The organism is Paraburkholderia sp. USG1 (genome assembly GCF_031570135.1).
Taxonomy (GTDB): Bacteria; Pseudomonadota; Gammaproteobacteria; order Burkholderiales; family Burkholderiaceae; genus Paraburkholderia; species Paraburkholderia dioscoreae.
The window spans coordinates 1-57,671 of the sequence record NZ_JAMWXW010000001.1; the positions used below are offsets into that span (position 1 = coordinate 1).

Genomic DNA, 57,671 nt, shown 5'->3' on the forward strand with positions numbered 1-57,671 from the left:
TTTCGTCGTCTTCGCATTCGCTTTGAGCGTCGCGCCGACATTCACGAAGCATTCCTCAAACTCGGTTGCTCCCTCGTCTGCTGGAACATCTTCAGACGTACGGAGCAGTCTTTTTGAAACGGTCTCTTAGCGCATCTCTTTTCTTGGTCTCAAGCTGACCCTAGCGCAGAAATTGGCTGATCTTGAGGGCCGCCACAGGACTTCTGCGAGGGGGTCAAGAGGATTCGCTACACGACAGTGCTTTCCAAAACCTGCTCTGACTTCCAAGTGAAGACTTACTGAACTGATCAACCTCAAAAAATCGCTGACGCTACGCTGCGACGTGAGGACATCGATCGCGAAGGCAACTCATGTAGAAGACCCGGCAGTGACAAAGCGCCTTTGCGCAACCCGATAACAGCGCATGACCGAGCAGCAGATTCTTTACAGTCACGTATTCAGCTCTGGCAATAGTCCCGCAGACGTGCAGCGTACTCGGTGCTGAATTGGGCAAACCGAGCGCGAATGTCAGCCCCCGGCCAGTTGCCCGGAAGCATTTCAGGGGGCAGGACAGGATCGAGCAGCAGATGCCGAAGAACTTTCGTGGCAGCCATGAAGCCATCCTTGAAATCTTTGGCGTGGTCGAGCTCGCGCTGCAGGCGCCGCGCCTCGGACGCCCACGCAGGCAGATCCCAGAGTGAGCGGGCCAACACTGAGGAATCGCGGTAGCGGACATCGCTGAAAAATGTGCATTGCTCCGCCACCGTGTCGTCGGGAAGGCGGAGCAGATTCGCTGGTCGAAGCCAGACGCCTTCGCGCAACTCGGCCAGCCGCAGAGCAACCATGCTTCGCCGGAGGGCGACACGCTCGACAAGGGGGCGCGATTCGGCGGTGACGACGGCCATCTCCCACGTATCATTCCAGGGCCGCGTAGCAGGCGAGCAGTCCGCTTCCTGTTGAGCCTGACGGCGCACGAGCCGCTCTGTCAGGCGGTAGACACCATCTTCGGTTATGACGTCGCCGTTGGCGGCCATGCGTGTCAGCGCCACCCGTGTCGTGCGCTCAGCGATTCCGAACAGGGCACCGACGCGTACCAGGGAGTTAACCGGGAGTTCTGGCGGATGAAGGCCCAGCAGCACGGTAAGTACGACGGAACGCGCCGTAAGGGGCTGCACCGCCGGCAGATGACGGTCTTCGGTTATCGACGCCATATGCGTTCCTCTTCTTCCTTCAGGATCGGCTTTTCCGATAACAACAAAATTGTCCAGTTCTGTAGCAAATGAGGTCTCCGTTTGTTCACGGGCAGCAAAAACCGCGCAGGCGGTGCCCGAAGCCGGTTTTTCGCCCGCGCGGCCACTGGAAGAAGTTCAGGCAGTTCTTTAAACCCGCGCGTCCAGTAGCGCACCGCATACATCATAACGGCCTGGTTGCTGCGTGGCGTCGGACGCTGTCATTAGGCGACCCATCTATCGGAGCATCCACTACACAGAAATGACGTCACGGGTCGTGGGCACGAAACAGCCGTACGGACGTTCGAGTTCTATATAGTTCGCTATCCCAGGTTTCGTCGTGCGACAGGACGTTGATCACGATAGCTTCGTCCAGGCTCCGAGTTACTGCCGGGTCTAACCCAACGGTACCGGAACCTCGAAGCCGTAGGCTGGCAGACATGACTTCCGCGATCTGTCTTCACTCGACACAGGGCGCGCAGCGGGACCGACTGTGGAACGGCCGGGAATTGCAGCCAACGTGTCACGTCAACGCAGCTCCGCCGGTTTTGCGCTTCATCTCCTGTCGCGCGTCGATCGAAAGCGGCTCCAGCCGTTTACTGATCAACCTGTCGAGCCCCGGCTGACAACGCTCAATCTGCCCCCCAGCGGGAGCTGATGAACCCGCAAACGGCGGCACGCTCGTCAGATCTCACCCTTCTGCGCGAGGCAGACAGCCCATATTGCCCCTAAGCGGCTTGCATGCTAGCACCAGAAAGATAGAACAAGTAGGTACCACAGGCACAGACGACTCCTTTGGTTAGCGAAAGTACCTGGTTGCGTCCTCCTCTCATGGATGTTACGTTTACGAATCGCGTAATTTTTTATCGTAACATCGGTAACTGAAAGGAGTTTTGAGATGGATCAAGAATTTGAACGTACGCTTCTGCGGCGCTGGTTCGATCTGCGTGACGCCAATACGACGTCAATGTCGGATGCGGTGCATCGGGAACCCACCGTCCACTACACCGATCCCCACCGCTTCGATCAGGAGATGCAGGCATTCTTCCGTGGTGCGCCGCGGATCGTCGGCCTGAGCTGCGACCTGCCGCGTGCCGGCGAATTCTTCACGGTCGACGTAGGCAGCGTCCCGGTGCTGGTAGTACGTGGAGAGGACGGCGGCGTGCGCGCCTTTCTTAACGTTTGCCGGCATCGCGGCGGCAGCGTGGCACAGGGTCGGGGCGCCGCAGGCCGCCTGTTCAAGTGCTCGTATCATGCCTGGTCCTATGACACCAAAGGGCGGCTTCTCGGGCAGCCTTCGGCTCAGGAATCTTTCGACGATGTCAAGCCTGGTTGCACCGGGCTTATTCCCCTGGCAGCGGCAGAGGCCAACGGCCTGATCTTCGTGCGACCAACGGCCGACGGCGACCCCATCGACGTCGACAGCGAGCTGGCGGGCCTCGCACCGCAACTCTCGAAGATCGACTTCGACGGCTTCAGGTTCTTCGCCGAACGCCACAGCAGCTGGGCAATGAACTGGAAGCAACCCTTTGACACCTTCCTTGAGGCCTATCACATCTTTTCGCTGCATCGGGACTCCCTCTCCAAGGAGGTGCTCTCGACGCCAATGCTGGTCGAGTCATCCGGTCCGCATGGACTTGGGCTGGTAATGAGCCGGTCCGGCCTGCGCCTGCTCGACCGCGATGAGCGCGAGTGGCACCTGCGCGGACATGGGAACCTGTTCTTCTGGCTGTTCCCTAATACCATCCTGAACCTGCCGGCCCCTGGCCACGTTGAGCTGTGGCAGTTCTATCCGGAGAATGACGCCGTCGATCAGACCCGCGTGCACGTCCGGTTCTACACCCCGGGAGAGCCCGAGAGCGAAAAGGAGCGGACGTTCTGGGACAAGATGGTCGACTTCACGATGAGCTTTGTGGGTGAGGATTTCGAACAGCAGAAGACGATCTTCAGTAACTTGCGCGCCGGCATCCTGCCGGAACTGATTTTCGGCCGCAACGAGCCTGCACTTACGCACTATCACCACAACATCGACCGCGCGCTTCGCGCCGCCAACGCAAGCCCGCAAGCCCGCGAGCCGCAGGTTGACCATACGTCTTGAGGGGATAGCCGATGTCGATAACTCAGGGTTTGCAACGATCGGTGCAGTCGACGCCGGATGCGGTCGCCACACGATGTGCGGGCCGCGTCCGAACATTTGCGGAGCAGGCCGACCGGGTTGGGCGGCTTGCGGCCGGGCTGCGCGGGCTGGGACTCGAACGCGGCGGTCGCGCAGCCATCATCAGTCGCAATAGCGACCGGTTCCTCGAGTTCCTGCTTGCGGCGTCCTGGTCCGGCGCGGTCTTCAACCCGCTGAACCTGCGCTGGAATGCCGACGAGCTCGCGCCTGCGCTGATCGAGTCCGGCAGCCGGATCGTCGCCGTCGACGACGCGGCGCTACCGCTGGTCAAACACCTGCGAGCGAGCTGCCCTGACATGTGTGTACTCTATTGTGGGGAAGGCGCAACCCCGGCGGGCACGATCGGGTTCGAGGAGCTGATCGCCAGCTCAACACCGATGGATGACGTTCATTGCGACGGAGGAGACCTCGCAGGTCTCTTCTATACAGGTGGCACCACAGGGCGGCCCAAGGGTGTCATGCTCAGTCACGCCAATCTCGTGACGGCTGCATTAGGTCCCGCAGCCACCGGACCGCTGCTGACGGAAGGGGGCACCGTGCTGCATGTCGCTCCGCTATTCCATCTTGCCGGAATCTGGCCATGGCTTCTACAGATGCTCATCGGTGGGCAGCATTCAGTAGTGGAATCGTTCAAGCCCGAAACCACGAGTGCGATTATCGCCGCAGAAGCAATCACTGACGTGTTGCTCGTCCCGACGATGATCCAGATGCTTGTCGGCCATCTGGAGGAGTCAGGCCTGCGTTTGCCGAGCCTGCGAAACTTGCTCTACGCCGGGTCTCCCATTCCCGAGGCGCTACTGGATCGCGTCGAGCAGGTGCTGCCGGGCGTCGCTCTGACCCAGATCTACGGTATGACCGAACTCGCGCCGGTAGCAACGATCCTGCGCCCGGCCGATCACGTCGGCATGCGCCGGCGCACCGCAGGAAAGGCTGCGCCACACACCCTGGTCAAGATCGTCGATCTGGACGATCACGAGCAGCCTCGCGGTGAGCCGGGAGAGATCGTCGCGCGGGGCGCACAGGTGATGCTGGGCTACTGGAACCAGCCCGAACTGAGCCGGGCGGTGCTACGCGGCGGCTGGATGCACACTGGAGACGTTGGCGTGATGGACGGCGATGGCTTCGTCCAGGTCATAGACCGGCTCAAGGACATGATCATCACGGGCGGTGAGAATGTGTACTCGGTCGAAGTGGAAAACGCCATAGCGGCCCATCCGTCTGTGGCTGCGTGCGCGGTCATCGGCGTGCCCGATCCAGAATGGGGAGAGCGCGTGCATGCGGTGGTTGTTGTGGTCCCGGGTGCTTCGCTAACGACTGAGGACCTTCGCAACCACGTAACGGCTCGGATCGCGCGTTACAAGGCACCGCGGTCACTCGAGATCGTTGATGCGCTCCCGATCTCGGCTGCGGGCAAGATTCTCAAGTCCCAACTGAGGAGACAGGCGCATGTCTCCAACACCGAATAACCGCGTTCGTGGCTACGGCCATCCCGCCGTGCATGGCGCCTGGTGCGCCCAATCGATGCCCTTCCTGGGGTAGACAGTGGATCCGGCCGCACCAGCCGAGACGGCACTAAAGCCGTGCCACTGGATACTGCTTCTCATCGTGGACATGTTGATCGATGCGACCGGCAGTGGCTACCCGCAGAACAGGACAGCGAACAGATCTTTGTTGATCGGGTCACGGGCATTGATCAACAACTGCAGCCGGAACAGGACACCCCACGCGTTGCGACTACCGCTCGAAGCAAGCCGCTGCCGACTGCTCGTGACCGTATTTCTATCCGTCTTCAATGACTTCGGGCAAACAGGAATTGCATGTCCCCATTCCCGGTCGCCTGATCCGCGGTGGTGAAAGGAGGCAGAACTCCTGGCATCGCTGGCGTCTTTTCTGCCAGAAAGGAGATGAATAAGGCGAACCCGGAATCGCCTCAGAACAGACATGGTTTCTACCGACATTAATAGATATCCGAGTCTTATTAAATTCGTATTACTAATTAAATAACGGAGACGGGTCTGGCCTGCGTTGCCAGGGACGGACACCAAACAAGGAGGTAGGCATGCTTTACGCTTCGAACGGAAAAAAATCCACCGCCGGTCAGACCACGCCGCGAACTTTAAAGAAAAACGGCGCATTGGCGCTTTCCTCGTTATTGCTCTGTCTGACAGTTAATGCCAGTGCGGCTGAAGGTATTACATACGGCGGCCCGCGCGGTGGGACGGACATAGGGGGAGCATACCTACCTCCAGTCAGTGGATTCTATGGGATTGCCCTTGGCTGGGGAGCAACAGCGAATGGGTATTATGGCAATAACGCGCGCAGCGATAGCGCCGTGAAGTTTGACGGCACTCCGATAGTCGGTGGCCTCGGACTCCTGTATGTGTACCCTTTCAAGTTAGCCGGGGGCACGTTGGCATCCAGCGTTCTGGAAACTTACGCCTTAGTGGCTCGCCTTTGTCTGAATAACGTATGCAAGAACCAGAATGGTTTTGGCGACCTGTACAGCGACATCCTGATGTGGAGCAAGTACCTGGGAACCGGTGGCGCGGCAAACAACCTGCCCTACGGGCTGACGGTGAAGGCCGCCATGTCGATGAGTTTTCCGACGGGAAAGTACCGCGCCGATTCGCCCGTTCCGAATTTCGGGTCCAATCTGTATCGCATCATCCCCAATTTTGCACTCACTTATCTCACGGGTCCGAATGTCCTCGGAGACGGGGTTGAGATTTCAACGCAGTTCTTTTATGGCGTGACACCCACTAACGATGCAACTCAGTATAAATCCGGAGACACCATCGATATCGACTTCGCCGTCTCGCAACGCTCCGGCCGTTGGCAGTACGGTATCGCGGGAAACTACGCGGTCCAACTCAACGACGACAAGCTCAACGGAACGGTCGTGCCAGGAGGCGACAGGCTTGGCCTTGTGACGCTAGGGCCTGTGGTGTCTTATGAAATTCCTAGCTGGAAAAGCGTTGTCAAGGCCAAACTCCAGCTTCCCGTCTATACCAGGAACACCGCGCATCAGAGTGCGCTTCTCGTCACACTCGTCAAGGCATTCTAGACAGACGCACCACGCACGCTATATCCGGTCTACGCGCGGCTGTGTGTTTCAGAGTTCCAGGACTTGAACGACGTGGCCTCTCGTATCCGGCATGGTTGCGGCAACACGCGGATTCTGGCGTCAAGCTGCGGCGACCCTGCCCGCCAGGGTCGCCGATGTCAGAAAACGCGTCGTACAGCAAGCGGGCAGTATATCTGCGGAACCCGAACGAATTCACATCCCGCGTAGCAGACCAATCACTGCGGGATCTGGACTCCGCCTGAAGGTATCGCCCGGTTCAAACACTGCTTGCAATCGCCACAGCGGATGCCTATTATAGACCATCGTGTCGGACTATTAATTGCGAATGGGGCGATGTGCCCGCGACGCCGTGGCCTTGAGGAGTCGCCATGCGAGAAGCCGACACTCAACTGAAACACATCAAACGGACCTGTCTATGGAGACACTAACAATAGAGGAACGGTGCACCCTGGCTTACAAGTTCTGGACGGGAATCTGCTCGACGGTCGTTTTCGCGTGTCTGCGTGAGCACGGCCAGGACAGGATCGTCGAACTCGAGCGCCGTAGCATCAACCATCACCAGGCGAAGCATTTTCTGGAGGGTATGCGAAAGCTCGGACTCGATAACGAACCCAACGATGTAATCCGCTGCGCCAAGTACCACTATTTTTCCAACTCCCTTGGTGGCCTCCCGATGGATTACGTGGAAGAGTCACCCGAGCGTGTATGGATTCGTTACCTCGCTCCGTACTGGATGGGCGACAGTCCTGTGCAGCCATCGTCCGGGCCGGCGGTTTTAGGGGCTGAATTCGGACGTGCACCGTATCTGGGCTGGCATGCAAACAATGGCGCCTATCTGGGCAATGACCGCCTTGTTTTCGTCCAGACGCAAAGTCTCCTTGATGGCGATCCATGGGATGCCGGCTATTTCACCCTGCACGACCGCCCGCTTGAGCCGGGTCACGGATACCTGCGACGGATCGGTGAGTGGGGGCCGCGATTCGAGCCCGCGCGTGCGCCGGCGCTACCTCAGGCAGACTGGCCCCCCGAACGGCGTCTGCGCGCATTGCGCAACTTCGCCATCGACTTTACAGCCAGCCGATGCAGCACATTGGCGGAAATACTGGGGCCGGAGAATGCTGCTCGCGTCATCGAGCATGCGTTCACCGTTTTCCTGGCCCAGGGATGGGAAGCGCTTCCCCGGTCCGTTGGAATCCAGAAGATCGAATCAGCAATCGACGCGGCCCGATATTTCGCCGCAGTCGCAGAGATCACCGGTGATGCCGTTGACATCGACCTGACAGGCGATGTGCCCGTCATTCATCAGCGGACGATGCGCTTCTGGAAGGGGGTGCCAGCACCTGTTCCAGAAATCGACCAGGCGATGGCACGCGCGTGGTCCAAGACACTTAACTTACACGCGCAAGGACTCTCTTGCCGTCTCGTCCAGGGGGAATCCTTCGGCTACCGGTGGATCTTCGAAAAAGGTGACACGTATGAATAGCATCGATCAGAACAGTGCAGGCGAACGGGTGAAAGATACGACTGACGCGGCGAACGTATTCTGGTCGAGCATCAACTCTGCGCTGACGCTGTCCTGTATCAGGACGTTCGGCCAGCACGAGGCAGCAACGGTCGAGTACGAGACGCTGCGAAGAACGCATGAAATCACCCTTCTCTCGTTGTCTGCGGACGCTGGAGCCAATTCCGTCCTGAATTGCGTCCGGACCCATTTAAGGCTGGAGGATGGTTCTGGCATTCAGCCTGAGTGGGTCGAAGACGCTGCCGGCAGGCACTGGCTGCGCTATCGTCCACCGTACCGGACGGGTGACGGCCCCTTTGCGCCAGCGACCGCGCCAGCTGCACTGGGACCCGAGATCGGCCAGGCCTGGTTCCGGGCCCGCCACGCCACGACAGCGCTGACCGTCGGCGGCCCCACTGTCATTTTCGTGCACACGCATAGTCTCACCGAGGGAGACGCGTGGGATGCGGGATATTTTGTCGACCGTGGTGAGCCGGTGGCGCCTGGAAACCACTACGAACGCCGTACTAGCGAGCGAATCCCGACTTTTGACCCAGCACGCCTGGTTGCACAGCTACCGCAAACTCGCGCCCCCGCATCCGCAATCGGCCAGTTGTTGCGGGACGCGGCATCGCGGATGATCGTCCTGTGCGAACGACTTGGCGTTGTCGCCGCCGCCGCAGTTATCGAGCACGCCTTCCGGGTGGTCCTTGTTGAACGTTGGCAGTGGCTTCCGGCGGCGCTCGGTCTGACGCCAGTGCGAACTCCTCTGGCCGCAGCGCAACTGTATGCAGGCACCGCGCGCCTGGCCGGAAACGAGGTCGAAGTGGAAGACCATGGCAGCTACGCGCTCGCGCACCATGCAACAGACCATCTATGGGACAGCTGCGCGAATGTTCCGGTCGCCGTTCGCGAGGCAATCATCAGGGCATGGTCGGCCGCGCTTCCACATCACGACTTCGATCTGCGCGCGAGCCTCGCCAGGCCGCTTTCCAGAAGTGATCTTCGCGTCGCAATCCATTTCGACCGCGGAGGTCCCGGTGACTGATTTGATCCTCCGGTTTGCATCGGGTCGGGAGAAAGAGACGCTTCTGCGTTGAGCGATGCTTCATGTTTGCAAGGGGTAGCGGCGCGCTGTTCCTTCACATGAAGGCGGACTCATCTGCATCACGAACGACAAGACAATTCTTCCAGCTCGCTTAGGCCGAAGGGAGTACGTGGTCGACGCGAGCGCGAGGATGCGGTGTGCGACCGTTGATTGCAGGAAGAGCGACACTGCTGATATGAATATTCAGTTCCGGCATCAAGCCTTGGGAAGGCCTGTTGAGCCGGCTAAAGATGGAGGGGACAATGGTTCGAATCACACAAATGCTACGTCGTGCTGTACAAATCAATCCGGACGGACCTGCGACAGCTTGCGAGGGGCGCACGCGAAGCTGGCGGGAATTCGAGGCGCGCGTAGTCCGGCTTGCCGGCGCACTGACAGGCCTCGGTTATGCGCCAGGCGATCGCATCGCGATCCTCGCGCTGAACTCTGACCGCTATCTCGAGTATTTTTTCGCGATGGCGTGGGGCGGTTTTATCTTCGTCCCTGTCAACACCCGTCTCGCCCCGCCTGAAATCGCTTTCTGGCTGACCGATTCTGGTTGCACGGGGCTGTTCATCGACGACGCTTTCGTCGGTACGCTCGATCAACTGCGTACGGCTGCGCCGGACGTTGGCCACATCATTTATGTCGGGGACGGGGCGGTGCAACCAGGGATGCTGGCCTATGAAGATCTGATTGCGCAGGACGGAACGCTTGCCGATTCGGGCGGGAGCGGCGACGCATTAGCGGGCATTTTCTACACAGGCGGCACGACTGGCCGTTCGAAGGGCGTTATGCTCAGCCATCGCAATATTGTAGCCAATGCGATCAACTGCGCGCCCGACTTCAATTTCTCGCAGGACACTGTATGGCTGCATGCGGGACCTATGTTCCATCTCGCCGACGGCGCGGCGAGTTTTCTCGTGACCGCGCTTGCGGGCAGGCATACTTTCATCCCGCGCTTCGAGCCATCAGCATTTCTTGCGGCGGTCGAGCGGGAGCGCGTCACTGACACGCTTTGCGTACCGACGCTGCTCAACATGGTCCTGAATCACCCGGACCTTTCGAGCTATGACACGTCGACGCTTCGCACATTCATGTACGGCGGCTCGCCTATGCCCGAAGCTCTCATTCGACGTGCGCTTGAATTGATGCCGCGTACCACGTTCGTCGGTGCCTATGGACAGACGGAGGCGACACCCGTCATGACATTGAATTCGCGAGAAAACCATGTGCTGACAGGGCCGAACGCCAAATATCTCAATACTGCGGGACGAGCCGTCATCGGTTGCGAGGTGCAGATCCTTGATCCAGATGACAGGGAAGTTCCGCACGGAACAGTTGGCGAAATCTGCGGGCGGGGCGAAAACATCATGCTCGGCTACTGGAACCAGCCCGAACTCACTGCCCGCACCCTGCGCAACGACTGGCTCCATACTGGCGACAGTGGCTATCTGGATGATCAGGGGTTTCTTCATGTCGTCGACCGCCTCAAGGATATGATCATTTCCGGCGGCGAAAACGTCTACCCGGCAGAAGTAGAACAGGCGCTTTACCTTCATGCCGACATTGTGGAATGTGCTGTGTTCGGGGTGCCCGACGAAACCTGGGGCGAGCGGGTCCATGCTGTGGTGCGTCTCAAGGACGATGCCTCGGCCCAGGCAACTGACCTGATCGCTCACTGCAAGTCGATAATTGCGAACTATAAATGCCCACGCAGCGTCGACATTACGTGCGATCCGCTGCCTAAGTCAGGGGCAGGAAAAATCCTCAAGGTCGCGCTGCGAAGACCATTCTGGGAGAGTAAAGATACAACGGACCAGTGAGCCAGAGCGAAGCAGCCTGGCCAAAGGAATGTAGTCACCCGGCCCGGTTTGAGCAGGCCACAAGCCAGAAGGTCGAACACCGCGACCCATGCAACAGAAGCAATGGATCGGAAAAGACAAATCGACGATCAACTGGGCCTTCTGTGCAAAGCTGTTCGCAGGAGGATGCTGGTTTGATTGGCCAGTGCGCTGCGCGAGGCAGGCCCATCGAGTCTGCATCATCGGCGGCGCACCTACAGCCTGGGTCGATGCGCGCGCCTTCATACGCCTGCATCATTTCAGGTAGTAAAGGACTGACCGGCGATCGCGTTATCTGGCAAGCCGCCGAATGTTACACCCCAGTCCGGTCGGTCAGCAGACGTTCGTCGATGGATAGCTGCTCGAAGGTCGCTTTCGCCAGGCTCTATGACCGCAAGTCGCCGTTGGCTGCGGCAGACCTCTTCAATGATCGTGCCGTTGGTTTCTTCGACAGTTTTTAGCATCCCGCTGCGGCGCGCGCCGGCTGATCGGGATACAGGATATTGCGGAAATCCCGAGCACCACGATACGACCTATATCTGGCCGTCGGAAACATACGCCCCATTCGCATAAAGGCCGGGGCACCCCAAACAAACGCGATGGTGGATCGGTTGCACAAGACCATGCCTGACGACTTTTACCACGTGACATTCCGCAAGAAGGTCTACGATCCCGATTGATGCCGATTGACGCCATGCAGGTCGACCCTGATGTATGGCTTGCCAGTACAACAGTGAACGCGGGCATCAAATACGCCTGTGTTACGGCAAGGCACCGGCCGCGCACCTTCTGCATTCGCTCGCCAGGAGAAGCTCATCTGCGATTGATCGCGTCTTTTCTCTCGGCCCGATTACTGTCAGATCGAGTCCTGGCTGGTACATCAGTCCTTCCCCTGACGTCGATCAGTCTATCGTCGCGCCGTATCTCTCAAAGGAGCTGCGCCATCGTGACGGCTTTCCGCGTGCGCGGCACCGCTGCTGGCAACTGCCGGACATCCAGCTCTGATTGCCGCTCTACGGGGTGACGCACAGAGCGAAGCCCAGCCGTGGCATGCCGGCACGGCGCATGTCAGGACGCCTGGGAAACGTAGACCACACCCGCCCCCACCAGCTGCGCGACCTCGGCCTCATCATGGCCCAACTCGCGCAGCAGTTCGCCGCTGTCCTGCCCTACCTGAGGCGCCGGGGAGGGCAGCTCACTTGCTGTGCGGTCGAAGCGCGGCGCTGGCGCGGGCTGCACCACGCCGTCCGATTCGACAAACGTGCCACGTGCCACGTTGTGTCGGTGGTGTGGTGCCTCGCTCATCGACAGCACGGGCGCAAAGCAGGCGTCGCTGCCCTCGAGGAGTTCGCACCATTCGTCGCGGCTACGCGTGCGAAACAGGGTAGCCAGCCGGGCCTTGAGCGCCGGCCACTCGCTGCGCTCCCACTGCCTCGCGAACTGCGGATCATCTATTCCACACTTCTCCAGCAAATGACGGTAGAACTGCGGCTCAATCGGCCCGATCGATACATAGCGCCCATCCGCACACTCATAGTTGCCGTAAAAATGGGCCGAACCATCCAGGAAATTGCTTTCGCGCTCGTCGCGCCAGAAGCCCTTCCCCATCAAGCCGTATTGCGCGGCCATCAGTACAGCGGCGCCGTCGCTCATCGCTGCGTCCACGACCTGCCCCTGTCCGGAGCGCTGCGCCTCGAACAGGGCCGCCGTCACGCCCAGCGCCAGCAACATGCCACCACCACCGTAGTCGCCCACCAGGTTAAGTGGGGGTGACGGTGGACGGTCACTCGGCCCCATTGCATGCAGGGCGCCCGACAGGGCAATGTAGTTCAGGTCGTGCCCTGCTGCCTGTGACAGCGGGCCGGACTGGCCCCAACCGGTCATACGTCCGTAGACCAGCTTGCGGTTGCGCGAATGACAGGCCACGGGGCCGAGCCCGAGCTTCTCGGTTACGCCGGGACGGAAACCCTCAATCAGGATATCGGCGCGCCCGATCAGCTCGAGCACAATCTCTATGGCGCGCGGATCCTTCATGTTGAGCGCAATCGAGCGGCGCCCCCGATCGACTACGCCATCGTTGCGCATCAGGGATTCAAGCGCGCTGTTCCCGCCAGACGGAATTCGGTCCACGCGTATCACCCGTGCACCCATGTCGGCCAGCATCATGCCGGCGAACGGCGCCGGGCCAATGCCGGCCAACTCAATCACGGTGATGCCTGCAAGAGGTCCTGACATGTCAGACCTCCCGCCAGACGGGCGCGGGAAGGCTCAGCGCTGCCAGCGTCGGCAGCGAATCCACGAAATGGTCAATCCAGGGGTCGTTCATTTTGAATAGTCAGGTGATAGCGGGAGCTGCATCTCAAACCGCACGCCGTCCATCCAGATCACGCGGTCGGATGTTGGGACGAACGGGCTTCGCAAACGTCGCGCGTACGACTCACGCGCTTTGCTTCTGAATGAGGTGGGTCAATCAAACTCGTCAATTCATAGACCGACGCGTCGAACTATTATATAAAGGGGAACCCCCGCAAGTCCAGCTAACGGCGGCCCCGGCACTCGATAGAGTTCGCTCGAAGATGTAATATTCTGGCGGCGCCGACGGGCGGCGAGATACCCACAGGATTGGAGAAGATTGATGCCACGAGTACGTTCGGATGACTATGAGACCAAGAGTCAGGCTATCCTGGACAGCGCTGCCGCGCTGTTCGCCAAGGAAGGTTACCCGGGCGCCAAGATGCAGGACGTCGCCAGCGCATGCGGAGCAACAAAGTCGATGCTCTACCATTATTTTCCGACCAAGGATGATCTGCTTTACGCGATGCTCAAGGAACACCTCGAAAAAACGATTGCCGCAATAGAGGAAGTGGCCGCCATGCGCGGATCGGGCCTGGAACGCTTCAATTCACTGGTGCAGGTGTATGCGCAGAAGTCAGCACAGTCGCGCAGGCGGCACGTGACGGCCATGAATGACATGAAGTACCTTCCGAAGGCCATGCAAGCGCCGTTGCTGGTCCTCGAGAAGAAGATAACGGATCTGATTGCCGCAATGCTGCGCGAACTGAAACCTGGCCTTCCCGGCAAGATGTACAAACCGTACACCATGCATCTGCTTGGCATGCTGAACTGGACGGACTACTGGTACAGGCCGGGGGGCGAGCTCAAGCCGAAGGATCTGTGTGCACAGATATCGCACCTTTTCCTGCGCGGATTCCTCGCTGACATGCCACCGGCCTGAAAACTGCGCCAGTATAGGGTCATCACAAGATTGCCTTTCCCGGTCGCCATTGTGGCATTCCTTGGGCGGGCTTCCGGGCAAAAGAATATGCCCGGCCGGTTCCCACGCGCCTCCGGCGATCAGTGTCGAAGCCCGCGTTCGATCACACCGTCCCCGATATGTCAGCGGGGTCCGGATCCGCCCGGCCGACGAAAAATAACGGAGAACCGGCGCAAGTTCACCATTCAGACGATTGCACGCGGTTGCGGGGCCAGCACCTCCTTGAGCGGTATTGACGCATCGGCTAATGCCTCCACGTCGAGGGGGCCGGCCTTCCCAACGGCGCGCTTGGACAGCATGAATTCCATCGGTCGATTGACAGCGTCGGCAGCGATGAGCATTCCGTCGCGCAGGTAGAACGCACAAAAGCTGCGCGTCTCTACCGCCCCGCGCAATATGCAACGGTCATAGCCTTCCGACAGACCAACCATCTGCAACTTCAGGTCATATTGATCAGACCAGAACCAGGGAATGGAGCCATTCGCCCTGGGCTTGCCACACAGCACCGCCGCTGCTGCACGCGCCTGCTCCAGCGCGTTCGGCACCGATTCCAGACGGATGCGCCGTCCGTACAGGGCGCTGTCATGAACCGTGCAGTCGCCCGCGGCAACGATGTCCGGGTCAGATGTTCCGGAAAATTCGTTGACGACGATCCCGCCGTCCACGTCAAGCCCCGCTGCCTGAGCCAACTCCACATTGGGCAACATTCCGATGCCGGCCAGTACTACATCGGCCTCCAGCGTCGTGCCATCACTGCACGCGACTGCCTCGACTGCGCCGGTGTCACTGCATATGATGCGTTGCACCGCAACTCCGGTGCGGATCGTCACGCCAGCTTCGCGATGAATGGTCTCGTAGAACGCTGAAAGCTCAGGCCCGGTCACGCGGGCGAGCACGCGGTGCTGCGCCTCCAGCACGGTGACTTCCGCGCCGAGCTTGCGTGCCGAGGCGGCAACCTCCAGGCCCACATAACCGCCCCCAATCACCACTAGGCGGGCGCCCTGCCTCAGATCGCCCCGGATCCCGTCAGCGTCAGCCCGGGTTCTCAGGTAATGCAGATTGGGCGGTGTCGCATCAGCTCGCATCCCTTCTGCGATCACGGTTCTCGGCCGCCCGCCCGTGCAAAGCGCCAGTTTGGTATAGGCGAGCGTGGAGCCATCACATAAGCGGACCGTTCTGCTGAGGCGGTCGATCTGCTCGACCCTCACGCCGGGTCGCAACGTCACGTCAGCTTCTGCGTATGCCTGCGCAGGCCTCAATTGCAACGAATCATCCGTTGCAGTTCCGCTGAGATAAGCCTTGGATAAGGGCGGCCGCTGGTACGGAAGGGAGTTCTCGGCGCCAATCAGCGTGACAGGTCCGGTCCAGCCCTGTTGCCGTGCAGCGAAGGCAAGCTCCACGCCAGCGTGGCTTGCGCCGATAATGAGCAACGTAGCCTCAGAATTCATGACTTTCCCTGAATGTTAGATAGATCTGTTTGGCCTATATTAGACCGACGCGTCGGTCTAATATAGGCCAAACACGGGACCGGTTCAAGTACCATCCAGCCGCCCGTGTCTGCCGATACAGCGCGCGAAAACGGGCTTGCCAGCGACACAAGCCGCAGCCGAGGAAGGGGTCCGCCAGTGGGCCTCCCTCCTGCGTCAAAGGGCGTCGATGCCCCAATATTGCTGCGACTGTTACGTCGTGCCTGCGGAACACCAGCATGTGAAAAACACCGCCGCGGAAAAACCTGTGGCAAGAATCCGGTGCGCTGCTTCAACCCGACGGGGAACTGCCCACTACTCCCTTGTCGTGCAGTCGCCCGAATTGCGCCGAGTCCACACCGAGCAGTTCAAGCAGCACCTGTTCGGTATGCTCTCCGAGCACGGGGGCTGGGCGGGAAGGTTCCCGGGGGACGGCGGAAAAATCCAGCGGTATGCCCGGCAACAGGCAAGGCCCGACCCCGGGCTGCACGGCGGTGGCGAACATCGGGTTGGCTTCCGAGCAGGACGGATCTTCCCGCACCATCTGGTCGACTGACTGGTACCGCCCCCAGCACACGGCATGCAGATCGAACTTCGCCGCCACGGGCTCAAAATCACGACTGCCGATCCACTGTTCCACGATCCGGGCGATTTCTTCCCGGGCACGAAAGCGGTTGCCTTCCTGGCTGAGATCCATTCCGAGCCGCTCGCCGAGTTGCGCCATCTGCGGCGCAGTTTCCGTCGCATCGGTCAACGAGCGCCACTGCTTTGCCGTCAGTCCCACGACCATCACGCGTTCGCCGTCACGCGTTTTAAAATCGCGTCCGAATGCGCCGAACAGATAGTTCCCATAGCGCTCGCGCCGCTGCCCAAGCTGTGCCTCGGCGATGAACCCCAGATGTCCCATCACAGCCAGCGCGACATCCTCGAGCGCCAGCTTGACGTACTGCCCCTGCCCGGTGCGGCGCCGATGTCGTTCGGCGGCAAGCATCCCGGTCGCCACCATCTGGCCGGCAATCAGATCCCATGCGGGCAGTACGTGGTTGACCACCTCTGCGCCGTCTGCAGGGCCAGTCAGCACAGGCAGACCGACGCGCACGTTCACCGTGTAATCCACGGCCGAACCGCCGTGGCGGTCGCCCTGCAACGTCAACTGGATCAGGTCGCCGCGCTGCTCCCGCAGCTTCTCGAAGGACAACCAGCCGCGCGGCGGGAAATTGGTCAGCAGCATGCCTGCGTCCTCGCCAGGTGCGCAGATCAGCGCCGCTGCAAGCTCCCGCCCCTCGGGCGACGCGAGATCAAGCGCCACCGAACGCTTGGATTTGTTAAGCCCGCACCAGAAAAGGCTGACGTTGTCCCCCGTCACCGGCCAGCGCCGATAGTCCAGGCCGCCACCCAGTGCATCGATGCGGATCACGTCAGCACCCATCTGTGCCAGCGTCATGCCGCCCAGCGGCGCCGCCACAAAAGCCCCGGCCTCGACAACACGCAGACCGGCGAGAATGCCGTCGCCCACATTCATGCCGGGCTCCCTGCAGGAACCGGCGTGAGCGCACCCTCCAGCAGGCTGCGCGCGATCACCTTGAGAGCCAACGTCTCCTCGGCGCCCTCGAAGATCGAGAGGACGCGTGCATCGACGAAATAGCGGCTGACCGGCGCTTCCTCGGCATACCCCATGCCACCGTGGATTTGCAGGGCCTCGCGCGTCACCAGTTCGGCCGAGCGACACGCCAGCAATTTGACCAGACTTGCCTCCATCCTGCCCCCACCCTGGTCGAGCACCCGCGCGGTATCGTAGGTAAGCTTACGGCACGCGGCAAAACGCGCTGCCATGCGTGCGAGCTTGGCCAGCGTGAGCGGGTAGTCGAGCAACGGCGCACCGAATACCTTCCGGTCCGTGGCATACAGGAGCGCCGCGCGCAGGGCCGCCCGCATGACGCCCGAGGCGCGCGCCGCAGTCTGCATGCGACCACCCATCATTCCGGCCATGGTGAAATAAAAGCCCTTTCCGAGACCGGATGAACCGCCGATGACATTGGCATCGGACACAAAGAAATCATCGAAAGCGAGATCGAACGAGTGCATGCCACGGTAACCGATAGTCGGAATGGCGTTGCCGGTGAGACGTCCGCCTTCGGGCTGGGCATATTCGAAGGCATGCGTGTCGTACGAAGGTTTTTCGACGAGCATGATGCTCAATCCGCGATGGCCCGCCGTCCGGTCGGGATCCGTGCGTGCCACCACCATGAGAAGGCCGGCTTTGCCGGCAAATGTGCACCAGGTCTTGGCGCCGTTGAGCAGCCAGCCGCCTTCGGTGGGCGTTGCCTTCAGCGCCAGGCCAGCCACGTCGGAGCCATAGTCCGGTTCCGTGATCGCAATGGCACACAACGGATCGCCCGCCGCGATTTTTGGTAGCCAGTGCGTCTTCTGCTCCTGCGTTCCTCCCGTGAGCAAGGCACGGCTCAGGATTTCCGGGCGCGTGATCAGACTTCCGGCAGCAGCCAGCGACGCTTCGGACAGCGCCTCCGTGACGACGACCATCATCAGCGTGTCGTCCCGGTCATTCGGGGCACTCCCGCCATACTGCTCAGGGATCGAAAGGCCGAATACACCCATCTCCCGCATGGGCTGCAGCAAGGATTCGGGTACCGTCAGGTCGTGACGGTGAATGGCTTCAGCCTGTGGCGCCACTATCTCGGCGGCGAAGCGTCGGAATGCTTCCTGGGCCATCGCCAGCGACCCGTCGAGCGCGACATGACTGAACTCGCCGTCGGCGCGCGTCAGTGCCCGACCCGCTGCGGCCAAAGCTTCAGCGCCGCAACCCGAGCGTCGCAGACTCGCCCACGACGGATCGGCCGCGAGTGCCTGCAAGGGATCCAGATCCAGCTCCAGTTCCAGATAGACCGACTCTAGCCGTGCAAGCACCGATCCCACCGCATCAACCACAAAGATCAGTGCCAGTCGGGTATCGAGTTCGTCCGTCCCGGCATCCGGGCCGCTCATCGCCACTTCGGCTGCCAGCAGTTCCGCGGCCGCCCACGCCAGTTCGAAGCTCGCGACCTGCCGCTCGTCAAGCAGGGAACCCACCAGCCGGTCTCCCGTGCTGCAGGTCGTGGCCAGCGCCAGTACCGCTTCTTCAAACAGGCGCCGTACCGATCCTGTCAGTCGCCTCGCGATCTCGATATCGCCCGGTCGGTAATTGTCCATTGTCATCTCCATTACTGTTGTGCCCGTAAGGCCGGGCATCGATGTACGGCATTGCGAACCAGATAGCAGTTGAGCCCGGCGCAACAGTCGACATGCCACCGGCCGGGGCGCGTGCCGGCATGGAGGCACCCGGCTGAGTCATGCCTGGTGCTCCTGTGAGGCTGACCGTCGGGGGGGCTGACGCCGCAGCAGCTCCTGCGCCTGCGCGACCACGGGCGGATCGACCATCTTCCCGCGATATTCAGCAGCGGCTCGGCCTTCCCTGCTAGCCGCCTCGAAGGCTGCGAGTACGCCCAGCGCATGCGCGAGCTCCTCGGGGCTGGGCGTAAATTCGTCATTGACCACCGTCACCTGCGACGGGTGGATGCAGAATGCGCCGACGAAACCTAACTGGCACGCAAGGCGAACCTGCTGGCGAAATGCGTCCAGATCGGCGAAATCCGCGATCGAGCCCGGGAAACCGAACGGCAGAATGCCGGCACGACGGCAGGCGTACAACACCATCTGGTTGGGTAACATCAACGCCTGTGGGACGGGCGCCATTCCGGCCGAGACAGAGAAGTCCTCCGAACCGAGAATCATCCCCAACAGGCGCGACGAACTCGTTGCAATGTCGTCGAGACGCGGCAGCGCCTGCACGTCCTCAATCTGCGCAATGACGCGTGTGTGTCCGGGTATCAGACCACGCTGGGCTTCGAGCTGGTCGAGTTTGCACGACACCTGATTCACGATATCGGGCGTGTTGACCTTGGGCAATACGATCGCGCTGACCGACGCTCCGACGGCAGCCTCAAGATCGGGTTCGGCCAGATCCCAGGGCTGATTGACCCGCACCAGCACCGCCGTGTCCTGAGCCGTGATCCTCTGCGCCCCCGATCGCACAAGGTGGCGAGCCGTCGCCTTCTGCGCCAGCGGCACACTGTCCTCCAGATCAAGGATGCAGGCGTCGGCACCACGCTCGTGGGCGCGTGCAATAAACTTCTCCACATGCGCCGGCACGAAAAGCATGGAGCGCCAGATCGGCGTGGAGACCGGGGGATACGGGAGGCTCATGGGATTCTCGCGAGGTTCACGTGATGACGGCACGGGCGCTCATGCCCACCATGCCCCCGGAATCGACGGTCCATAGCTGCACCGTGTGGCCCTGCAGGTGGCCGCACAACCGGAATGCGTCGGTGTCGAAAGTGGGGCGTAGCGCACGAAAACGAAAGTCAGTAACGACCGCATTGGGTCGTTCGCTATAGAGAAGATCCAGCAGCAGGGTTGCCAGCAGCGGACCATGCACCACCAGCGCCGGATAGAACTCCTGATGAACCGCGTAGTCACGGTCATAGTGAATACGGTGGCCGTTGTAGGTCAACGCCGAGAAACGGAACAGCAACACCGGATCCGGCGTAACGGTGCGGGACCACTGTGCAGCCGCGGGTGCCGGTTCGCCGGGTGGCAGCGCAACAGGCCCGATCGCCGCCTCGCGGTAAACCAGTGTCTGTTCTTCCTGGATACAGAGCCGTCCAGACTGGAGAAGCTCGTGCGCTAACTGGACGAACACGAGCGGCCCTGTCTTGCCCTCCTTGTGCTCAACTGAACGCACCGTCGAAACCTTGCGCGCTGGCTGACCGGTTACAAGCAGGCTCTGGACCTTTAACTGGCCGGCCGCCCACATGCGCCGCGGCAGCGGCACGGGTGGCAGGAAGTCTCCGCGTGCCGGATGACCGTCGGTGCCGGTGCCGGCGCGCGAGGGCGTGTCAAGAAAATACAGCCAGTGCCAGGGCAGCGGCAACGCGTCACCGGTGCGACAGGTCTGCTCATGATCAAGCAGGCCCGCCAGCGCGCGAGCAGGAAAGGGCTCGATGTTCTGCTCCGAGGTAACGGATTTGCCCACCCAGCCGCGCAGGTGTTCAATGTCGATATCGCTCATGTCAGCGTTTGGCTTCCGGTGTGAGCAGAGATATACCAAGTCCCACACGCCGCACGAGCCAGGCAGAGGGACGGTAGCGCGGATCGCCTGTGGCCGCCTGCATCTGCCTGAGGACGGCCAGCACCCGCTCGCCGCCGATCCTGTCACCCCAGGAGAGCGGCCCGTACGGGTAGCCCAGACCCAGCATGACCGCATCCTCCAGATCCTCGACCGATGCGATACCGCGCTGTGCGATATTGGCCGCAATGTTGACGATCGTCGCCAGCACCCGCTGCACGACGAAGCCCGGGCTGTCGTTGATGACCGTCACCGGGGTGCCATCGCTGGCCAGCAGCGCCAGCGCCGCATCGCGTGCCGTCCCCGTGGTGGACGCTGTCAGCATCAGGGTCCTGTGCCGCTCGAAGGGCGGTAAAGGATCGAGCGCAACACAGCGCGACGCATCGAGCCCGCGCTCAATGGCGGTCGTCGTGGCGTCGGTGCCCCAGGGCTGGACAATCAGCAGATCCGCCCGCGCCGGTTCGTCCACGCAACGAACGCCCGCAGCCGAGGCAAGCGCCGCAAGCGCCCCTGCGCCTGTCGCCTGCGGGTCGATCCAGACGGTCATGCCCGCGCTCAGCGCTGGGATGAGCCGCGGGGAACCGGTTTGCTTCCTGTCTCCGTCGTAGACATACCAACCCTCGCCGGTTTTGCGCCCATACAGGCCGGCGGCCACGCGGGGCGGCACGAGCGAGGACGGGCGAAAACGCGGCTCGTGCTGGAACTGCTCGTAGATTGAGGTCATGACCCTGCTCGAGACATCGAGACCGGTCAGATCCAGCAATTCGAACGGACCCATGCGGAACCCTGCAGCGTCGCGCAACAGATTGTCCACGTCAGCCGGGCTTGCGACCTGCTCCTCGACGACGCGCAAGCCCTCCGTGTACAGGCCGCGGCCGGCATGATTGACCAGAAAACCCGGCTGGTCAGCGGTAATCACCGCGCGGTGGCCCGCGCCATCGATCAGCGCGTGCAGCGTCTGCACGGTGGCGTCCGAGGTGCGCACGGCAGCGACCACCTCGGCCACCTTCATCAACGGCACCGGGTTGAAGAAGTGCAGCCCGGCGACGCGCTGCGCCCGGGCGCACGCCGCGGCGATCTCCGCCACCGTCAGGGATGAAGTGTTGCTGGCGAGGATGGCGGTATCGGCCACCACCGACTCCAGCGCACGGAACAACTGGCGTTTGGCTTCGAGATCCTCGACGATGGCCTCAATGACGATGCTGCAACCGGCCAGGTCGGACAGCGCGGCACAGACATGGATACTGCTGCAGATGCGCTCGAATTCTGCCGCGCTCAGGCTTCCTTTCTCAACGCCGCGCCTGATCTTGCCGATAACGAACTCGACAGCCCCGGCAGCAGCGCCTTCGAAGGCGTCAAAGCAATATACCTGGTGGCCGGCCTGGGCCAGCAACTGCACAATGCCGCGTCCCATGGCTCCGCCACCGACGACGCCAATCTGATGGATAGTGTTTGAAGAAGACATCGCAGGCTAGCGTCCCTTGAATTCAGGTTTTCGTTTCTCGAGAAAGGCACGCATGCCCTCGGTTTTGTCTTCCGTGTCGAACAGCAGCAGAAACTCGCGGTTCTCCAGAGACAGCGCTGTATCGAGAGGTAGATCAGCGCCCTGTCGCAATACCCGGCGGGTTGCCGCAACGGCTTTGGGTGGCATGCGGGCGGCCTTGCGTGCGAGCTCCATCGCGCGAGGCAGCGTCGCCCCTTCAGCGGTCAGTTCGGCCACCAGTCCCAGCTGGTAGGCGCGCTCGCCCGTGAGAGCCTCGCCTGTCATCAACATGCGCCCCGCGACCTGCTTGCCGACCGAGCGCACCAGCCGCTGGGTACCACCGGCGCCCGGCATGATGCCCACCCCAAGTTCAGGCTGCCCCAGACGGGCCGTCGGGTCCGCCACAATGAAGTCGCACATCATGGCCAGTTCACAGCCCGCGCCCAGGGCAAAGCCGCTCACCGCCGCGATCACCGGGCGGCTACAGTTCGCCACGGGCGCCCAGTAACGGCCCAGATCGATCTCCGCGACCTGTTGCGCGCCCTTGTCCACCAGCAGGTTCAGATCCGCACCGGCGGCAAACACCGTGGCACTTCCGGTAATCACGATTGCCCGCACATCAGGGTCGCCCTCCAGCTCAAGGAAGGCATCTGCAATCGCCTGACGCATGCTCAGGTCCAGCGCATTGCGCTTTTCGGGACGGTTCAGCACCACGACGCCAACCGCGCCCTCGCGCTCGACAAGCACCGGCAGATCGCTTTCAGATTGAGCGGGCGAGTTCATTCCGTCCCTCGTGGCTTGCCGGTGAAGTCAGCGGCGCGCCTGTTTTTGAAGGCGTCATAGCCCTCAACGAAGTCGTCGCCCAGCAGGCAGACCGCCTGGTCGTTTTTCTCCCGGACAAATTCCTCCGCCAGCGATGCTGACACGTTGTTGAGCCTGTCCTTCATGCGGGCGAAGGCACCGAGTGGCAGTTGTGCCAGTTCCACCGCCTTCGCAACGGCAGTGTCCATGACCTGTTCGTCGCTCACCAGCGCATCCGCCAGGCCGATGCGCAAGGCCTCGGTTCCGGTCACCGGTTTGCCCGCAACGAGGATGCGCCTCGTATGCGGTAACCCGATCCGCGGGGGCAAGGTCAGCAGCTGACCCCAGTCGGGCGTAAGCCCGAGCTTCAGGAACGGGAACAGGATCTGGGTACCCTCGCCCACAACGATATAGTCGCCCAGCAGCGCGAGTCCGACTGCCGCACCGGCGCCAATCCCTTCAATGGCGCTGACCACGGGAATACCTGCGCCGGCGACCTGCGCACAGAGAAAATGGATATGCTGCATGCGTGCCCGGGCCTGACTTTCGCTCAGCCCCACCATGCTAGGCAGGTCGCCGCCGGCGGAGAAGGTTCCGCCGACTCCGCCGAACACCAGTGCGCGCACACTGCTATCGGCAAGCAATGCACTCAGCGTGTCGGTCAGTTCCTGCCGAACGTCGTGGTCGATCGCGTTGCGCTTGTCCGGGCGATTGATGAGCACGCGTGCGACATGCGCGTGCGGGCGGTCTGTCAGGACAACATTGGCCGCCATACCTCAAGCCCCTTCCCGGCCAACGATCGAAACCGAGCAGACATTCTGCGATGGCTGACCGCCAAGGTTATGGGTCAGGCCGATGGTCGGGTTGCCGAGCTGCCTTTCGCCGGCGCGCCCCTGGAGCTGGAGATACATTTCGTAGAGCATACGAATTCCGCTGGCTCCAATCGGGTGACCGAAGCACTTGAGCCCACCATCGATCTGACACGGCTGGCGTCCATCGGCGTCGAAAACACCATCGAGCACATCATGCACGGCCCGTCCGTCCTCGGAGAGTCCCAGATCCTCCATCGTCACGAGTTCGGTGATCGAAAAACAGTCGTGTACCTCGGTCATGCTGATCTGTTCGCGCGGCTTTCCGATGCCCGCCTCGGCATATGCGCGTTTCGCGGCAATCCGCGCAGTGTGCACGTAACTTCCGTCCCACTCGTTCGACTGCATCTCCCAGCCGTTGGACACGGCCACCTGCAGTGCCTTGAAAGTGACGAGATCACGCTTGCCCAGACCACGCGCGATATCGGGCGTGGTCACAATGACCGCAGCGGCGCCGTCGGACACGCCACAACAGTCGAACAGACCCAGCGGTTCGGCGATGATCGGGGCCTTCAGACACTGCTCTTCGGTGATCGCTTTTCGCAGGTGCGCCTTCGGATTCTTCGCGCCGTTAGCATGGCTCTTGATCGACACATGAGCGATAGCGCGCTTGAGTAGCGAGGCATCGATGCCGTGCCTGCGCCGGTATGCGGAAGCCAGCTGCGCAAAGTTTGCGGGCGCCACCGCGTTCGGATACCACTGCGGGATATAGGTCCCCACCGTGGCCACAGGCAGGCCGCCGTAGCCCGTGTCCTTGAGCTTTTCGACGCCTAGCGCAAGGGCGATGTCGCACGCGCCCGACGCCACGGCATACACTGCGGCCCGGATCGCTTCGGAGCCACCCGCGCAAAAATTTTCCACACGGGTAACGCCGATGTTGGGCAAACGCAGCGCTATCCCCATTGGCGTACCCCCGCGTCCCACCCCGACATCCTCCATGTGAGTCGAAAACCAGGCCGCATCAAGCTGATCCGGTGTGATACCGGCGTCGGCCATCGCCTCACTGTAGGCCTCTACCATCAGGTCTTCAGGGCTCGCATCCCAGCGTTCGCCGAACTTGCTGCAGCCCATGCCGAGGATGGCTACCTTATCCTTGATACCTGCTGCCATGACATCACTCCGAAACGGTTTGGGGGGCTGAAGGCGCCGCGTCGCGCACAGGCGTGGCTTTCCAGAAGTAGCGCGTAAAGCCGCGCAGCTCGTCGACGTCCTTGATGCGAAACACCATTTCCATTGGGGTTCCGGATTGCACCTCTCCAACATCCAGATCCGTGAAGTCCATCAGGATCCGGCCGCCACCATCAAAGTCGATCTGCCCGTAGTGATGCGGCGGCGCCATGTGGTAAGACAGGTACTCAGCCGACCAGCTCAGTACGCTCGCCCCGCGCTCGGCAAGCTTGTAAGGCTGTTGCGTATCCTGTCGCGGCCCGTCCCGGTCGTACGAAAGGCGCGAGGGGGGAAAAGTCACACTGCCGGTCACTGAGCACTTGCCTGCCACCAGGCCCAGCAGGGCCGACTTATGACGGTACGCAGTACTCAGCGCAGTCTTTTTGTCCTGCTCGCCGCGCATGCCACGCTCCAGTCGCAGCTGGTTTTTGAACGACAGGAATTTGGTGTAGTTGCGCTCCTCCGTACCGCGGGCCAGCCATTGAGTCACGCCCTTCGCCGGTCGGAACGAGCGGATGGCGTCGGTGACGCGAAACACAAGGGCCTGCGCGCCGCTTCCGAACTGCGCCACCAGGATGTGCTCGCCGGGCTGTGCACGTTCAAGAACATTGGCGAGCATCAGGAGCGCATGTGCGACACCCGTATCGCCGACCTTGTCTCCAAGCGCATCCACCACGGCCTCGGGCCTGATATCGCAGGTCTTCGCGAGCTGACTGTCAATCCTGGCGAAGACCGAGGGAAAGATGAAGTGGTCGACCTGTCGGGCGTCGATACCGGCATTTGAAAGCGCTGCAGTGACTGCCTTCGGGACGAGCTTTGCAATGCCCTCGTCACGCACCCACCGCTCTTCCCAGGCGTAGTCGATATCCTCACCCGCGGGGCGGAAATGATCGATGAAATCGACCGACACCGTGCCCGCCCCCAGGTATTCGGCAAGGACGTCGCTGGAGCCAAGCAGCATCGCGGCGGCGCCGTCACCGAAGTCCAGTTCCTGTGAACTCGCTGCCCGGGTCTTGCGGCTGTCAGCCGCGATAACCAGCGCATCCCCGGCACCGGCCTGAACCCGGGCCATGGCCTGCGTAATGGCTGACAGGGCAGAGCGTTGCGAACCGCCCGTGTCGAGCGCCTCGATGCCCTCGTCGAGCGTTAGCGCTTCAGCGACGACCACCGCATTCATGCGTTCGGCGAACGGCAAGGTACTGGAAGCGAGACAGACCGTGCGCACACGGCCACGGTCTCCGACCGGCCCCAGGCAGTCGCGTGCTGCCGCCACTGCCATGGTGATGCTGTCCTCATCCCAGTTCGCCATTGAGCGCGTGCCCTTTGCCTTGCTTATCAGGTGTGGCGCATACCACCCGTTGGCGTCGACGACCGCGCGGCGGCTGAGCCGCAAGCGGGGTATATAGCCTCCATATCCGACGATTCCGAACATGTTTCAGTTTCCTTTTGAAATCGGTTGCATTGACAGATGCGCCCGGAGAAAGGCGCCAATGGACTGCAGTGCGTCCCGCGCCTCAACCAGCTCGGACGGAAACTGCTGAAAGACATGGATCATGTTGTCCCAGACCTGCAGTTCAGCCGTGACACCGGCAGCGCGTGCCCTGTCGGCGAGCTCGGTAGAATCGCTGAGCACCGTTTCCCGATCGCCGACCTGGATCAGCAACGGCGGCAGCCCCGTCAGATCGGCAAACAACGGAGAAATGAGCGCGTCGCGCGCGTCGTCGTGCGGACCGAGGTAGTTACGCGCCATGGCGAGAATCATTGGCCGCTGATGGATTGGGTCCGCCGCGGCGCGCGTCTCGTAACTCTCGCCCGACGCAGTGAGATCGGTCCACGGCGACATCAGGACTGCCGCCGCCGGCAGCGGAAGATCCGCATCGCGCACTGACAGCAGCGTCGAGAGCACCAGACCCGCACCGGCAGAGTCTCCGGCCAGTGCGATTTCGTCGGCATGGAGGCCTTGCGCCAGCACCCATTCGTAGGCAGCGCAGGCGTCGTACAGGGCAGATGGATAACGGTGTTCAGGCGCCAGCCGGTAATCCACACCGAGTACGCGGCAGCCGCTGGCCTGCGAAATACACGCCATCAGTTCATGGTGCGAGCTCAGCGAGCCGACCTGGAAACCGCCGCCATGAAAGTACAGCACGGCCCTGTCGTCACGCGCCCCGGGTGCGGAAATCCACTGGCCGTTGACGCCATTGGCCACCACCGGTACCACCCGAGCGACGCCGGCGTTCGAACCGAACAGGTTGTCCCAGTCGCGGCGCATCTGCCCGACAGTTGTAGAGCGGCCCCAGCTCCGATAAACCTTGCTGATGCGTGCAACAACCGCATCGACCGGCGTCTCAATGATTCCGCTCATGCGCCGCACCCCATGCCCCCGGACACCCCGAGGATTTCACCTGTAATAAAACCCGCTGCGTCCGATGCGAGGAACGCCGTAGCGGCAGCCACCTCATCGGGCGTGCCGAGACGGCCGGCAAGCGTTGCACCGGTCATCGTGCCCATCAGCCGCTCACCGCCCCGTGCCACCGCCTCACGCAGCATCGGCGTGTCGATCGGCCCCGGTGCCACCACATTCGCGGTAATACCCTTGCGCCCGTTCTCGCGGGCAATCGACCGGGTAAACGCGATCACGCCACCCTTGGCCGCCGCATAGACCGCCCCGCCACGCGAGCCAAGGCGGCCAGCCTCGGAGGCGATGTTGATAATGCGGCCGTAACCTGCACCTTGCATGTGGGGCAGCACCGCATGGGTCGTTGCGAACACGGATTCGAGGTTAACCGCGAGCAAGCGCCGCCAGTCGTCAGCCGTGGTCTGCGTGAAAAATGCATGCTGATCCATGCCGGCGTTATTGACCAGGATGTCAAAGGGGCCGTGTGAGTCAATCACTTCACCGACCTGCAGCAGTTCGGTCACGTCCAGCTGCACCGCCGCCGCGCCGATGTCCGCTGCGAGGCGGCGGCCCTCCTCGACATCGAGATCCGCGATCACAACGCATGCGCCGTCAGCCGCAAGCCGACGGGCGATCGCCGCGCCGATTCCCCTGGCGCCGCCGGTTACCAGGGCCCTGCGTCCCGTGAGCGTCCGGTTCGTATCCATCAGCGCCCCAGGAAGCGCGGAGCACGCTTTTCAATCACCGCCGCTAACCCTTCCAGCGCATCCGACATACCCGCAAGTTGGGCCTGGGTGCGGTTCTCCTCAGGCATGCATGCCTCGACGCCCAGACCAAGACCGCTCCACAGTAACCGTTTGGTGCCTGCCAGCGCGGCCGGTGCGCCAGCGGCAAGCTGGCGCGTCAGCGCCAACGCCTCATCGCCCAGCTGGTCGTCGGGTACGACGCGATTGATCAAGCCCATTTCGAGCGCTTGCGCAGCGCTGATGACCGGGTTGAGCATCAGGATTTCCATCGCCTTGCGCAGGCCAACCAGTTGCGTCAGCGTCACTGACACACCGGCATCGGGCACCATGGCCACGCGGGTCGCGCCAGCCAGGAATCTGGCCGACTCCCCGGCTACGACGAGATCGGACGAGCACACCAGCCCCAAACCTCCGCCGCCCGCGGCGAAACCGTGCACCGCCGCGACCACCGGCGCATTCAGACGCATTAACAGCGAGGCGACGATCTGCAGGTACGAGGTCGCCACGCGGATGTAGTCTGGTAGCGCTGCTCCCTTTGAAAGAAAAGTGTGCACATCGCCGCCGGCGCAGAAATTCCTGCCTTCGCCGGTCAGCAATACCGCGCGAACCCGGCCGTCGCCGTGGACCTGCATCACTACTTCGTGCAGGGCCTTGAGCAGCGTTATATCCAGGCCGTTAGAAGCGTCGGGGCGATTCAGCCTGATATGAGCGACTCCATCAGGATGCAGTTCAAGCAGCACGGGCCCTTCGGCGACCAGAACGCTGGGCCGCACCTCGTTGTCTCCAGTCATGTTTTATCTTCCGAAAAGATGGGTCGGGCTTCAGATGAGGAAAGCCATGGAGTAAAGAGCCGTGTCGTTATTAACCAGAATCACCTTCTTGAGCACCATGCGCAGATCGTCACCTTCGCGACGCAGCCTGTATTCGTTGCGCGAGGCCCACACGGTGTCCCCACGCGTGTGAGACTCGAACACCATCGCGTTCGCGCTCACGCGTATTTCGGCGGCGTCATGCTCCAGAATCTCGACGTTGGAGACGATCCGACGCAGACGCGAGCGCGGCGTCTGGCTCAAACGCTTGCCCGTGTGGAACTGCCTGATACGCAGGCCGATACGTGAGCGGTTATCGTAAATGATCGACATCTCGTTTTCAGGGTCCGTGCCTTCGCCATTGGCAGGAATCCAGTAAATGCCGTCATCGGCCCATAGCGCTTCCCACGCGTCGTATTCGTGGTCATCCTGCAGACGTGCTTCACGGTAAATGAACTGCGTAACCTCATTGAGCAGGTCCTGCTGCTTTGCATCCCATGCCATTATTCAGCCTCCATCAGCGAGCGATAGTGACGCCAGATACCGCGCGACGGCGTTTCGTCGGTTGCGTCACCGATGAGGTAGCCGTTCTCGTCGGTGCGCTCTCGATGCTTGCCGCGCCCGAGAAACAGCCACTCGGGATTGCGGGCCTGCACCCCGAGCTGCGTGCGCTCATACATCTCGGCGTCATCGGCGAGCAGGAAGCCGGCCGGCCCCACCGAGCCCATGGTCTGCTGGCGAAGACGCCGGTTCAGGTCGGGAGCGCCCTTGAATTGCAGGGCCGTCACGTGTTGGACCGTCTCATTGACCGACAGGGGCTGGATCACGAAGATCTGGATTTCCGCAATGAACAGGTTGGGAAAGATCATCACGTGCGGGGTGCCGTCGATCAGGATCTTGCGAGCCTTCTCCGGGCCGTAAGCCGCGTCCATGCGCCTCACATAATCGGGCAGGCGATCCGCGGTAGTACCGAACCAGCTCAAGGGCACATCGCGCTTGCGGAACTCGGGGCGCAGGTCGTTCTCCGAATGACCGTTGCCCATGTAACGGGACACAGCCGTCGACTCGCTACTGTAGAGCGACCCGATACCGCTTTGCGCCACTTCGAAGATCGATGCATGCACAAATGATGGGTGGTAGCCGTCGGTCTCGTTCTCGACGAGGAATTTCCAGTTCGCCCGGGCCTTGTGTTTCAGAAACCCGGCGGTGAGCTCGATCTCGCCTTCCGGCGAATTCATGCACAGCAGGTCGATCGAATCCTTCGCCGCACCAAGATGCTCTTCAAGCGTCGGTCCTTCCGCGGCCATCGAGCCGAACACGAACCCTTTGTAGGACGCCACACGGGCCACCCGGCCAAGACCCAGCTGGGAACGGTCCACGCCTTCATACCCCGAAGGGAATGGATAGCCGCGCAACTCACCGTCATTGGCAAATGTCCAGCCGTGATAGGGACAGGTGAAGGATCTGGCGCTTCCCTTTTCCGTCATGCAGACACGGTTGCCCCGATGTGGGCACCGGTTGTGCAAAAGATGTATCTCACCCGCGCGGTCGCGCGTCATGATGACCGGCTCAGGGCCGATCGATTTCATTACATAGTCGTTCGCCTTCGGGATTTCACTTTCGTGCCCGACATACACCCAGGTTCGATACCAGATTTTTTCCAGTTCGGCCTGAAAGATCGCAGGGTCGGTATAGAGGGACCCGTGCACATGTTCGGACTGGACCAGTTGATCCCATTGCGGCCGCGCAGCGGTAGCCACCGGCGCAACGGGAATGACACGAGTGCAATTGTTCAAGACATTACCTCCATGCGCCGGCCTGCGTAACTCAGGCATCAACGGTTGTTCAGATGAGCGATTAATGCAATAATAGTCCGACGCGACGGACTATGTCAAGGAGCCGGACGCGATCTCGTTTAACGTGCCCAGGAGACAGCACTCATGCCTACCGTGACCTACGTCGAGCACAACGGTACCGCCCATACAGTCGAGGCGAAGCCCGGCCGATCTCTTATGCAGATCGCCGTCGATAATCGTGTATCAGGAATCCTTGGCGATTGCGGCGGCTCCTGCAGTTGCGCTACATGTCACGGTTATATCGACCGGAAATGGGCCGACAGACTGCCTCCCGTTTCGGAAACTGAATCTTTCATGCTCGAAACCGTCCCCGAGTTGCGGGAAGGAAGCCGGCTGTGTTGCCAGATCAGGATGAGCCCCGAACTTGACGGGATCGTGGTCACCCTGCCTGAGGATCAGGGATAAACCGGGCACACGCCCTTGCTGGACTCCCCCGAACGGCGGGACTTGTCCAATGCAACCGTACTGGATCACCCGGCCAGCGTACTGCTGGAACTGAACTACAGTGCGACGGAGCACGACCGTCGCCGCGGAGAGGTCGGACGCACTGTGCGCGCGGCGGATTCATCCACCGGCAGATGCCAGATACGCCTCATTGCGCCCCCGCCTCCGCGGTATCGACATCCTGGAGAAACTGATGAGTGAACCGAACCGCCTTCTGCCGCCCTGGAATGAAGCCGATCTTGCTGAGCTGCTCACGCTGGAAAAATCGGCAACAGGGCGCTACCGCAGTTGCCTGTGCGACCCAAACCTCAATGGCCGCGTATACGGTGGACAATTGCTTGGTCAGGCGATGGCAGCGGCGGCGTTAACGGTGCCCGAAGACCGGGCAGCCACGGCAATGCAGTTGTTGTTCCTGCAAGGCGCCATGCCCGACCAGCCCATTGATTTTGAGGTCATCGCCCTCCAGGACGGCAAGCGCTTCTCGTCACGGCACGTGCGCGGTAGCCAGGGCGGCACCCGATTCATTCTCGACGCCCACGTGACATTTGCCCTGCCGCTGTCTGCTCCTGAACACGCTACCCCGTCCAGCGCGCTCGAACAGGATCCGGATGCGTTGCCGGCGTTTTCGACGCAGGCATGCGATTGGGAGGAACGGCTGCGGCGCCTGGGTGGCTATTCGCTGCGTGAGAAGCCGTGCATAGAGTTCCGCGTACCCGATTTCGAGCGCCAGATGGCCCCGGACGCGGCGCGGTCCGGCCTGCGATTCTGGATAAAAACCCGTGATCAGCTATCGGCCAGTCCAGGCATACATGCCGGGGCCTTTGCCTATCTCTCTGACTGGTGGCTGAACTTCAGCAGTCTCGGTCCGCATTTGCATGCCCTCAGCGAGCAGCGCAATCTTTACATAGCCAGTCTCAATCACAGCATCTGGTTCCACCAACCGGTAGCGGCCGACCAGTGGATGCATTTCCATTCCCGAAGTCCCTGCGCAGCCAGCGGGCGCGGCCTGTCAGTTGCGGAGGTCCATGACCGCAGGGGCCGACTCGTCGCATCGGTTACCCAGGAGTGCCTGATGGCCTACGCGGACTAGTCCGCGTTCGCGGATTGCATTTTTTTGTTGTTCAATACGGAGGGCATCCTGCGTAAGCTCGCTTTACTGCGGACACTCTGTCGACATAGCTTTAGATGTAATCGGAGACACAATGAAAATCTTGGTGCCAGTCAAACGCGTGGTCGACTACAACGTGAAAGTCCGTGTCAAGCCGGATGGCAGCGCAGTGGACATCGCGGACGTGAAGATGTCGATGAATCCGTTCGATGAAATCGCCATGGAAGAAGCCGTGCGCCTGCGCGAAGCGGGCGTGGCGACTGAAGTGATCGCGGTATCGTGCGGCGTGACGCAATGTCAGGAGACGCTGAGGACTGCGATGGCGATCGGTGCGGATCGCGCGATTCTGGTTGAATCGGCTGACGAATTGCAGCCATTGGCAGTCGCGAAGATCCTCAAGGCTTTAGTCAACAAAGAACAACCGCAATTGATCATCCTCGGCAAGCAGGCTATTGACGACGATTCGAATCAGACGGGCCAGATGCTTGCCGCGCTGGCCGGTTTGCCGCAAGCGACGTTCGCCTCGAAGGTGACTATTGCTGACGGAAAAGTTACGGTATCGCGTGAAGTCGATGGAGGCTCGGAAACGTTGTCGCTCACTTTGCCAGCGGTCGTCACGACCGACCTGCGGCTAAACGAGCCGCGCTACGTGACGCTGCCGAACATCATGAAGGCGAAGAAGAAGCCGCTGGAAACGATCAAGCCTGCAGACCTTGGCGTGGATGTGACGCCGCACCTGAAGACGCTGAAGGTCGTCGAGCCTGCGAAGCGTAGCGCCGGCGTGAAGGTCGCTGACGTGAAGACGCTGGTCGAGAAGCTGAAGACCGAAGCCAAGGTGTTGTGAGGAGACAGAGCAAATGACAATTCTGATAATTGCCGAACACGATAACGCGTCGATCAAAGCGGCGACGTTGAACACTATTGCGGCCGCACAGAAGATCGGTGGCGATATTCATGTGCTGGTGGCGGGTTCGAACGTGCAGGCAGCGGCCGACGTAGCCGCGAAGATCGCGGGTGTGAGCAAAGTGCTGTTAGCCGACGCCCCGCAACTCGCCGATGGCCTTGCCGAAAACATCGACGGCACGGTGCTTCAAGTCGCAAAGAACTACTCGCATATCCTGGCTCCGGCGACCCCGTACGGTAAGAACATAGCCCCGCGTATTGCGGCGCATCTGGACGTGGCGCAGATCAGCGACATCACCGCAGTGGGCAGCGCCGACACCTTCGAGCGCCCGATCTATGCAGGCAACGCCATCGCCACAGTTCAATCGGGCGATGCGATTAAAGTGATCACCGTTCGCTCAACGGGTTTCGATCCAGTTGCGGCAGAGGGCGGCAGTGCATCGGTGGAGAAGATCGTAGCCTCGGCCGACTCCGGTATGTCCAAGTTCGTGAGCCGTGAATTGACGAAGCTGGATCGACCGGAGTTGACGTCGGCGAAGATCATCGTGTCTGGCGGACGGGGATTGGGCAGCGGCGAGGACTACACTAAGGTGCTCGAGCCTTTAGCGGATAAACTCGGCGCGGCGCTGGGCGCATCGCGTGCAGCGGTCGATGCCGGGTTCGCCCCGAACGACTACCAAGTCGGCCAAACCGGCAAGATCGTCGCGCCGAACCTGTATGTCGCAGTTGGCATCTCGGGCGCGATCCAGCACTTGGCGGGAATGAAGGATTCGAAAGTCATCGTCGCGATAAACAAGGACGCGGAAGCGCCGATCTTTGGCGTGGCGGATTATGGTCTCGTAGGCGATCTGTTCATCGTAGCTCCTGAACTCGTGAAAGAGCTAACCTAAAAGCAACCATTCGAGTCGTGCCGCCCGCACGATTCGAATCCACCTTGCTGCCCTCAGAAAGCCTGGTCAAGCTGGAGAATGAGGTTCGCGACCCTTCAAGGCAGAAAAGCTGCATCTGCTCCCTGGGATGTACGGAACGCCCGTCGCCGCGTGTGTCAAAAAGGTAAGGCGCCTCTACCCGAGCGCCCGCGCAATGTCAGTCATTGACCTGACAGATGGTGCGCCGCCAGACCCCGTTCGACTTGCGACAGAAATGGTGCCGAGATGCCAGCGGCGGTCGCTATCTCCTTGCGTGTGAGTTGCAGTATTCGCCGCCGCGCCCGGATCCTGTTACCAACGTTCGGAGCGCGATCAGGGTCTTCAAATGTCGAGTTCGTAACTGCCGCTTATAATTTGACATGTGCGCCCTGCGCCTCCCTCATGCGGGAACTACATCCCGCACGAAGATACCGAACCCTAAGCCGAATCAGCGTTAAGCGCGCTAACCCGCTTCCGACGGGGTTGAGGCCGCTGCCTTCACGAACTCCCCAGGTATTAATCTGACCTCTCGCAGTCGAACGCCAACGAAGGACGGCAGCTCATCCTCATCCATTTCAACAGTCTCGCAATCCTTGCAGTACAAACCCACCCATGCCCTCCAACTCTGGGCACGTTGCGTCCCATACTGGGCCTGACACGCAAGGCGTTATACAGCGTCAATGCTTTCGAACGCACCCGCGACGACCTCGAAGGACTCAAGGCGGTACAGCGCGAGCGCCGTGACTCACGACAATTCGTCGATTCGCCACCTGACGTATCGCGAATGGATCGAGAAGCATGCCCAACGTGGCGACGAAGGGGCGATCAGCCAGCTACATGGCTGGTGCTATGCGGAACAGCGCAGACGCAAACACTGTCACGGCTGTCAGACCGAGCCGGACTAATCGGGCAGCGACCGTTGGTGCGGCTTCATGTCTGCTTAAGGGCGAGTCGCGGGGGCACCGGATCGACGAACACGTCTTCACGGATTCTGGCAGACAGGTTGGGTTCAGTTCGTACCGGGCCGCCCCCGACGCAATGGTCACCGGCCTGCTGCTCGTTCGCGAAAAGTTCGGCCGCCCGCTTGATGCCGGGGGCGATGCAGCCTTCGGTGCGAAGATGGTGGATCTGGTGATCGAATACGGACTAGACGTCAGGTTCAGCAATGCGGCACTGGAGGCGCAACGCGAGAAACTTGAAGCAGCTCACTCATGTACCATAGAACGTTCATATCTCTGGCCCTCGATTCTCGATCGGGTTGGCGGCAGACTAAGAGCCGCTTATGTGGACGCCTCCCGGATTGCAAGCTGGTTTTGCATTTTTGGTCCGTCGCTTCAGTGCGGAAATTCGTAAAGATCCTATTGATTGAGGTTAAGAAAAATGACACGAATTGCTATCGTGTATGGCTCGTACCACAAGAAACTCGTTGATCGGATGGTAAACGCCGCCCGATCAGAAGCAGAAACACGGAGTCTCAAAATTGCGTCAGAGATAGCTGTCCCCGGATCAATGGAAAAGCCGTTGGCGGTTAAACGGCTGCTCCTAAACAAGGAAATAGATGGCGTTGTTGTTCTCGGAATCATTGAAAAGGGTGAAACAAGCCACGGCTTTGTGATGGCCCAGGCAGTGATTAATTCAATAATCGAACTGCAAGTGGAATTCATGAAACCAGTTGGTGTCGGGATCTTGGGGCCAGATATAAATCCGAGCCAGCTATCTACCCGATTGGAGCCGTATGCTCGCGCCGCAGTGGTAGCCGTAAATACAATGCTTAATGAATAAAATGCAAGCGGAGTGGTGATTTCAAGCGGTACCTAGTATTAGTGAAAGGACGTCCCGTATGGGCAGCAACATCAAGGGATAATCCGTTCTCCAAAATTCCTTCGGCCACTTTCTCCATGGCGGGGGAAAGTAGCGCGTAACAGTTGATTCGCATGACTTACGACGTTGAATCCAGCCTCCGCCAATTCGTTGAAGTGATGATGTGGCCGGCACGCCAGTGTCCTGCTGGGCGACAACATCATTCTCGTGTCCGGTCGCCCGCGGCCAGACAACGCTCCGTCACACAGGTCCGCCTGAACCCCATCGACGCTGCGGGCCGCGCTCGCTCTGCTCATGAATCCTGGGCTGCTGCGAAAAACCTATCGGGATATCGCCGAGGCCGCCGACGTTAGCCACGGAACGGTTCCGAATGCGATTCACGCCATGCTCGCCCGCCGCGACATCATCGAACAGCCGGGCGGCCAAGCCATGCAACTGGCGGATGCAGGACGGCCTTTGGATCGCCAACCACCACATAGAACTCCTGCTTCGCGTGCTTGAGCAGCCAGCCCTTCAGCCCTGCTGGCTACGTCGTCACCACTGGCTGACCGTCCGGCTTCGAGCGCAGCAGCTTGATGCCCCCCCCACACGAGATAGACCGCACCACCGAACTTCAACACCGTGAACTGCATTTCCGACGCGGGCAGCAACGTTCCCAGGCCGAACCCGGTAATCGCGATCATGATGATGAAGGCGAATAGCCGCCCGAACGAGGCGGTCACGGAATGGAGTGCACCGTTGGACAACGAAAGCACGTTGTTTGGTCCACACGCCATCGTCAGCGCAAAGCAGGCCGGAGAAACAGCAGGTAGGTATGCAGCGACATCGGCATACCTTTGTTGGTCGGGAGACAGAGGGAAAGCCAACCGTAGTGCGAACCCCGTATTCAGTTACGCCTGCCAGGATATTGGGCTGAGCTATAAAACATCATGCCACGTCTTGCGATACGGACAGCACCTCGGCACGACGCACCGCTGCGCCCATAAAGGCAAAAACCCTATCCACCGAAATGGACAGGGCTTTTTTGCTTTACTGCACCGCATTTCATCGCATGGGTAGAAACGTGGGTACCGCATGTGCCACCAGAAAAAGTGCTTATAAATCAACACTTTACAGACCAAACTGGCGGAGACGGAGGGATACCAAATCGTCCGGAAACCCTTGCCTGGCAAGGCTTTGAGAAAATGCCCCTTCCCTACCCATACTTCTACCCATACGAAAAAGAACCGACTTTTTGACTGCCTGGGACGGTCCGATTCCCAGTTTCGACCGGCCGAAACACGGTTCGAATCCCACTCAGAAGGCCCACGGGTCGATGATCGCGATTTCGCAATCGGTGAAGTCCTTGACATTGCGCGTCGCCAGTGCAGCTCCTCTTGATCGAGCGCAGGCGGCTATCATCGCGTCGAACTGGCTGATCGGCCTGCCCGCGTTCCTTCGCGCCACTGCAATCGTTGCATAGGCATCCGCTGCATCGCTATCAAATCCCAGTACTCTACCGGCAAAATCCTCAGCGAAAATCGCTTCAACCGCTGTAACCAATCCGTGTCTGCGGGCCCCGTCCGGCAGGAGGCCGAGGCCATAAAGAATCTCGGCCCGAGTAACCGCAGTCGTGAAAAGCCCAGCACGCGGCTGAGTGGCGAGCCATGCCATCACTCGATCGTCAGGTACAGGCCGCAACGTCTCTGACAGCACGTTCGTATCCAAGACGATCATGAGCCGAGGTCCACTCTTTCCACAATCGCTTCGCGTCCCGGCTGTTCAAGATCAACGCCGCCGAGTGGCTCAATGCGACTCCGAATTGAAGCCGCCAAGCTGCGATTCCCGACCGCCAGATCCGTCGAAAGTGCCGCGCGCAAGATATCGCGCGCCTCATCCTCCATCGAGCGTCCATGCAATGCCGCCTGGACACGCAAACGGGCTTTCAACTGCTCGTCAATGTTCCGAATGGTCATGCTAGCCATGCAACCTCCAATCATTGATTGCATTTTAATCAATGATTACGAGACCTTCAAGCTGGCAGCTGTTAACAAAAAGGATCGGGTCCTATTTACTGACTGTGCGCCCTGCCGTCCACCAAGACCCGCAGTGCTTCACGAAACCGCCATGGGGCCGCCGCGCATAGATGCTCTTGGATGAGATCATCAAAAAAGTAACCGCAGTTACATTTTTAAAGATACAATTTCAGAGTATTTTCGTAACGGTGTGCAGCCCAATTCTGGCCACTGCGCCCCAACGGAGTTATCAGATGGCTACTGACCGGACTTATGCTGCTCTTCCTATGGTTGCGGCAATCCTCGTCGAAAGTGCGATTCGAAAATCCCGGATAGCACGCTTAAACCGGGCTTTGCTAGCCGCTATCAGCTATGAGTGAAGTCATTTCGCACTGGGTTCTGCTCACATACAAGGTCCCCACCGAGCCACCCAAAAGACGCGTCGCACTTTGGCGCCGGCTCAAAGGCATGGGCGCCGTGTATCTCCAGAGCGGTGTCTGCCTGCTCCCCCGAACCGACGATCACGTGCGACGACTAAAAATGGTTGAGAACGAGATCACCGAGATGGAAGGGGAATGTCTGCTGCTCGAGACCACTGCGCTCGACCGGTCGCAGGAGGAAAAGGTGGTTTCCCGTTTTAAAGCCGATCGGGACGAGCAGTATCGGGAGTTTCTCGACAAGTGCCAGGACTTTCACAACGAAATCGGGAAAGAGACGGCTGATGGTCATTTCACCTACGCCGAACTCGAAGAGAACGACGTAGACCTGAAAAAACTGCAGTCCTGGCTGGAGAAGATTCGCAAGCTCGACTTTTATAGCGCGCCCCTGCAGCTCGAAGCACAGCAGCAACTCAAATACTGCGAAGCGTTGCTCGACTCATATGCGCAGCGCGTCTTCGATGCACACGACGAAAACAGGTAGTCCCTCGGATCGCTCGTAGCACGCACCTCTACCGCTTACCACCGTAACACCAGGAACAACCGTGACGACACTAACTGTTCTTACCTACAACACTCTTTTCGGCGGCCGCGATGGCTCGGCGGACCACCGCGCCATCGCCCAGGTCAACCTGGTCAACGATCTACGGCCGGACGTCTTCCTGATGCAGGAAGCGAAAAGCTTTGACGCCAACGGCAGCGCCTGGCTTTACTGGCTGGAGCAGCAGATCGGGATGCGCGGCTTTCTCGCGATCGCGCCTCGCACCGGCCAGAACATCGCGATTTTCATTCGTGAACCGATACGCCCGTTGAGCTTCGAGGCAGACGGTGCGAATTTTCACCATACGCTGGCTACTCTCAAAGTTGAAATACCGGGCAGCGAGCTGCCCGTCACATTCATTAGCGCCCATCTGTGCCCGAACGGCCCTGAGGTGCGTCGTCGTGAAGCCGCATATCTGGCAGTCCAGGCCGCGCCGGAGCGGCTCACGCTGGTCACGGGCGATTTCAATTCGGCTTCGCCGCACGACCTCGAACCAGCGGACTGGGCCGCCCTTGCGCCACATCACCGTGCGCGCTACCTGGCTGATGATCTGCGGGGTATCGACCGCAGTGTACTTGCTCACCTCGAAGCCGCTGGTTGGGTCGATCTCGGCTACAAGCTGGATGCGGAGCGCGGGCCAACCGTTCCCACGGCAGCCTATCCCGACGTCGAGTTCGCCACGATGCGCTGCGACTACCTGCTCGCAACGCAGGCACTCAGCGCCACCGCCCGCAGTTACCGGGTCATCCGCAATGACATCACCGATATGGCCTCCGACCACTATCCGGTGCTGGTGACGTTCGAGCTGTAAGTCATGAAGCGGCAACCGCGCCACATACCGTATCTGATGACGCTGGCCCGGCGCGTTAGCAGCGAACACGCGAAAAGAAGGGACACTGAGATGAACGAATACGGCGAAGCCCCACCGGCAGCCACACCTCCAGCGCGGAGCAACTGGCTCAACCGAACGGTTGCAGGCGCGGGAATCACCAGTGCGTTGGGCGATTTCTGCTACGAAACGACGACGGTCATCCTGCCCGGCTTTCTGGCTGCGCTCGGCGTGCCAGCGGCCATGCTGGGCATCATCGAAGGCATTTCCGATGCCGTGGCCGCATTCACCAAGATGGTCTCGGGGTACATCGCTGACCGGCTCGGGCATCGCAAAGTGCTGGTGCTGCTCGGCTACGGTTTGACACCCGTCGGTCAGATGCTGATCGCGCTGGCCGCAGGCTGGCCGTTGCTGCTGCTCGGCAGAATCGTATCGTGGTTTGGTAAGGGATTGCGCGGCCCGCTGCGCGACGCCATCGTGATCCAGGCCGTGTCGCCCGAAACGCGAGGACGAGCATTCGGCTTTCATCGGGCTGCCGATACCATTGGCGCTGTGCTGGGGCCGCTACTCGGCGTCGCGTTGCTCGGCTGGGCAAAGCAACTGCACTGGTCTGACTCAACCGGTCCATTCCGGCTGGCCCTCTGGGTGTCCGTAATTCCCGGTGCACTGGCCGTGCTGGCCTTCCTGACGCTGGTGAGGGACCCGCAGCAGTCGGTGAATCCGGCACTGCGATTCTTCAGTTCACTACGTGCATTACCGGAGCGATTCCGGCGTTACCTCGGTGCGGTTGGCATCTTTGGCATCGGTGACTTCTCCCATAGCCTGCTTATCCTGGCCGCCACCACGCTACTTACGCCAAGGCTCGGCACGATCGAGGCAGCACAGGTCGCAGGGCTGCTCTATGTGTGGCGCAATATCGTCCAAGTCGCCGTTTCATACCCGGTGGGTGTCGTGGCCGACCGGACCGGGCACCTTGCGGTACTGATTTCGGGCTATGTGCTGGGCGCGCTGACTGCGGTGCTGACAGCGCTCGCGTTCTGGTGGCATATCGACAGCGTGCCGCTGTTAGCGGGTATCTTCCTTGTTGCCGGTCTGTACGTCGCCATACAGGAGGCGCTGGAATCAACGACTACGGCAGAGATGGTCCAGCCGGATACGCTTACCATCAGCTACGGCGCACTCGGCACGATCAACGGTGCGACGAAATTCATTTCCAGTGCGGTCGTCGGTACAGTGTGGTCGACGGTTTCACCGGTGCTCGGTTTTGCACTGGCGGCCGGGCTGATGGCAGTGGGCACCGTGGCGCTTGCCTGCGTGGAGTCAAAGACATGACTGCCTCATCCGGGCGCAAATCCATACTGCGGTTGCCACTCGCGCTTCCTGCGGGCTATCCCAGCAATTGCCCACGCCGGCCATCGTCAGCCTGGCGTGAGCACCGATGCTCCACACTTCTTGATGCTGCTTCAGCGGTGAGCCAGCCGGGCGGCCAGTCGCTCCACAAATTCGACCACCATCGTCCGATCGTCCGTACCCAGTTTGCCGAGTAACTGCGATACGTACCTGGCCTGATCGGTGGTGCGATGGCTGCCCTGAGTCAACAGGTCGGCCACGTTACACCCGAATATGTCGGCAAGCTGCACGAGACGGTCAACAGTAAGCGTGACGACGCCGCGCTCCAGCCGTGACATCGCTTCGTCCTTTACGCCGAGCTGCCGTCCGAGCTCCAGTTGCGAGATGCCGCACCGGACCCGATGTTTCGCAATGGCCCGGCCGATCGCCGCCATCGCCTCCTCTACCTGAAAACTTGACATGCTGACTCCTTGCCCAGCCTGAACGACTGGACCCGCGCCGCTGGCGCGAAATATATTTTTCCGTTCTTGCGCAAACTCCGGCCCCCGGCATTCATCCGGGTCGCCACAGCACATAGCGCCGTGAATCGCAGCCCGTAGCTCAGTATCTTCTGCCGCAGCATCGCCTGGATCGAAGGATGACTGTTGTGAAACGATCGGGCATACCCACTACATTTACGTGAGCCAGCGTCTCAAAGGCACGTCCAGGCGAATGTGGGCAGCACAATCGCGCAAATGCGGCCATGCACCGCAAGAGGGCAACGATGCAACGTGATAGGTGAATGGAGAAGAGACATCAAGGTAGCTCCAGTGTCCGAATGATCCAAACCTGGGCTGGCACGGAGATCGGCCTGCACCTCCCTTTTTCCCAGGAACGCGCAGGCATCATTAGCCGGAGCGCCCGGCGGTTATCGGAGGTATGCCATCTCCATCGGCGGTAAGTGTACCGAGCACGAACGGCGCATGCAACGTCTGGGGTTCGCCGGACAAGTCGTGCCCGGTGACGAATCGTCACCGCTGACCGGTGCAGCCTTCTGACGGTGTGAGGGATACGTTACAAGGAGCAGGGTTGCCGCCCGCCACGCATACAAATAGAATCCTGAAAGGAAACGGGAGATGGCATTCCTCCACAAACTGCCCTTGCGGCTAATGATGCCTACTGTTGCCGGCCAGGGTTCAGGGAGTCATTGATACGACCCTCGTCCGGATTAGCTACGCGTCCTGGCCAGTGGGTCTGCTCGTGTATATCCCGAATCCTTGCTGCAATCCCGGCAAAGTCACGTCGTGCACTACCACGACTGATAACGCGTGGCACAGCCGAAGATGTTTCGCTGTTCCCGCGTCCCGGCACCTACCGCGCTCGACTGCGAATGAGCCCCGGTATGCCCGCACCGTGCTGCATATAGTCGCCGGTCTTCTCATGCGCCTGACCGGCGAGCCAAATGCGCCGGCTACGGTGCGCATCGCCACCCCTGTTGCGGGCGCAATTATCAGTTTCGCGAAGCGCCGCTTTGGACGCCCAGCCTCCGACTGCAAAAGCACGTTCGAGCACCAACCCATAGTGTGCCGGAACACCCTCTGCAGTTCACTGTACGAGCGTCCACACGTCCGCCGAGGTGGTGTCTATGCTGCTGTTTAATGCCGCTCTGTTCCTCTTTTTTGTAGCGCTGACAGCCTTCTTCAACATCGCAGAGATGGCACTCGTCGCTTCACGCAAGCCGAAGCTCGATGCGCTGGTCACACGGCCATCAGCGTCGGCTGCCCTCGCTATACGGCTGAAAGAGGATCCAGGGACCTTTCTGTCGGCGATACAGGCGGGGATCACGGTCACCAGTATCCTTGCCGGTACGTTCTGCGTCACCGCGTTTGCCGTCGCAGCAGAGTCCCTCCTCGAACGACTCACAGTACCTGTGACCTATGCCCGGCCACTAGGCAGTGCAGCATCCATCCTGATCGCCGCCTATCTCACCCTGGTGTTCGGTGAACTCGCGCCGAAACGCCTCGCACTCTCCTCTCCAGAATACAGCGCAGCACTGATTGCACGCCCACTCGACTGGACGATTCGTGTCGCACGTCCCTTCGTGCTTCTACTTCGCTGGTCCAACGACGTACTTATGGATCTAGCCCGAATACCCGCGCAAACAGACGATGAGACAAACGAAGACGAAATTCGCAGTGTGATTTCCAGTGCCCTACGCTCCGGCAGCATTCTGGATGCCGAGCGAAACATGATGGAAAGTATCCTGCAGCTCAGGATTCGGACAGTCCGCACTATCATGACTCCGCGGCGTCATCTCGAATGGGTCGACCGTGGAATGACCGAGGAAGAATTGAGCCAGCGCATCGCCGAGTCCCCGTGTTCAAAATTGATCGTCACGCAAGGTCGTGACATCGACCGCCCACTAGGCGTTGCGGCAAAGAAGGACATCCTTCGCCTGCTGCTGTCGACGGGCAAACTCGATTTCGAAGCCCTTTGCCAGCCGCCTGCATTTGTGGCCCAGAATACCCCGATTCTCGCACTTCTCAGTACCCTGAAACGCGCCCGCGCGCAGATGCTCTTTGTAGTTGATGAATTCGGGACTGTGATGGGAATCGTTACTCTCACCGACGTACTGGAAGCGGTGGCAGGCGATGTCCCTGAGCCCGAAAGGCGGCGTCGGGATGGTGAACAGTTGCGAAAACAACCGGACGGAACTTATCTGGTATCTGGACAATTGCCGGCAGACGATCTCGCAGAATACCTTGGCATCGGACGTGGCCAGACGCCAACCTACAAGACAACCGCTGGTCTGCTGCTTGAGCACTTCAGGCGATTGCCCGCCAGCGGTGAGCAGATACGCATCAGCGGCTGGTTGTTCGAAGTCGCAGAAGCCGATGCGAGAAGTATCCAGCAGGTCAGACTCACTCCTCCGAAGGACGCCCCGCACTGATCCATGAGAGCTCCCTACGGCTAGGATGCGTTTTTCAGGTGCCCTCCGGGCGATCACAGGACGGTATCCGGGCCGACAAATGGCCCACCCGACCCGAATCCATAACCGGTTATATGAGGCCGCGAACAGGCGCCGTTGGCCGCGCCAGCCTAGAGCATGCCTAACGGCGTGGCAGAAACTCCGGAAGACGTGCCCGAATAGCACGCGCGTCGAGGTGCACGATATCCTTGTTGAGTTCCAGTACGACGCTTTCGAGTGTCGTTGCTTCGAGCCGGTTGCGTAGCACCCCAAGAAATGCTGCGGGCGCAACGAGAACAAGCGAGCTCACCGTGCCACCTGTAACACCATCGCCGAGTTCTTTCGCGATCTCGGAGGCGAAGCTGATCATCTCGTGTTCACGCTGCGAACTGTCGGGATCCGTCCGATGACGACCATGCCCAAACCTGTCGTGCGTCCGACCAGGCGTGTCCGACACAAGATCCGACTCCCTGAGCCGTGAGGCGGGATGAACAAGCGTGCGCCTCTCCACCAGTTCGCGCGAAAGACCATCCGCTTCAAATATTCGCGCGGTCGCACGGTTTGCGACCACGATGCAGATTGACCTGCTCATTATTTTCTCCATAGGCACCCGACATGCCATGCTGCATAGCGTGCGCGAACATAGAACGGCGCGCCTGCCCTCCACCCATTGCTCCGCCCGTATGAACCGGATTTGCGGTCGAAGGACCCGGCATTAAAATGCGCTGACGGTCGCACAGTCCGCGTTGCGCTATCCCCTCGGTTCCTGTCCAAGCACCTGCGGAACCAGGTAGAGGCTATCGCGCACCTCAGGCGCCACTTCCTGCAATGCGGAACGATCGACAACTTCCGTCACTACGTCCTCTCGTAGACGTAGCTCCAGCTCTCCCATCAGTTCCACAGGGTGCGTCATAGGCAAAACACCGGCTGTATCGACAGCCTGTATCTGCTGCACGAGTCCGAAGAACTCGTTGATCTGAAAAAGTGCGCGGTCCGCTTCCGCATCCGGCAGATCAAGCTGCGCCAGTTCGGCGATATGGCGCATGTCTTTCATGTCAAGGTTCATGGCCTCTCTCTCCTCATTTTCGACAGTTAATGCTCCCCAGCGAGTCACTCGCGAGTGTCCGGTGGGTATGCGCTTAAGTTCGTTGCGGCTCGCCGCTACGAATCAGAAGCGAGGCGGTGCGGCCTTTCGCCGCCACTCATTCCGCCCCGTCGCGTCCTTCACGCTTTCCTCGAGCGCGTGCTCAGCACGCTCTCCGGTCAGCCCGCAGTAGTAGAGATGCACGCCGATGGCTAGTGAATCGAGACGGATTTCGCGGAGCACGACCCATGCCTTGGCCGGATCGGCAAAGAACAGATAGTGGGCCTGATTCTGAAGCAGGGTTGCGACCTCGTGCTCCCCATGACCCCGCAGCGCATCGACCAACGCATCGAGGCTACGATGAGTCCTGGCATCGGTACGCGGATACAGGATATGCAGCAGCGCGATTCTGTGACCGGAGAGCATCGACGAGATGCTCGTCACGATGTCATGGTGGTTCAGCGCAACCACTCCGGCATCGCCGTCAAAGCTCAGTTTGTCCGAGAGGGGGCCGATTTCGTGATTCATGCGCGACCACCCTCGCCGCGGATTTTCCCGCATCTTAGGCACGCACCTGCGTATGCCGCACGGCCTGAGCCGCAACTGCGCCGCGAGGATAAAAAGTGATCGGGAAAACCGCGAAAGAGATGAGGCGCAGATCCGGGGAAATTACGTCCGATCGGGAAACCGTAACCCGAAGTTGAGTCTGCAAAGCCTGACAACCAGCCGTTTTGCGTTGGCACGATGCACTCCATGTGCGAGGCGGAATCGCCGTGTTGCAACAGCAGGAGTCATCAGCCGAACTGGCGTTTGAGGGGGAACTCCATCCCCATCCCGAGACGATAATAAAGCAACTGCACGGCGTCAAGAGGTCCAACATCAGCGTCCGAGCCGAAAAGGACAACGTCGCCCGACGTTGGACGGAATTCGTTGTTCGCCTTGGTACACTACGCCGGCGAACGCGAATGATCCGCGCCGCCGCACCATAGTCGCAACGCATGCACTCGACTGACGCGGAGGGTACGTCTGCAGCTGGACGTACCGCTACCGGCAACGAAATCCTGCAGTCTTACCGACGCTTCAATTGAGCGACGTCCCGCACGGCGCCTCGGTCCGCAGAAGTGGCGAGCGCTGCATATGCCTGCAATGCCTGTGAAACCGTGCGTACGCGGGCACCTGGCGTCCACGCACGATCACCACGCGCATTCATGGCCTCACGCCGGCGTGCAAGTTCGTCCCCCGACACAGCCAGATGAATTTTTCGTTCGGCGATATCGATTTCGATCATGTCGCCCTCCTCCACCAGGCCAATCGCGCCACCCTCGGCTGCCTCGGGCGAGACATGCCCGATAACGAGACCTGCGGAGCCGCCAGAGAAACGTCCATCCGTAACCAGCGCGCAACTCTTGCCGAGTCCTCTCGATTTCAGATACGAGGTGGGATACAACATCTCCTGCATGCCCGGCCCACCTTTCGGTCCCTCATAGCGAATCACGACCACATCGCCCGCAACAACCTTATCAGCGAGGATAGCTTCGACTGCAGCCTCCTGGCTTTCGAAGACACGCGCACGCCCAGAAAACAGCCACTGCGATTGATCAACGCCGGCAGTCTTGACGATGCAGCCTCGCTCTGCGAGATTGCCATAGAGCACGGCGAGGCCGCCATCCCTTGAATAGGCGCCTTCACCGTCACGAATGCAGCCGTGCTGGCGGTCAATATCTAGCGAGTCAAACGTCGCTTCCTGGCTGAATGCGACCGTGGTGGGAATACCGCCCGGCGCCGCCCGGAAAAATCGTTGCGCGTCCGCATTCGTACCACCCGCCACATCCCACTGGGCGATGGCGTTGCCCAGCGTGCCGCTGTGGACGCTGCCACACGACAGGTCAACGAGATCCAGACGCGCGAGTTCCGCCAGGATGCCAAGAATGCCACCCGCCCGATGCACGTCTTCGACGTGATAGTGGCTCGACGGCGCCACCTTGCAAAGACAGGGTACCTTGCGCGAGATGCGGTCGATGTCCGACATCGAAAACTCGACACCACCTTCCTGAGCCGCTGCAAGCAGGTGAAGCACTGTATTGGTCGAGCCACCCATAGCCACGTCGAGCGCCATCGCGTTCTCGAATGCCTGCCGGCTGGCGATGCTGCGCGGCAGGACAGACGTGTCTTCTTCCTGGTAGTAGCGACGGCACAGGTCCACCACCAGGCGGCCAGCCTGTTCGAAAAGTCCCTTACGCCACGCATGGGTTGCGACAAGCGTGCCGTTGCCCGGGAGCGAGAGGCCGATCGCCTCGGTCAGGCAGTTCATCGAGTTCGCGGTAAACATACCCGAGCATGAGCCGCACGTCGGGCAGGCGCTGCGCTCCACTTCAGCTACCTCCGCGTCGCTCACCCGCGAATCAGCCGCCTTGACCATTGCGTCGATCAGATCGATCTTGACGACCGCCTGTCCGTCCGCGTTCGACTTGACCTTGCCAGCCTCCATCGGGCCTCCCGACACGAACACGGCCGGAATATTGAGGCGCATCGCGGCCATCAACATTCCTGGCGTAATCTTGTCGCAATTGGAAATGCAGACCATCGCATCGGCACAATGCGCATTGACCATGTACTCCACGGAATCCGCGATGAGTTCACGCGAGGGTAAGGAATACAGCATGCCTCCGTGTCCCATCGCAATGCCGTCGTCCACGGCAATGGTGTTGAACTCCTTTGCAACCCCGCCCGCGGCTTCAATCTCCTTCGCCACCAGTGCACCAAGATCACGCAGGTGCACGTGGCCCGGCACGAATTCAGTAAAGGAATTCACCACAGCAATAATCGGCTTGCCGAAGTCGGTATCTTTCATTCCGGTGGCGCGCCACAATGCGCGGGCACCTGCCATGTTCCGGCCGTGAGTCGAAGTTCGGGAGCGGTATTCGGGCATCTGTCTTCTCCGGTATTCCGTTTTAAGAGTTTTGTACCCGGACTGCTGCGCCGAAGCGAACACTGTTACCGCGGAGCGTGGACATACGCACGTCCGCAGCAGCGTACCGGGCTATGGGGGACTCAAGTATTGACCCAGCGCCTGTGAGTCGTCCAATATATTTTTCCGGCCCAATTAGGTCGAAAAAGATATCACTCGACTGTGCCAGTTGCGCGAGAGGGTCGGCGTCGCGCGTAGCCCTGCCTCAGCGATTTTCGTCGTGCGCGTCGAATACTTTCTGTGCGTAAGCATCAAGCAGCGTCTCGCAGCTCCGAAGCTGCTTTTCTGCGTCCTCGTATAGCGGAGCATTGTAGAAGTCCAGTTTGCGGATCTTCTCGAGCCACGACTGCAGTTTCTTGAGGTCGACGTCATTTTCTTCGAGCTCGGCATAGGTGAAATGTCCCGCTGCCGTCTCCTTCTCAATCTCCCGGTGGAAATCACTGCACTTGTCTAGAAACTCTCGATACTCCTCGTCACGGTCTGCCTTGAATCGCAAGACCACCTTTTCTTCCTGGGACCGGTCGAGCGCGGTGGTCTCGAGAAGCAGACATTCCCCTTCGATCCCGGCGATTTCGTTTTCGACCATCTTCAACCGCCGGACATGATCGTCCGTACGGGGAAGCAGGCAAACGCCGCTCTGCAGGTACACGGCCCCCATACCCTTCAGCCGCCGCCATAGTGCTACGCGCTTTTTTGCGGGTTCAGTGGGTACCTTGTAAATCAGGAGCAGCCAGTTCTGCATGTTCATATGGACCCCGGACCCCGAAGGATCTTTTGGCCAGCCTGGAAACCGCATACGCACCCGAACGGCTGCGATCCTGCGGCCCGCCGCCATACCATCCTTCCGGACAATGGGGCGCGTCGGCTGAGCTGAAATAAAGTACCGATTATTTCACAACCCTCCTGCCAGCCGAAGCCTCAGCCCACGTGCTGCACATGAGCAGCGGCCCATATTGCTCAGGCTTGCCCATCGTTGCCGGGACTACGCTTACCAGCATCACGCCCGCTCTCCCTGACACTCCGTTCAAGCCTTCCGAGGTAAACCATCCATGGAGCAGTGATATGGCTGAGGTTGCCCGCATGCGCCGCAAAGTCGATCACGCCGTACTGCCAGTCCTTCATCGCACTCATTACCTCCCCGGCCAGCCTGTTATCCCTGGAAACGAACGTCAAAGCCTCCTGCATGCACCGTTGCCGCGCCTCCCAGTGCCGCTGAACAACTCTCGCCTGCACCGACATGAATGCCGGTGCGTCCGTCGCCCCGAGCAGTTCCTCCAGCTCGGCACCCGTATCCGAAATCGCTGCAGCCAGCGTTTGCTGCTGAACCTCGTACCACTGTCTCCCGGATCCGGCCAGCACAGCACTCATTTTGCGCATCAGCCCCGCGTTGATCCTGTAGAACTGCATCAGTGCGTCGACCATCTCATCGTTCATTGCTCTTCTCCGTCAAAGAACATTATTCTCAGTTCGAGGCAGGATCAAGGTTCGCTCGCTCCCTGACGGATCGCATCACCGCTTCGGGTTTCTCATTGAAATCGTGATCGGACAGCAATCGACGACCGGCGTGCGAATGCCAATGCCGTTCCTGCTCCGACAACACATCCATCGCGAGAAGATAGCCCCCGCGCATGTTCGACTCAATCGCGACGTCCGAAAAATCATAATCCCGTGACGACGGTTCACCTTCGGGCCCCTTGCGCACGAACCGCGTCACACGCATGGGCGCACCGTCTCCCATCAGCTGGATGTAGCGCGGACGCTGCCTGATCTTGTCCTGCATCGCAGGATCCACCTCGCTCAGGATGCTCGCCACGAGGCTCCTGTACGCGTCCTTCATCTCCCGGCTGCGAAGGTCACTGCGCACGCGCTCCGAGTAGACAATTTCATCCCGGCGCGCCATGATTTCCATCATGTTTGTCGGAAGGGCCCGCTCCCCGGAAAAGAGATCGACAATGTAGACCTGCTTGCCATCGGGTCCACAACGATCGATCACGAGGTCAAGTGGCGAATTGCTGACCACGCCACCGTCCCAATACGGCTTGCCGTCAACAAAGGTCCATGAAAAACCGGGCGGAAGACTACCGCTTGCAAGAATGTGTTCCGGCGTCAGGTCATCCACGTAGCTGTCAAACACCTCCAGCTCTGCTGTCAGCACGTTAACCGCACCCACAATGAGCCGGATCGGACTCGACTTTAGCCTCGTGAAGTCCACGTACTCAGACAGCAGCCGCTTCATGGGCGAAGTGTCGTAAAAGCCCGTCCATTCCCACGGCATTGCCCATGGCTGATCAAACGACGGCAACCAGCGCGGCCTGAAGAACCTGGGTACGCCAAACTGCAACACCTGCATGGCAGACATCGCCCGCTGCAGATGTTCGGACGCAATCCTGGGTGAGCAGATCTGCAGCTCGGACCAGAATGATTCCAGGGCTCCCACCGGGTTATCCGGGTTGCCCGCGATGATCGCGCCATTAAGGGCCCCTATCGAAATGCCAGCAACGACGTCCGGCACTATGTCATGCTCATCGAGTGCCTTGACGACACCGCACTCGAACGCCCCCAGTGCACCTCCGCCCTGGAGAATCAGCACGTTTTGCGTTGCAAGTTCATCCAGTCCAAATCCGGGGTCACACAGGGCCGCCTTCTCTCCCGACACGTTCACGCGATAGCGGATCAATCCCTCAGCCTGCCGGATTTCGGTCGGAGGCCGGCCAAACGAGAAGACGGCCCGCGGCACGTCGCCCCGAAGGTAAAACTGCGTATAGGCATGCGCCTCCAGCGAGCCTCGCCCAATGTGCTCGTCGTTGCCCACCGTATCGCCCAGCACATTGAAGCCGATGCTTCCGATCTCGCAGAAAAAATAGGACACTTCATCATAACGATGACGCCGCCCGAGCATGTTCAATGCCGCCAGTCTTCCCTGCCGGACAGCGTTATCCCAATGCTCTATATGGCGCCGCCTCAGAAACACCGGATCGTAGAATGACACCGCATCGCCAGCGGCAAATATGCCGGCAGCGCTGGTGCGCAGCAGTTCATCGACCGCAATGCGCCCACCCTCCAGCTTGAGGCCACTGCCTGCCAGAAATTCCGTCACAGGCTCGACGCCGACACACATGATCACCAGATCGCAGGGAAGGCTGATACCGGACGCCAGCTCAACTGCTTCCACCTTGTGATTGCCGCGAAAACCGACGACGGGGTCGTCAAGGTGTATGGCCACTCCGCTTGACTGCGCATACTCCCTGAAAAAAGCAGACAACGACCCTGATTCGAGATGCCGGAGCAGACACCCATCGCCCTCCACTACCGACACCGCGAGTCCCGCTTCGCGCAGGGACATTGCAACCTCCATCCCCAAAAAACTCCCGCCTACAACAACGGCGGTTCGAGCCCGGGCCATCCCCTTCCGGATCGCGTCGCAGTCAGCTATCGAACGCAGCGTGTGGATACCTGCCAGACCTGCGCCGTCGACCGCGAGCCGGCGCGGTCTCACACCGGGTGCCAGCAAAAGCTGGCCAAAATGGAGCCGATCGCGGTTTTCCGTCTCCGCCCACCTGGCCGTCGGATCTACTGAAACGATCCGGGTGCCAACGGCGACTCCGATCTCGTGATCGGTATAAAACTGCTCTGGGTGCACGAGAATCTGCGAGGCGTCTGCCTGCCCGAGCAGATAACGCTTCGACAAACTTGGCCGGTGATACGGTAACGACGGCTCCGACGAAACAATCAGGATGGTCCCTTTGGCTCCCTCGCGCCGAAGCGTCTCTGCCGCCTTGGCACTCGCCAGCCCTCCACCAATGAGAAGAAAATCAATCTGCTGTGCTGTCACCGGAAATGCTTCCACTTACCCTCCTTGAGACACGCCACTGCCGCGTCCTGCCTGGCCCGCGGCATCCGCTTCGCTTACTGCATGAACCATCCGTGGCTGACGATAAACGACTGCCCCGTCAACGCTGCACTCGGGAACGTGGCGAGGAACAGCGCTGTTTGCGCGACATCGTCGACAGTCGTGAAGATACCGTCAACAGTTCCGCCGAGCATCACGTTTCGGATGACTTCCTCCTCGCTGATGCCGAGTTCCTTTGCCTGTTCCGGAATCTGTCTGTCAACCAGCGGTGTGCGCACAAAGCCCGGACACACCACATGCGAGCGCACGTTATGTTTCGCGCCTTCCTTCGCCAATACCCGCGCGAGACCCAGCAGCGCGTGCTTGGCCGCAACGTAGGCCGATTTCAGCGGCGACGCTTCGTGCGAATGTACTGAGCCCATATAAATGACGACCCCGCCGCGATCATCCCTGTACATGTGTCTGAGCGCCGCCTTCGTCGTAAGAAACGCGCCGTCGACGTGGATCGCCTGCATCCTCTTCCAGTCCGAGAACGCGTAGCTTTCAATCGGATTGACGATCTGAATACCCGCGTTCGACACCAGAATGTCAACCGGGCCGAGTTCGGCGGCGACGCGATCGATGCCTCGGTTGACTGCTTCCTCGTTTGTCACGTCCATTGCAACCCCGATCGCCCTGCCACCCGCCGCTGCGATTTCGGCCGCGACGGTGTTCGCGCCGTCCTGATTCAGGTCGGCGATCGCAACCGCCGCGCCAGCCTGTGCGAACGTCAGCGCAATCTGCCTGCCGATGCCGCTCGCAGCGCCTGTAACCACCGCGTTTTTTCCTTCAAGTGCACCCTTGGCCAACATGTTCACTCCAATCAAATCGGCGCCGGTTGCGCCATATGTCCAACGCAGCACCAACGTGATCTAGCGCTGCAGATAATCAAACACGACCTCTCCCAGTCCTAGCGTGAGGTCGGCCACAATGTGCCGTGCTTCAACGATCTCCAGCACTGGCAATTCTGCTACCGGCGCGAGTGCATGAGGCGCGAGGTCCAGTGACGCCGGACCGCTCCATGCTCCCTTGATCTCGACATCTTCCAGGAAATACCGCACCAGTTCACAGACCCTCGGCGAACCGTCTACGTGGGGTACTACCTTGAGCAGAAAATTCGGCACAAGCAACCGTCGCATCTGCTCCTGACCATCGAGCGTGCGATGCTTGTATCCCATCGTGCCTGTTGCCACACGTACGGGACCGTAATCGAGTGTGCCAATCAGCGTATCGGTATGGACTTCAAGTACGGGTTTCGCGAGCTTTTTAGGAAATCCCCACAATTCGCGGCCCCCTGCTATCGGCGGGTGATCGTCCAGATACATCGCAAGGGTGTAACTGCCTGGTTCACCGCGATAGGTGACCGGAATTACCTGACCGCTCTCCGTGTAGTCGCCAAAGCCTGTCGAGTCGGCCATTCGAATGAACTCGTAATGCACCAGCGGCTCGGGTATTTCCAGTGGCTCCGGTACCAGTGACCGCAGCCTGCCCGGGTCCGTGCGGTACGTAACGATGAAAAACTCTCGCCCCACAAATCTGTATGGCCCCATCGGGAACGCGGGACTCGTAAGCGGCATAGCAAAAGCATTGGACAGCACAGTATCAATGTTCATCTACTTGTCTTCCCATGACAGGCATGTCTGCCCGATTTCCCCTACCGCGACATCATGTTCATCGTCACGTTATGCATGACCCACAACGTGCCGCCGACCACGATCGCGACCGTCAACACCGTGAACGCGAATGCGGTGACGTTCCAGCGCTGGCTCGACGAGCCGTTCAGGTGCAGGAAGAACACGAGGTGGACGACGATCTGCACTGCGGCGAGCGCGGCAAGGCCGAGCACCGCGGTTTCCCGCGTGAAGCCGCCATGCAGCACGAGCCAGAACGATGCGGCCGTCAGCACCACCGCCAGCACGAAACCGACCAGATAGCTGCCGACGGTGCCGTGGGCTTCTTCTTCGTGGATGGAATGCGATTGGGCCATTTCAGATCACGCTCGCGAGGTAGACAAAGGAAAACACGCAGATCCAGACGATGTCCAGAAAGTGCCAGAAAAGAGAGAGGCACGTCAGGCGGCGCAGTTCGCGCTCGCCCAGTCCGTCCTTCGCCTTCGCGACCTGCACCATCAGCACGATCATCCACACCATGCCGAGCGTCACGTGCAAACCGTGCGTGGCGACCAGCGTGAAGAACGCCGACAGGAACGCGCTACGGTCCGGGCCCGCGCCTTCGGCGATCAGGTGGGCGAACTCGTGCAGTTCGAAGTACAGGAACGTCGCGCCGAGCACGAACGTGATCGCAAGCCACACGAGCACCTGCGCATTGCGCTTGCCATGCGCGGCGACCATCGCGAAGCCGTACGTGATACTCGACAGCAGCAGCACCGCGGTTTCCATCGCGACGCCCGGAATGTCGAACAGATCCTTGCCGGTCGGGCCGCCCGCGAACTGGTTCTGCATCACCGCGAACACTGCGAACAGCGACGCGAAGATGATGCAGTCCGTCATCAGATACAGCCAGAAGCCGAACACCGAGTGCGACGGCGGATGATCGTGGTGATCATGTTCCGCCAGCGCAGCAGCACTAGTTTTCTGCAACATCAGTTGGCCTCCAGAACTTCTTGACGCTTGCCGTCACGGCGCTGCCTGTCCTCGAACGCCTTGACGAATGCGCGATTGCGCATTTCTTCATCGGCCCGGACCTTGGCGGCCGGGATGTAGTAGCCCTCGTTCTTGCCGAAGCTGTAGATGATCACGGTCGCCATCACCCCGACCAGACCGACGATGGCGAGCCACCAGATGTGCCAGATCGCTGCGAAGCCGAGCACGAGGCTGAACATGCCGACGAGGAAGCCCGCGCTCGTGTTCGACGGCATGTGGATGTCGTGGTACTCGGTGTTCGCGATGTCCACGGTCTCGCGGCCGGTTTCCTTCATGTGCGCGAACTCGTCGAGCTCGCTCACGTGCGGGATCACTGCGAAGTTGTAGGCCGGCGGCGGCGACGAGATCGCCCATTCCAGCGTACGGCCGCCCCAGGCGTCGCCCGTCAGGTCGCGGTTTTCCGGCAGGTTGCGATCGCGGATCGACACGTAAAGCTGCAGCAACTGATGCGCGATGCCGATCGCGACGAGCACGGCGCCGCAGAACGCGACGAGCATCCACGGATGCCATGCCGGATTGTCGTAGTGATTCAGACGGCGGGTAGCGCCCATGAAGCCGAGCACGTACAGCGGCACGAACGCGACATAGAAGCCGACGAGCCAGAACCAGAACGCGCGCTTGCCGAGCTTCTCGTTCAGCTTGAAACCGAACGCCTTCGGGAACCAGTAGTTGAAGCCCGCGAGGTAGCCGAACAGCACGCCGCCGATAATCACGTTGTGGAAGTGCGCGATCAGGAAGAGCGAGTTGTGCAGCACGAAGTCCGCGCCCGGGATCGCCATCATCACGCCGGTCATGCCGCCGATCGTGAACGTGACCATGAAGCCGATCGTCCACAGGATCGACGTGCTCATTTCGACACGGCCGCGGTAGATCGTGAACAGCCAGTTGAAGATCTTCACGCCGGTCGGGATCGAAATGATCATCGTCATGATGCCGAAGAACGCGTTGACGTTCGCGCCCGAGCCCATCGTGAAGAAGTGGTGCAGCCACACGACGAAGGCGAGCACCATGATCGCGCAGGTCGCGTAGACCATCGCCTTGTAGCCGAACAGCGGCTTCTTCGCGAACGTCGCGACGACTTCCGAGAACACGCCGAACGCGGGCAGCACGAGGATGTACACCTCGGGGTGGCCCCACGCCCAGATCAGGTTCAGATACAGCATCTGGTTGCCGCCGGCATCGTTCGTGAAGAAGTGCATGCCGAGGTAGCGGTCGAGGCCGAGCAGCGCGAGCGTGACGGTCAGGATCGGGAACGACGCCATGATCAGCACGTTCGTGCACAGCGCGGTCCACGTGAACACCGGCATCTTCATCATCGTCATGCCGGGCGCGCGCATCTTGATGATCGTGACGAAGAAGTTCACGCCGGTCAGCAGCGTACCGACGCCGGAAAGCTGCACTGCCCAGATGTAGTAGTCGACCCCCACGCCCGGACTGAACTGCAACTCCGACAGCGGCGGATACGCGAGCCAGCCGGTCTTCGCGAACTCACCGATCACGAGCGAGACGTTGACCAGGATCGCGCTGATCGCGGTCATCCAGAACGACAGCGAGTTGAGCATCGGAAACGCGACGTCGCGCGCGCCGATCTGCAGCGGCACGACGATGTTCATCAGGCCCACCATGAACGCCATCGCCATGAAGAAGATCATGATCGTGCCGTGCGCGGTGAAGATCTGGTCGTAGTGATGCGGCGGCAGGTAGCCCGGCGCGTTGAACGCGAGCGCCTGCTGCGTGCGCATCATGATCGCGTCGGCGAAGCCGCGCAGCAGCATGATGAGCGCCACGACGATGTACATCACGCCGAGCCGCTTGTGGTCGACGCTCGTGAGCCATTCGGTCCACAGGTACTTCCACTTGCCGAAATACGTGATTGCGCCGAGCACGACGAGCGCGGCGAACACCATGCCTGCGCCCGCGATCACGATAATCGGCTCGTGGTATGGAATCGCGTCTAATGTAAGTTTGCCGAACATGCTGTGCTTACCCCTTCGTACCCGTCGTACCGCAGGCAGCGTTCTGGGGATCCAGGACCTGGCCGTTGTTGTACTTCGCAATGATGTTGTGGAACAGCTTCGGATCGACCGCCGAGAAGTACTGCCCCGGCACCTTCTCGCTCGGCTTCGCGACGTTCGCGTACTGATCCATGCTGAGCGGCTGCTGCGTAGCCTTGACCTGCGCGACCCACGCGCTGAAGTCCGCCGGGCTCTTCGCCAGCGTGCGGAACTTCATGTCCGAGAAGCCGTCGCCGCTGAAGTTCGCCGATTCGCCGGCGTAGTTGCCCGCCTCGTCGGCGATCAGGTGCACCTGGGTCTGCATGCCCGCCATTGCGTAAACCTGGGTGCCGAGCTGCGGGATGAAGAACGAGTTCATCACCGAATCCGACGTGATGAGGAAATTGACCGGCGTGCCGACCGGCACCGCCAACTGGTTCACCGTCGCGATGCCGAGGTCCGGATAGATGAACAGCCACTTCCAGTCGAGCGCAACGACTTCGACGTTGATCGGCTTCACGTCCGACTGCAGCGGCTTGTACGGATCGAGCTCGTGCGTCGTCTTCCAGGTGAGCACGCCGAGGAACAGGATGATCAACGTCGGAATCGTCCAGACGACGACTTCGATCGCGGTCGAGTGCGACCATTTCGGCGCGTAGGTCGCGCTGCGATTCGACGCGCGGTAGCGCCAGGCGAACAGCAGCGTAAGGAAGATTACGGGCACCACGACGATCAACATCGCCCAGGTGGACGTCGCAATCAGTGTCTTCTCAGCGACGCCCACACTGCCCATCGGATCGAGTACGTCCATCTTGCAGCCGGACAGACACATGAGGAGTGCC

At 60.5% G+C, this 57,671-nt stretch carries 52 protein-coding genes, 1 pseudogene and 3 riboswitches (1 of these 56 running past the window's edge); of the genes and pseudogenes, 19 read left to right on the plus strand and 34 right to left on the minus strand.

Annotated elements, in window-relative coordinates; all coding sequences use genetic code 11:
- A pseudogene (locus tag NE850_RS00005) lies at positions 1-117 on the plus strand (IS5/IS1182 family transposase); the annotation flags it as partial.
- A 320-nt stretch (positions 118-437) separates the two neighbouring features.
- Here the strand turns inward: NE850_RS00005 and NE850_RS00010 are convergent.
- Positions 438-1,190 (minus strand): PaaX family transcriptional regulator C-terminal domain-containing protein, encoded by a 753-nt coding sequence (locus NE850_RS00010; RefSeq protein WP_310698139.1) that lies wholly within the window; start codon positions 1,188-1,190, stop codon positions 438-440.
- Between the two features lie 916 nt (positions 1,191-2,106).
- On the opposite strand from NE850_RS00010, the gene NE850_RS00015 reads away from it, so the two are divergent.
- The 6 genes from NE850_RS00015 to NE850_RS00040 all read left to right on the plus strand — a co-directional run bounded on the left by NE850_RS00015 (position 2,107) and on the right by NE850_RS00040 (position 10,883).
- On the plus strand, positions 2,107-3,306 hold the full coding sequence (locus NE850_RS00015) for an aromatic ring-hydroxylating dioxygenase subunit alpha (protein ID WP_310698140.1): 1,200 nt from the start codon (positions 2,107-2,109) through the stop codon (positions 3,304-3,306).
- Positions 3,307-3,317: 11 nt separating this feature from the next.
- The gene (locus tag NE850_RS00020) at positions 3,318-4,850 is read left to right on the plus strand and encodes an AMP-binding protein (RefSeq protein ID WP_310698141.1); all 1,533 of its coding nucleotides are present in this window, start codon (positions 3,318-3,320) and stop codon (positions 4,848-4,850) included.
- A gap of 593 nt (positions 4,851-5,443) precedes the next feature.
- Positions 5,444-6,448, plus strand: coding sequence for a transporter (locus tag NE850_RS00025; RefSeq protein ID WP_310698142.1), 1,005 nt, complete (start codon positions 5,444-5,446; stop codon positions 6,446-6,448).
- Between the two features lie 436 nt (positions 6,449-6,884).
- Positions 6,885-7,952, plus strand: coding sequence for a hypothetical protein (locus tag NE850_RS00030; RefSeq protein WP_310698143.1), 1,068 nt, complete (start codon positions 6,885-6,887; stop codon positions 7,950-7,952).
- Positions 7,945-9,018, plus strand: coding sequence for a hypothetical protein (locus NE850_RS00035; protein ID WP_310698144.1), 1,074 nt, complete (start codon positions 7,945-7,947; stop codon positions 9,016-9,018). The genes NE850_RS00030 and NE850_RS00035 overlap by 8 nt, the downstream gene beginning before the upstream one ends.
- Positions 9,019-9,320: 302 nt before the next feature.
- Positions 9,321-10,883 carry a long-chain fatty acid--CoA ligase gene (locus NE850_RS00040; protein ID WP_310698145.1) on the plus strand — a complete coding sequence of 521 codons (1,563 nt, stop codon included), beginning with the start codon at positions 9,321-9,323 and terminating at the stop codon, positions 10,881-10,883.
- Positions 10,884-11,969: 1,086 nt separating this feature from the next.
- Here NE850_RS00040 and NE850_RS00045 read toward each other — a convergent pair.
- A complete protein-coding gene (locus NE850_RS00045; protein ID WP_310698146.1) occupies positions 11,970-13,136 on the minus strand; it encodes a CaiB/BaiF CoA-transferase family protein in 1,167 nt (388 codons plus the stop codon).
- A gap of 400 nt (positions 13,137-13,536) precedes the next feature.
- On the opposite strand from NE850_RS00045, the gene NE850_RS00050 reads away from it, so the two are divergent.
- Positions 13,537-14,136, plus strand: coding sequence for a TetR/AcrR family transcriptional regulator (locus tag NE850_RS00050; protein ID WP_310698147.1), 600 nt, complete (start codon positions 13,537-13,539; stop codon positions 14,134-14,136).
- 224 nt (positions 14,137-14,360) lie between these two features.
- Here the strand turns inward: NE850_RS00050 and NE850_RS00055 are convergent, their stop codons facing one another.
- The 15 genes from NE850_RS00055 to NE850_RS00125 all read right to left on the minus strand — a co-directional run bounded on the left by NE850_RS00055 (position 14,361) and on the right by NE850_RS00125 (position 30,853).
- Positions 14,361-15,623, minus strand: a complete 1,263-nt coding sequence (locus tag NE850_RS00055; RefSeq protein WP_310698148.1) for an FAD-dependent oxidoreductase — start codon at positions 15,621-15,623, stop codon at positions 14,361-14,363.
- A gap of 310 nt (positions 15,624-15,933) precedes the next feature.
- Positions 15,934-17,163, minus strand: coding sequence for a CoA transferase (locus NE850_RS00060; protein WP_310698149.1), 1,230 nt, complete (start codon positions 17,161-17,163; stop codon positions 15,934-15,936).
- Positions 17,160-18,848 (minus strand): acyl-CoA dehydrogenase family protein, encoded by a 1,689-nt coding sequence (locus tag NE850_RS00065; RefSeq protein WP_310698150.1) that lies wholly within the window; start codon positions 18,846-18,848, stop codon positions 17,160-17,162. Before NE850_RS00065 ends, NE850_RS00060 begins: the two co-directional genes overlap by 4 nt.
- Before the next feature lie 138 nt (positions 18,849-18,986).
- Complete coding sequence (locus NE850_RS00070; RefSeq protein WP_310698151.1) at positions 18,987-19,901, minus strand: CoA ester lyase; 915 nt, start codon at positions 19,899-19,901, stop codon at positions 18,987-18,989.
- 16 nt (positions 19,902-19,917) lie between these two features.
- Positions 19,918-20,766: an acyl-CoA dehydrogenase gene (locus NE850_RS00075; protein WP_310698152.1), complete on the minus strand. Its 849-nt coding sequence runs from the start codon at positions 20,764-20,766 to the stop codon at positions 19,918-19,920.
- A gap of 1 nt (position 20,767) precedes the next feature.
- On the minus strand, positions 20,768-22,288 hold the full coding sequence (locus tag NE850_RS00080) for a 3-hydroxyacyl-CoA dehydrogenase (protein ID WP_310698153.1): 1,521 nt from the start codon (positions 22,286-22,288) through the stop codon (positions 20,768-20,770).
- A gap of 6 nt (positions 22,289-22,294) precedes the next feature.
- Positions 22,295-23,089, minus strand: coding sequence for an enoyl-CoA hydratase-related protein (locus NE850_RS00085; RefSeq protein WP_310698154.1), 795 nt, complete (start codon positions 23,087-23,089; stop codon positions 22,295-22,297).
- A complete protein-coding gene (locus NE850_RS00090; RefSeq protein ID WP_310698155.1) occupies positions 23,086-23,880 on the minus strand; it encodes an enoyl-CoA hydratase/isomerase family protein in 795 nt (264 codons plus the stop codon). Before NE850_RS00090 ends, NE850_RS00085 begins: the two co-directional genes overlap by 4 nt.
- A 3-nt stretch (positions 23,881-23,883) precedes the next feature.
- Complete coding sequence (locus tag NE850_RS00095) at positions 23,884-25,086, minus strand: acetyl-CoA acetyltransferase (protein ID WP_310698156.1); 1,203 nt, start codon at positions 25,084-25,086, stop codon at positions 23,884-23,886.
- Positions 25,087-25,090: 4 nt separating this feature from the next.
- On the minus strand, positions 25,091-26,575 hold the full coding sequence (locus tag NE850_RS00100) for a 3-oxoacyl-[acyl-carrier-protein] synthase III C-terminal domain-containing protein (RefSeq protein ID WP_310698157.1): 1,485 nt from the start codon (positions 26,573-26,575) through the stop codon (positions 25,091-25,093).
- Positions 26,576-26,578: 3 nt separating this feature from the next.
- A complete protein-coding gene (locus NE850_RS00105) occupies positions 26,579-27,505 on the minus strand; it encodes an alpha/beta hydrolase (protein ID WP_310698158.1) in 927 nt (308 codons plus the stop codon).
- The gene (locus NE850_RS00110; protein WP_310698159.1) at positions 27,502-28,245 is read right to left on the minus strand and encodes an SDR family NAD(P)-dependent oxidoreductase; all 744 of its coding nucleotides are present in this window, start codon (positions 28,243-28,245) and stop codon (positions 27,502-27,504) included. Before NE850_RS00110 ends, NE850_RS00105 begins: the two co-directional genes overlap by 4 nt.
- Positions 28,245-29,075: an enoyl-CoA hydratase-related protein gene (locus NE850_RS00115; protein WP_310698160.1), complete on the minus strand. Its 831-nt coding sequence runs from the start codon at positions 29,073-29,075 to the stop codon at positions 28,245-28,247. Before NE850_RS00115 ends, NE850_RS00110 begins: the two co-directional genes overlap by 1 nt.
- A 30-nt stretch (positions 29,076-29,105) precedes the next feature.
- Positions 29,106-29,597, minus strand: coding sequence for an aromatic-ring-hydroxylating dioxygenase subunit beta (locus NE850_RS00120; RefSeq protein WP_310698161.1), 492 nt, complete (start codon positions 29,595-29,597; stop codon positions 29,106-29,108).
- The gene (locus NE850_RS00125; RefSeq protein ID WP_310698162.1) at positions 29,597-30,853 is read right to left on the minus strand and encodes an aromatic ring-hydroxylating dioxygenase subunit alpha; all 1,257 of its coding nucleotides are present in this window, start codon (positions 30,851-30,853) and stop codon (positions 29,597-29,599) included. The genes NE850_RS00120 and NE850_RS00125 overlap by 1 nt, the downstream gene beginning before the upstream one ends.
- A gap of 180 nt (positions 30,854-31,033) precedes the next feature.
- Between NE850_RS00125 and NE850_RS00130 the strand changes: the two genes are divergently transcribed.
- The 7 genes from NE850_RS00130 to NE850_RS00165 all read left to right on the plus strand — a co-directional run bounded on the left by NE850_RS00130 (position 31,034) and on the right by NE850_RS00165 (position 36,094).
- On the plus strand, positions 31,034-31,354 hold the full coding sequence (locus tag NE850_RS00130; protein ID WP_310698163.1) for a 2Fe-2S iron-sulfur cluster-binding protein: 321 nt from the start codon (positions 31,034-31,036) through the stop codon (positions 31,352-31,354).
- A gap of 232 nt (positions 31,355-31,586) precedes the next feature.
- Positions 31,587-32,483 (plus strand): acyl-CoA thioesterase domain-containing protein, encoded by an 897-nt coding sequence (locus NE850_RS00135; RefSeq protein WP_310698164.1) that lies wholly within the window; start codon positions 31,587-31,589, stop codon positions 32,481-32,483.
- Positions 32,484-32,595: 112 nt separating this feature from the next.
- Positions 32,596-33,345: an electron transfer flavoprotein subunit beta/FixA family protein gene (locus NE850_RS00140; protein ID WP_310698165.1), complete on the plus strand. Its 750-nt coding sequence runs from the start codon at positions 32,596-32,598 to the stop codon at positions 33,343-33,345.
- Positions 33,346-33,358: 13 nt separating this feature from the next.
- A complete protein-coding gene (locus tag NE850_RS00145; RefSeq protein ID WP_310698166.1) occupies positions 33,359-34,294 on the plus strand; it encodes an FAD-binding protein in 936 nt (311 codons plus the stop codon).
- Between the two features lie 758 nt (positions 34,295-35,052).
- On the plus strand, positions 35,053-35,217 hold the full coding sequence (locus NE850_RS00155) for a hypothetical protein (protein ID WP_310698406.1): 165 nt from the start codon (positions 35,053-35,055) through the stop codon (positions 35,215-35,217).
- The gene (locus NE850_RS00160; RefSeq protein WP_310698396.1) at positions 35,162-35,665 is read left to right on the plus strand and encodes an LPD7 domain-containing protein; all 504 of its coding nucleotides are present in this window, start codon (positions 35,162-35,164) and stop codon (positions 35,663-35,665) included. Before NE850_RS00155 ends, NE850_RS00160 begins: the two co-directional genes overlap by 56 nt.
- Positions 35,666-35,692: 27 nt before the next feature.
- A complete protein-coding gene (locus NE850_RS00165; protein WP_310698167.1) occupies positions 35,693-36,094 on the plus strand; it encodes a 6,7-dimethyl-8-ribityllumazine synthase in 402 nt (133 codons plus the stop codon).
- Positions 36,095-36,510: 416 nt separating this feature from the next.
- Here the strand turns inward: NE850_RS00165 and NE850_RS00170 are convergent, their stop codons facing one another.
- The 3 genes from NE850_RS00170 to NE850_RS00180 all read right to left on the minus strand — a co-directional run bounded on the left by NE850_RS00170 (position 36,511) and on the right by NE850_RS00180 (position 38,097).
- The gene (locus NE850_RS00170) at positions 36,511-36,879 is read right to left on the minus strand and encodes a LysE family transporter (protein ID WP_310698168.1); all 369 of its coding nucleotides are present in this window, start codon (positions 36,877-36,879) and stop codon (positions 36,511-36,513) included.
- Positions 36,880-37,429: 550 nt separating this feature from the next.
- Positions 37,430-37,849, minus strand: a complete 420-nt coding sequence (locus tag NE850_RS00175) for a type II toxin-antitoxin system VapC family toxin (RefSeq protein ID WP_310698169.1) — start codon at positions 37,847-37,849, stop codon at positions 37,430-37,432.
- The gene (locus NE850_RS00180) at positions 37,846-38,097 is read right to left on the minus strand and encodes a FitA-like ribbon-helix-helix domain-containing protein (protein WP_310698170.1); all 252 of its coding nucleotides are present in this window, start codon (positions 38,095-38,097) and stop codon (positions 37,846-37,848) included. The genes NE850_RS00175 and NE850_RS00180 overlap by 4 nt, the downstream gene beginning before the upstream one ends.
- Before the next feature lie 402 nt (positions 38,098-38,499).
- On the opposite strand from NE850_RS00180, the gene NE850_RS00185 reads away from it, so the two are divergent.
- The 3 genes from NE850_RS00185 to NE850_RS00195 all read left to right on the plus strand — a co-directional run bounded on the left by NE850_RS00185 (position 38,500) and on the right by NE850_RS00195 (position 41,266).
- On the plus strand, positions 38,500-39,048 hold the full coding sequence (locus NE850_RS00185; RefSeq protein WP_310698171.1) for a Chromate resistance protein ChrB: 549 nt from the start codon (positions 38,500-38,502) through the stop codon (positions 39,046-39,048).
- Positions 39,049-39,109: 61 nt separating this feature from the next.
- On the plus strand, positions 39,110-39,916 hold the full coding sequence (locus NE850_RS00190) for an endonuclease/exonuclease/phosphatase family protein (protein ID WP_310698172.1): 807 nt from the start codon (positions 39,110-39,112) through the stop codon (positions 39,914-39,916).
- Positions 39,917-40,006: 90 nt separating this feature from the next.
- The gene (locus tag NE850_RS00195) at positions 40,007-41,266 is read left to right on the plus strand and encodes an MFS transporter (protein ID WP_310698173.1); all 1,260 of its coding nucleotides are present in this window, start codon (positions 40,007-40,009) and stop codon (positions 41,264-41,266) included.
- A 131-nt stretch (positions 41,267-41,397) separates the two neighbouring features.
- Here the strand turns inward: NE850_RS00195 and NE850_RS00200 are convergent, their stop codons facing one another.
- The gene (locus tag NE850_RS00200; protein WP_310698174.1) at positions 41,398-41,745 is read right to left on the minus strand and encodes a helix-turn-helix transcriptional regulator; all 348 of its coding nucleotides are present in this window, start codon (positions 41,743-41,745) and stop codon (positions 41,398-41,400) included.
- A 410-nt stretch (positions 41,746-42,155) separates the two neighbouring features.
- Positions 42,156-42,222: riboswitch (Fluoride riboswitch) on the minus strand.
- A gap of 164 nt (positions 42,223-42,386) precedes the next feature.
- A riboswitch (Fluoride riboswitch) is annotated at positions 42,387-42,449 on the plus strand.
- A gap of 459 nt (positions 42,450-42,908) precedes the next feature.
- On the opposite strand from NE850_RS00200, the gene NE850_RS00205 reads away from it, so the two are divergent.
- Positions 42,909-44,213, plus strand: a complete 1,305-nt coding sequence (locus tag NE850_RS00205; protein WP_310698175.1) for a hemolysin family protein — start codon at positions 42,909-42,911, stop codon at positions 44,211-44,213.
- A 160-nt stretch (positions 44,214-44,373) separates the two neighbouring features.
- Here NE850_RS00205 and NE850_RS00210 read toward each other — a convergent pair whose 3' ends face one another.
- The 13 genes from NE850_RS00210 to cyoA form a co-directional block, all read right to left on the minus strand.
- Positions 44,374-44,823, minus strand: coding sequence for a host attachment protein (locus NE850_RS00210; protein WP_310698176.1), 450 nt, complete (start codon positions 44,821-44,823; stop codon positions 44,374-44,376).
- A gap of 159 nt (positions 44,824-44,982) precedes the next feature.
- Positions 44,983-45,297 carry an Asp-tRNA(Asn)/Glu-tRNA(Gln) amidotransferase subunit GatC gene (gene gatC / locus NE850_RS00215; protein WP_310698177.1) on the minus strand — a complete coding sequence of 105 codons (315 nt, stop codon included), beginning with the start codon at positions 45,295-45,297 and terminating at the stop codon, positions 44,983-44,985.
- A gap of 102 nt (positions 45,298-45,399) precedes the next feature.
- Positions 45,400-45,843, minus strand: a complete 444-nt coding sequence (locus tag NE850_RS00220; protein WP_310698178.1) for a hypothetical protein — start codon at positions 45,841-45,843, stop codon at positions 45,400-45,402.
- 250 nt (positions 45,844-46,093) lie between these two features.
- Positions 46,094-46,155, minus strand: a riboswitch (Fluoride riboswitch).
- Positions 46,156-46,384: 229 nt separating this feature from the next.
- A complete protein-coding gene (gene ilvD, locus NE850_RS00225) occupies positions 46,385-48,244 on the minus strand; it encodes a dihydroxy-acid dehydratase (RefSeq protein WP_310698179.1) in 1,860 nt (619 codons plus the stop codon).
- 244 nt (positions 48,245-48,488) lie between these two features.
- Positions 48,489-49,031: a Chromate resistance protein ChrB gene (locus NE850_RS00230; protein ID WP_310698180.1), complete on the minus strand. Its 543-nt coding sequence runs from the start codon at positions 49,029-49,031 to the stop codon at positions 48,489-48,491.
- 209 nt (positions 49,032-49,240) lie between these two features.
- Entirely contained in the window at positions 49,241-49,717 is a 477-nt protein-coding gene (locus NE850_RS00235; RefSeq protein WP_310698181.1) for a hypothetical protein, read from the minus strand.
- 28 nt (positions 49,718-49,745) lie between these two features.
- Entirely contained in the window at positions 49,746-52,130 is a 2,385-nt protein-coding gene (locus NE850_RS00240; protein ID WP_310698182.1) for an FAD-dependent oxidoreductase, read from the minus strand.
- Positions 52,131-52,189: 59 nt separating this feature from the next.
- Positions 52,190-52,984, minus strand: coding sequence for a 3-hydroxybutyrate dehydrogenase (locus tag NE850_RS00245; RefSeq protein WP_310698183.1), 795 nt, complete (start codon positions 52,982-52,984; stop codon positions 52,190-52,192).
- A 60-nt stretch (positions 52,985-53,044) separates the two neighbouring features.
- Positions 53,045-53,785 carry an acetoacetate decarboxylase gene (locus NE850_RS00250; protein ID WP_310698184.1) on the minus strand — a complete coding sequence of 247 codons (741 nt, stop codon included), beginning with the start codon at positions 53,783-53,785 and terminating at the stop codon, positions 53,045-53,047.
- A gap of 41 nt (positions 53,786-53,826) precedes the next feature.
- The gene (gene cyoD / locus NE850_RS00255) at positions 53,827-54,159 is read right to left on the minus strand and encodes a cytochrome o ubiquinol oxidase subunit IV (protein WP_310698185.1); all 333 of its coding nucleotides are present in this window, start codon (positions 54,157-54,159) and stop codon (positions 53,827-53,829) included.
- Between the two features lies 1 nt (position 54,160).
- Positions 54,161-54,775, minus strand: coding sequence for a cytochrome o ubiquinol oxidase subunit III (cyoC, locus tag NE850_RS00260; protein WP_310698186.1), 615 nt, complete (start codon positions 54,773-54,775; stop codon positions 54,161-54,163).
- Complete coding sequence (cyoB, locus tag NE850_RS00265) at positions 54,775-56,811, minus strand: cytochrome o ubiquinol oxidase subunit I (RefSeq protein ID WP_310698187.1); 2,037 nt, start codon at positions 56,809-56,811, stop codon at positions 54,775-54,777. The genes cyoC and cyoB overlap by 1 nt, the downstream gene beginning before the upstream one ends.
- A gap of 7 nt (positions 56,812-56,818) precedes the next feature.
- Positions 56,819-57,671: the 3' portion of a ubiquinol oxidase subunit II gene (gene cyoA, locus NE850_RS00270; protein WP_310698188.1), read on the minus strand. 44 nt of this gene lie beyond the right edge of the window; 853 of the gene's 897 nt are visible here — the last part of the coding sequence; its start codon lies beyond the right edge, outside the window — the gene reads right to left on this strand; it ends in the stop codon at positions 56,819-56,821.

Excerpts from the sequence above, each read along its gene's own strand:
- NE850_RS00085 (WP_310698154.1), bottom strand. The coding sequence starts at position 23,089 with ATGAACTCGCCCGCTCAATCTGAAAGCGATCTGCCGGTGCTTGTCGAG.
- NE850_RS00160 (WP_310698396.1), top strand. The coding sequence starts at position 35,162 with ATGCGGAACAGCGCAGACGCAAACACTGTCACGGCTGTCAGACCGAGC.
- NE850_RS00100 (WP_310698157.1), bottom strand. The coding sequence starts at position 26,575 with ATGTTCGGAATCGTCGGATATGGAGGCTATATACCCCGCTTGCGGCTC.
- NE850_RS00230 (WP_310698180.1), bottom strand. The coding sequence starts at position 49,031 with ATGAACATGCAGAACTGGCTGCTCCTGATTTACAAGGTACCCACTGAA.
- NE850_RS00145 (WP_310698166.1), top strand. The coding sequence starts at position 33,359 with ATGACAATTCTGATAATTGCCGAACACGATAACGCGTCGATCAAAGCG.
- NE850_RS00235 (WP_310698181.1), bottom strand. The coding sequence starts at position 49,717 with ATGAACGATGAGATGGTCGACGCACTGATGCAGTTCTACAGGATCAAC.
- NE850_RS00135 (WP_310698164.1), top strand. The coding sequence starts at position 31,587 with ATGAGTGAACCGAACCGCCTTCTGCCGCCCTGGAATGAAGCCGATCTT.
- NE850_RS00045 (WP_310698146.1), bottom strand. The coding sequence starts at position 13,136 with ATGTCAGGACCTCTTGCAGGCATCACCGTGATTGAGTTGGCCGGCATT.
- NE850_RS00220 (WP_310698178.1), bottom strand. The coding sequence starts at position 45,843 with ATGAATCACGAAATCGGCCCCCTCTCGGACAAACTGAGCTTTGACGGC.
- NE850_RS00080 (WP_310698153.1), bottom strand. The coding sequence starts at position 22,288 with ATGTCTTCTTCAAACACTATCCATCAGATTGGCGTCGTCGGTGGCGGA.
- NE850_RS00205 (WP_310698175.1), top strand. The coding sequence starts at position 42,909 with ATGCTGCTGTTTAATGCCGCTCTGTTCCTCTTTTTTGTAGCGCTGACA.
- ilvD (WP_310698179.1), bottom strand. The coding sequence starts at position 48,244 with ATGCCCGAATACCGCTCCCGAACTTCGACTCACGGCCGGAACATGGCA.
- NE850_RS00060 (WP_310698149.1), bottom strand. The coding sequence starts at position 17,163 with ATGAATGTGGGCGACGGCATTCTCGCCGGTCTGCGTGTTGTCGAGGCC.
- gatC (WP_310698177.1), bottom strand. The coding sequence starts at position 45,297 with ATGAACCTTGACATGAAAGACATGCGCCATATCGCCGAACTGGCGCAG.
- cyoD (WP_310698185.1), bottom strand. The coding sequence starts at position 54,159 with ATGGCCCAATCGCATTCCATCCACGAAGAAGAAGCCCACGGCACCGTC.
- NE850_RS00195 (WP_310698173.1), top strand. The coding sequence starts at position 40,007 with ATGAACGAATACGGCGAAGCCCCACCGGCAGCCACACCTCCAGCGCGG.
- NE850_RS00120 (WP_310698161.1), bottom strand. The coding sequence starts at position 29,597 with ATGGCATGGGATGCAAAGCAGCAGGACCTGCTCAATGAGGTTACGCAG.
- NE850_RS00180 (WP_310698170.1), bottom strand. The coding sequence starts at position 38,097 with ATGGCTAGCATGACCATTCGGAACATTGACGAGCAGTTGAAAGCCCGT.
- NE850_RS00030 (WP_310698143.1), top strand. The coding sequence starts at position 6,885 with ATGGAGACACTAACAATAGAGGAACGGTGCACCCTGGCTTACAAGTTC.
- NE850_RS00115 (WP_310698160.1), bottom strand. The coding sequence starts at position 29,075 with ATGACTGGAGACAACGAGGTGCGGCCCAGCGTTCTGGTCGCCGAAGGG.
- NE850_RS00035 (WP_310698144.1), top strand. The coding sequence starts at position 7,945 with ATGAATAGCATCGATCAGAACAGTGCAGGCGAACGGGTGAAAGATACG.
- NE850_RS00140 (WP_310698165.1), top strand. The coding sequence starts at position 32,596 with ATGAAAATCTTGGTGCCAGTCAAACGCGTGGTCGACTACAACGTGAAA.
- NE850_RS00105 (WP_310698158.1), bottom strand. The coding sequence starts at position 27,505 with ATGAGCGGAATCATTGAGACGCCGGTCGATGCGGTTGTTGCACGCATC.
- NE850_RS00245 (WP_310698183.1), bottom strand. The coding sequence starts at position 52,984 with ATGTTGGCCAAGGGTGCACTTGAAGGAAAAAACGCGGTGGTTACAGGC.
- NE850_RS00095 (WP_310698156.1), bottom strand. The coding sequence starts at position 25,086 with ATGGCAGCAGGTATCAAGGATAAGGTAGCCATCCTCGGCATGGGCTGC.
- NE850_RS00200 (WP_310698174.1), bottom strand. The coding sequence starts at position 41,745 with ATGTCAAGTTTTCAGGTAGAGGAGGCGATGGCGGCGATCGGCCGGGCC.
- NE850_RS00165 (WP_310698167.1), top strand. The coding sequence starts at position 35,693 with ATGACACGAATTGCTATCGTGTATGGCTCGTACCACAAGAAACTCGTT.
- NE850_RS00015 (WP_310698140.1), top strand. The coding sequence starts at position 2,107 with ATGGATCAAGAATTTGAACGTACGCTTCTGCGGCGCTGGTTCGATCTG.
- NE850_RS00020 (WP_310698141.1), top strand. The coding sequence starts at position 3,318 with ATGTCGATAACTCAGGGTTTGCAACGATCGGTGCAGTCGACGCCGGAT.
- NE850_RS00110 (WP_310698159.1), bottom strand. The coding sequence starts at position 28,245 with ATGGATACGAACCGGACGCTCACGGGACGCAGGGCCCTGGTAACCGGC.
- NE850_RS00090 (WP_310698155.1), bottom strand. The coding sequence starts at position 23,880 with ATGGCGGCCAATGTTGTCCTGACAGACCGCCCGCACGCGCATGTCGCA.
- NE850_RS00065 (WP_310698150.1), bottom strand. The coding sequence starts at position 18,848 with ATGGACAATTACCGACCGGGCGATATCGAGATCGCGAGGCGACTGACA.
- NE850_RS00050 (WP_310698147.1), top strand. The coding sequence starts at position 13,537 with ATGCCACGAGTACGTTCGGATGACTATGAGACCAAGAGTCAGGCTATC.
- NE850_RS00055 (WP_310698148.1), bottom strand. The coding sequence starts at position 15,623 with ATGAATTCTGAGGCTACGTTGCTCATTATCGGCGCAAGCCACGCTGGC.
- NE850_RS00185 (WP_310698171.1), top strand. The coding sequence starts at position 38,500 with ATGAGTGAAGTCATTTCGCACTGGGTTCTGCTCACATACAAGGTCCCC.
- cyoB (WP_310698187.1), bottom strand. The coding sequence starts at position 56,811 with ATGTTCGGCAAACTTACATTAGACGCGATTCCATACCACGAGCCGATT.
- NE850_RS00210 (WP_310698176.1), bottom strand. The coding sequence starts at position 44,823 with ATGAGCAGGTCAATCTGCATCGTGGTCGCAAACCGTGCGACCGCGCGA.
- NE850_RS00075 (WP_310698152.1), bottom strand. The coding sequence starts at position 20,766 with ATGAGCGATATCGACATTGAACACCTGCGCGGCTGGGTGGGCAAATCC.
- cyoC (WP_310698186.1), bottom strand. The coding sequence starts at position 54,775 with ATGTTGCAGAAAACTAGTGCTGCTGCGCTGGCGGAACATGATCACCAC.
- NE850_RS00130 (WP_310698163.1), top strand. The coding sequence starts at position 31,034 with ATGCCTACCGTGACCTACGTCGAGCACAACGGTACCGCCCATACAGTC.
- NE850_RS00040 (WP_310698145.1), top strand. The coding sequence starts at position 9,321 with ATGGTTCGAATCACACAAATGCTACGTCGTGCTGTACAAATCAATCCG.
- NE850_RS00250 (WP_310698184.1), bottom strand. The coding sequence starts at position 53,785 with ATGAACATTGATACTGTGCTGTCCAATGCTTTTGCTATGCCGCTTACG.
- NE850_RS00175 (WP_310698169.1), bottom strand. The coding sequence starts at position 37,849 with ATGATCGTCTTGGATACGAACGTGCTGTCAGAGACGTTGCGGCCTGTA.
- NE850_RS00070 (WP_310698151.1), bottom strand. The coding sequence starts at position 19,901 with ATGAGCCTCCCGTATCCCCCGGTCTCCACGCCGATCTGGCGCTCCATG.
- NE850_RS00025 (WP_310698142.1), top strand. The coding sequence starts at position 5,444 with ATGCTTTACGCTTCGAACGGAAAAAAATCCACCGCCGGTCAGACCACG.
- NE850_RS00010 (WP_310698139.1), bottom strand. The coding sequence starts at position 1,190 with ATGGCGTCGATAACCGAAGACCGTCATCTGCCGGCGGTGCAGCCCCTT.